Raw genomic sequence first — 42,929 nt, 5'->3', positions numbered from 1 at the left:
AAGAACCGGGTTAATAGGGCCCCACCCTCGAGGCGCGGAGCGCCTCCAAAATTACAGCCCCACCCTTCGCGGAGGGGCCGCTCCATTCAACACAGCAACCTCGCAGGTTTTCTGGAGGGTGGACCCAGCGGACGGGCCGAGTCTGGTGGCCATGACCCAGACCGTGACCGCCGCCGGACCGGTGGAATACGCGGACGCCGCCTCGCCGCCACCTGTGCTCGATGTGGTTGTCCCCGTCTACAACGAAGAGACCGATCTCGGCGTATGTGTGCGCCGGCTTCATTCCTATCTCGGAGACGGGTTCCCGTTCCCTGCCCGGATCACCGTCGCCGATAACGCCAGCACCGATGCCACCCTCGCGGTCGCCGAGCTGCTGGCTGCCGAACTGGACGGCGTCCGGGTGGTGCATCTGGACGCCAAGGGCCGGGGCCGGGCGTTGCGGACGGCGTGGCTGGAGTCGGACGCGCAGGTTGTCGCGTATATGGATGTCGACCTGTCCACTGATCTCGATGCGCTGCTTCCGCTGATCGCGCCGCTGGTTTCGGGCCATTCGGATCTGGCGATCGGTTCCCGGCTCAACGCCGCTTCGCGGGTGGTGCGGGGGCCGAAGCGTGAGTTCATCTCGCGCTCCTACAACCTGCTGTTGAAGGCGTCGCTGCGGGCGGGTTTCTCCGATGCCCAGTGCGGATTCAAGGCGGTCCGCACCGAGGTGGCGCGTAAGCTGCTGCCGCTGGTGCAGGACGGGGAGTGGTTCTTCGATACCGAACTGCTGGTGATCGCCGAGCGCGCGGGTCTGCGGATCCACGAGGTGCCGGTGGATTGGATCGACGACCCGGACAGCCGGGTCGATATCGTCGATACCGCCCGTAAGGATCTGCGTGGTATCTGGCGGCTGGGCCGGGCGCTGGCCACGGGTGCGCTGCCGTTGGCCGAGATCAGGCACGCGGTGGGCCGGGAACCGCTGGTGCCGGGGGTGCCGCTCGGGATGGTGGGTCAGCTGATCCGGTTCGCGGCTGTCGGTGTCGCTTCCACCCTCGCCTACATGCTGCTGTATGTGCTGATGCAGCCGTGGGCCGGGGCGCAGATCGCGAATTTCGGCGCGCTGTTGATCACGGCGGTCGCCAATACCGCCGCGAACCGCGCCTTCACATTCGGGGTGCGCGGGCAGCGGGATATGGCCTCGCACCATTTCCAGGGGTTGCTGATCTTCGGTTTCGGATTGCTGGTCACCAGCGGTTCGCTGTTCGCACTGCATCGCTGGGCGCCGGGCGCCCCGGTGCAACTCGAACTGTTCGTCCTGGTTGTGGCCAACCTGATCGCCACCCTGATGCGGTTCGTGGGACTGCGCTGGGTGTTCCGGGAGGCCGGCCGCCCCGCCATCGACACCGAGGAGCTCACCCGATGACGACCCTTGTCGAGAATCCGCCTTCCGCCACACCGGCACCTGCTGCCGGCTCCCGCCCGGGGCGGCCGCGCTGGGAGTTTCCGGCGCTGGCGGCGCTGCTGCTGGCCACGGCGCTCTCCTACCTCTACAACCTGAGCGCCAACGGCTGGGCGAACTCGTTCTATTCGGCTGCGGTGCAGGCGGGTTCGGTGTCGTGGAAGGCGTTCTTCTTCGGTTCCTCCGATGCCGCGAACTCGATCACCGTGGACAAACCGCCCGCCTCGCTGTGGGTGATGGAATTGTCGGTGCGGGTGTTCGGGCTGAGTAGCTGGAGCATGCTGGTTCCGCAGGTGCTGCTGGGTATCGCCACGGTGGCGCTGGTGTGGGCGACGGTGCGGCGCTCGTTCGGACCCGCCGCGGGTCTCCTGGCCGGTCTGGTACTGGCCGTGACACCGGTTTTCGCGCTGATGTTCCGTTTCAACAATCCCGACGCGCTGCTGGTGCTGCTGATGGTCGCCGCGGTGTGGGCGATGATGCGGGCGCTCGACGACGGCCGCTGGCGCTGGCTGGTGCTCACCGGAGCCTGTATCGGCTTCGGGTTCCTGGCCAAGCAGTTGCAGGTGATGCTCGTCGTGCCGGTGCTGGCCCTGGTGTACCTGTTCGCGGGCCCACCGAAATTGGGTAAACGGATCGCGCAACTGTTCGCGGCGGGGGCCGCGATGGTGGCGGCGGCGGGTTGGTGGCTGCTGGCGGTGGAACTGTGGCCTGCCGATTCCCGCCCGTATATCGGTGGTTCGCAGAACAACTCGATCATCGAACTGACGTTGGGCTATAACGGCCTCGGCCGGTTGAACGGTAACGAGACCGGCAGTGTCGGGCCGGGCGGGGAACTGCCGCCGGGCGGTAACGGTATGTGGGGACAGACCGGGATCACCCGGATGTTCGATCAGATGCAGGGCGGGCAGATCGCCTGGCTGATTCCCGCCGCGCTGGTCGCGCTGGTCGCCGGACTACTGCTGCGCGGCCGGGCGGCCCGTACCGACGGTGCCCGGGCGCAGGTGCTGCTGTGGGGTGGCTGGCTGCTGGTGACCGGCCTGGTGTTCAGCTTCATGGCCGGGATCTTCCACCAGTACTACACGGTGGCGCTGGCGCCGGCGATCGCGGCACTGGTCGGGATCGGCGGAGTCCTCTACTGGCGGGAGCGGGCGCGCTGGTGGGTGCGACTGCTCGCCGCGGCGGCGGTCGGGCTGACCACCGCGACCGCGTGGCTGCTGCTCTCGCGTACCGCCGATTTCGTGCCGTGGCTGCGCTGGGCGATCCTGGCCGGCGGTATCGTCGCCACCCTCGCGCTGCTGGTCCGGCTGCCGGGCAGATCCGCTGTGGCGGCCGCGGTACTGGCCGGTGTGGTCGGTCTGAGCGGACCGGTCGCCTACACGGTCGACACCCTGAATTCGGCCCACAACGGCCCGATTCCGACCGCCGGGCCGAGTAACGGAATGTTCGGGGGGATGCGTCCCCCGGGTATGCGTGACGGCGGCCCCGGTATGGATGGCGGAATGCCGGGGATGCCCGGCAATCAGGGCGGGACGCCCGGTATGGGCGCCGGGCCGGGCGGTATGCCCGGAACGGGCGGCGGCGTGCCGGGTACCGACGACGGTCAGGATGCCGTGCCGGGGGCCGACGGGATGCCCGCGATGCCGGACGGCGGAACGGGCCTCGGCGACGGAAACGCCGCGGGCCAGGACGGTCGCCGTGGTGGCATGGGCGGCCCCGGCGGCGGGGTGATGGGCGCGAGCCGCCCCAGCGACGCCCTGGTGACGCTGCTGAAGGAGGACGGCGCGGACTACACCTGGGCCGCCGCCACCATCGCCTCCAACAGCGCGGCCGGTTACCAGCTCGCCACCGAACTGCCGGTGATGCCGGTCGGCGGGTTCAACGGCAGCGATCCCTCGCCGACGCTGGAGCAGTTCCAGCAATATGTCGATTCGGGGCAGATCCACTATTTCCTCGGCGGCAGCGGCGGCGGACCCGGCGGGCGGCAGGCCACCACCTCCGCCATCACCGAATGGGTCCAGCAGAATTTCACTTCGAAAGAAGTGGACGGGGTGACGGTCTACGACCTGACCGCGCCGAAGTAATTCCGCACCCGCGTAAGCCGACGGCTCGGACCGCTGTGGTTCGAGCCGTCGGCTTTTCGTTCCGAGCCCTACCGGTTCAGGCGAACACCTCGGTGAGGTCGCCGTAGAGACGCTGTTCGGTGAACAGGGTGTCCGCGTTCACCGTCGCGTACACGGCACCCGGGATATCGACCTCTTTGCCGTTCTTCAGCCAGTAGTGGATCCGGATCTCGAAGACGACCTCGGTGATTCCGTCGACCGGCGGATGCGGTTCGATCCAGTGGACCACTTTGTGTTCGATCTTGTCGCACTGGTCGAGCACGAACTGGATGGACGCGGTGGCGGTATCGCGACCGGTCACCGGCTCGGCGTTGGCGAAGGTGAGTTTCACATCGTCGGTCATCAGCGCGGCAGCGTCGGCCAATCGACCGGAATCGATCAGCCCGTAGTATTCCTCCACCATTTTCCGAACAGCCGACATCCACTATCTCCTTGCTGAGTTTCCCAGGTAGGGAAGGTTTTTCGAAGTGCGAGCCAAGGTTAGTGGACCTTCCGGCGCCCCGCGCTCCCGAAAGCGGAACGTCATCCGACTGTGATCGCGCGATCCCCTCCGCTCGCGGCCGCACCGGGGATCGCGACGGCGGCCGAGACGGCGGCGGCCTCGTGCTCGAGGAGAACGTCACCGCCCTGTGTGCTGACGATCGGGGTGTAGGGATCGGGTTCGTGCGGGTCTCCGAGCAATTCGCGCAGCACGGCCACTCCACAGAACGGCACGTAGTGCGGGCTGTAGCCGCCCTCCTGCACGAACGCGATTTGCCCCTCGCACAGTTCGTCGGCGAGATCCAGCATCCGCCGTGTGAGCTGCGCGAACCCGGCACTGGTGACCATCTGGCGGGCCAGCGGGTCCATCATGCTCGCATCGAATCCGGACGCGACGATCACCAGCTCGGGCCGGAACGCCCGCAGCGCCGGGACCACCGCCTCCGCCAGTGCGTACAGATACGCCGCGTCACCGCTGCCGGGCGGCAGCGGGATATTGATCGAGTACCCCTCGCCCGCGCCGGTGCCGCGTTCTTCCCGGAATCCCGAATTCGGCGGGAAACACAGGTGCTGGTGCAGCGATACGGTGAGCACCGAGGGGTCGCTGTACCAGATGTCCTGAGTGCCGTTGCCGTGGTGCACATCCCAGTCGACGATGGCGACCCGCTCCAGCCCCAGCACCGCCTTGGCGTACGCGGCGGCCACCGAGACATTGTTGAATACGCAGAAGCCCATCCCGGACGCGCGGGTCGCGTGATGCCCGGGCGGATTCACCAGCGCGTACCCGGTATCGATCGTGCCCGCCACCACCTGCGAGACGAGCTGGATCGCGCCGCCGGCCGACAGCGCCGCGATCTCGTAGCCGCCTTTCCCGAACGGCGAGCATCCGTCACCGGCGTCACCGCCCTTCGGCAGCAGGCTCTCCGCCTGGATCCGCGCGAGATGTTCGGCGGTATGCACCCGCAGGATGTCTTCCTCGGTGGCGGGAACCGCCCGCACTTCCCGCAATCGGTCGAGCAGGCCGGATACGGCGACCAGCTCGTGGAAGCGGCGTTTGGTGTCCGGATGGGCGAGGTGGTGGGCGATGGGCTGGAGGCCGGTGGTCGCGTCGGAGGGGAACAGACTCCCCGAACCGGTGTCGACCCATCCGTAGACGGTGTTCCAGACGTAGCCGATGGTCATGGTCGAGCTCCTCATCCCGGCGACCCGAAGGGGCGCCGGACGGCAAATCTCGCGCAATCGAACGATCACGCGCGCTTATCGAGCCATAACCTCCTACAGCGCGCAACCGGAACGATTCCCACACCCGGCCATGCCGATCCGGGCAAACCGGATTATCCAGCGTTTCCGGATCCACCCGGACCCACGACCTGCGGGCAGGAAAGGCCGGACGGAATTTCGCGGCGATTGCCGGCTTCGATGCGGCCGTGACATCGACGCCATGCCCCGAAGTCCCAGTAGCGCTCGGTTCGCATCGGCCCGGCTTGACCGCTGCCGATTTTGCGAGCACACTGCTCTCTATAGAGAGCAGTGTTCACAGATAGGAACGGGCATGCGGGAGGTCTGGAAGTGGGGCAATCTCACTCTGTTGTTCGTGCTGGAGCTGGCCGCATTCGCCGCACCGGCGCTGTGGGGATGGAAGGTCGCCGATGCGACTCCGGCCAAGCTCGCGTTGGCGATCGGCGCACCGGTTCTCGCGATCACCGCCTGGGCCCTTTTCGCCGCCCCGAAATCGGTTTTCGACCAGCCACTACTCGCAATCGCCACCAAGATCACGGTTTTCGGCGGTGCGGCGGCCGGGCTGTGGGCAGTGAACTATCGCACGGCCGCCGTCGTGTTCGCCGTTGTTCTCGTCGCCAACCTGCTGGCGATCCGGATCGGGCATCTCACCCCCGTGACCGAACTCCGGCTCGAGCAGAGGGGCTGAGCAATGGCCCGCAGGCGAATCCCCGCCAACCGTTCGAATCGATGGCTCCGGGGCGCCGTCGCTTCAGCGGAAGGACGGATGGCCGTGTGAGATTCCGGAGGTGAACGCCTCCCAGTCGCCGGACGCGAAGTGCAGGACACCCGCCTCCGGGCGCTTGGAGTCACGAACGCCGACGAGACCGGGCGCGAGGAAGGCCACCTCGACGCATTCGCCATCGCCCTGACTGTAGGTGCTTTTGAACCATCGGGCCGGGTCTGGGTCGACACTCACGGCAGGTACTCCTTCGCTACCTGCCGCAGCAGGCTCCTACTGTCCACCTCGTCCAGCGTTCGCCGACGGATGCTGTCGTAGGTTCGATGGTAGCTGGCCACGTCGTCCGGCTTCTCGAGATAGAGGTTCCCGACCGAGCTGCCCTCGATGAAAACGACCGGTGGCTCGACAGGCATCCCGTCGCGGTCCGAACCGAAGTCCAGTATCACGCAGGGGCCCAGACCACGGCCGGTCGGAAAACCGGCCCGAAAAGGCAGAATTCGCAGGTCTATGTTCGGAAGCGTCGACATATCGGCGAGCTTGCGCATTTGAGCTGCCATGGTCCTGGGGCCGCCGTTGATCCTGCGGAGAGCGGCTTCACCTATCACCGCGCCGACCGCGATCGGACGACGCGTGCGTGTCACCTTGTGCTGCCGTTTCATCTTGAGCTGCACCCAGCCCTCGTGCTGTTCCTGGGTCGCATCGGGATGTTTCGCCCGGTTCAGCGCGCGGACATAATCGGCGGTCTGGAAAAGCCCTGGCACCAGCTCGGGCTGGAAGGTGGTGATCGCCACCGCCGCGGATTCCAGCCCGAAGTACACGTCGAAATCTTTCGGAATCAGATCCCCGAATTCGTGCCACCAGCTCCGCACCGCCGCCTGCCCGGCGAGCCCGACGAACGCGGCCGTCAGTTCCTCCGGGACTCCGTACAGTTCACAGGCCGCTTCGATCTGGCCTGTCCGGACCCGCCCGGTCCGGCCGTGTTCGAGCCGGTGCAATCCGCTGACGCTGGTTTCGAGTAGTTCGGCGGCGGTGGTCAGAGTCAGTCCGGCGCGGGTGCGCCATTCCATGAGATAGCGCCCGAGCTGGCGTCGGGACAGTGTCGATCCGGTGTCCTGCATGGAGTCCTCCCCATTTCGGGCGGGCGGGATGCGCCCGCGACGGGTAGAGCCTGAGCGCTGCCGTGGAAGAAATGCTGGGCGTTTACCTGAAATGCGGCCATCGGCGCGCATACCGGCGCATCGCCCCCGGGCAGATGGTTCGCTGATGCGCACCGGATGCCGCCCCCGAATCCGATCTCAACCTAGCAGCATCGGCAACAATCTAAAACCCTTGCACCCGAACATCATTGGAGGATTCTTCAGGCAATTCCACAGGCACGACCACGTCTCGGCAACCCCGCTGCGATGGGCAGAACCCAACTTCGACCCTGACGTAGGGCACGTCGCCACCCCCGCCGAGGCGGCGACGCCGGGCCGTCACCCGCAGGGCGGTCGGCCGGGTCTCGTGCACCGTCAGCGGGTCGAGTAGCAGGTGTAGGTGATTCCCGAGCGGAAGGTTTTCGTATCGACGAGGCGGAGTTCCGGGATCTTGTGGCCGGCCGGGAACAACCGACGGCCGCGGCCCTGGACGACCGGGTAGGTGAACAGGCGGAACTCGTCCACCAGATCCGCCGCGATCAGGGTGTGGCAGAGCGTGATGCTGCCGGTGACGACGATGTCTTTGCCCGCCTGCTCTTTCAGCGCCGCCACCTCGGCGACCGGATCGCCGGACAGGACGGTGGAGTTCTGCCATCCGGGGTCGGTGAGAGTGGAGGAGACCACGTATTTCCGGACGGTGTTCAGATATTCGGTGATACCGGTGGGGTCCTCGGCCTGCTGGGGCCAGTAGCCGCGCAGATCCTCGAAGGTGCGGCGGCCGGTGAGAAAGGCGTCGGCGGCGCTGTCCTGGCGGTGCGTTTCGTCCAGCAGGTCCTGATGGTCGCCCTGCCCCTGCGGGTCGAACCAGTCGTCGAGCATCTCGATGGCGCCGTCGACGGTGATGTTCTGGGTTATCGCGAGCGTGCGCATGGCGCCTCCTGGCAGCGTCGTACGTCCGATAGGGGGACGGCGGCCCGATGTCTCGGATTCACGGGCCGCCGCCCCGCATGTTCGGACGAGGCGGCGCACCGAAACTCATCGGCCGCTCCCGGATTTTCTTTCCGCCCGACCTCCCGAGCCGCTCACTCGAAAGGGTAGGTGCAGGTCAACCGGCATCTTCCGGTTCGCCCGGTGTGGCGGAAGAAATTCACCGCACGGTCGCTCACCGGCTGTCCACAGCTGTCAGAGTCGGGAGGTATGGGTGTTGTGCGTAGAGCCGCTTCCGGCTGCGCTCTGGTCATGGGTCTCGTTCTGCTCGCCGGATGCTCCGGGTCCGGCGAACCCGCTCCCCCGCCGGGCGCGGTCCCACTGGTCTCCACCGCCGACCTGCCGACTGCCGAACCGGGCGAGGTGCATCTGTTCGGGTTCAACGATCTGCACGGTCATCTCGAACCGCCCGAGGCGAGTGACGGACTGGTCGGCGAATACACCGCCGGTGGCGCCGCGTATCTCTCCGCCCACCTGCAACGATTGCGGGCCGCCTATCCCGACAGCGCGGTCCTGTCGGCGGGCGACAATATCGGCGCGAGCCCGCTGGTGTCGTCGCTGTTCCACGACGAACCGACCATTTCCTTCCTGAACCGCGCCGGGGTCGCGGCATCGGCGGTGGGCAATCACGAACTCGACCACGGGGTACTGGAACTGGCCCGGCTCAGCAAGGGCGGGTGCGCGCCGGACGGATGCGTGCCGGGCGAACCGTTCACCGGCGCGGATTTCGCTTTCCTGGCCGCGAACCTCACCGACGGCCGCGGTGCGGTGCCGCCGGAGGTACGGCCGTGGACGATGCTCGACGTGGGTGGGCACAAGATCGGAGTGGTCGGCACCGTCACTCCCGATACCGTGAACCTGGTTTTCCCCGAAGGGATCCGCGGCTACACCTTCGGCGATCAGGCCGAGGCCATCAACAAGTACGTGCCCGCCATGAAACAGGCGGGCGCGGAGACCGTGGTCGCGCTGGTGCACGACGGCGGCGCGCAGGGCACTCCGGCGAAGACCACCGATTACAACGGGTGCGCCGATATCAGCCCCGATGTGCCCGACCTCGCCGCGCGGACCGACCCGGCCGTCGCGGTCCTGCTCACCGCGCACAGCCATCAGCCCTATGTCTGCGAGTTCGGCGGGAAAGTGGTGACCCAGAGCGCGTCCTACGGCCGCCTGATCTCCGATATCACACTGCGTTTCCAGGACGGCCGGGTTTCGGCGAAGGCGGTGAACCGGGTGGTCACCAGGGATATCGAACCCGACCCCGCGATCACCGCGCTGATCGACTACTACGCCGGGCAGGCCGCACCCCGGGCCGAGCGGGTGGTCGGCACCGCGACCGCCCCGCTGGCCCGCGGCAGCGCCACCGGCGAATCCCCGCTGGGCGCGGTGATCGCCGATGCCATGCTCGAGGTGACCGACGATTCGGCGCAGGCGGTGGCGGCGTTCATGAATCCCGGTGGTGTGCGCGCCGATATCGATCCCGGACCCATCACCTACGGCAACATCTACGAGACCCAGCCCTTCGGGAATCAGGTGGTGACGCTGACCCTCACCGGCCGCCAGATCCTCGACCTGCTGGAACAGCAGTGGGACAACACCAGCAAACCGGCGATCCTGTCGGTGGCGGGCCTGACCTACGCCTACGACGACGCGGCGGCGCCGGGAGACAAGATCGTCGAAGGGTCGGTACGGATCGCGGGACAGCCGGTGAACGAGGTCGCGGACTACCGGGTGAGCACCAACAACTTCCTCGCCTCCGGCGGTGACGGTTTCACCGTGTTCACCCGAGGTACCGATACCGCGGTCGGACCCACCGATCTGGACGCGCTGGAAACATATTTGCGCGATCGCGGACCGGTGGCGGCGCCGGAGGAGCGCGTCGAACGCCGGTGAACGGTATCCGCCGCGATCACCGCCGCGACGGATTCACCACTGTCCGTCCTGGACCGGCTTGTCGTTCAGGTGGTAGGTCGGCAGGGGTGATTCCAGCGGGGCGTCCGGTCCGGACTCCGGGAACCAGTTGCCGCTGGCCTGCACGGCGCTCAGGTCCGGGGCGGGCGGGAGATCGGCCGCATCGGCGTCGTAGTAGTCGAACCACGGCAGACCACGCGCGGCATACGCTTGCGCGGTCACGGGGGTGGGCGGTGCCGGTTCGCCGGTGATCTCGCGCCATTCGGCCGCCGACGCGAGATGGACGAACACCCGGCCGTGGGCCTGGGCACGGTAGTCACCGAGCGGGCGGGTGTCCTCGAAGATCTGCTGACGCATCCGCCCACCGGCACCGAGACCCATCGGGGACGCGCCCGGACGCCGGGGCGCCGCACCGGGCGCGGGCAGTCCTGCGGCGACCGGTACCGCGCCGTATGCCGCCGGCGACGGCGCGTTCGCCCGGAGTCGCGCGGCCTCGGCGCGGCGGGCGCGGGCGATCTCCTGTTCCCGGTCCCAGGCCTCACGCGCCGCCGGGGCCAGCCCGTGCACCGCCAGCTGCACCCCGCCCCACTGTTCGGTACCGGTGACCTGGCCTTCGACCGTCGCGCCCAGTCCGAGGGGCAGCGCGACGAACTGGCGGACCGTACCGTTACCGGAGTTGATACCGTCCAGCCACGGCTGTTTCGGCAGGGCCACGTAGTTCTGCGGGTCGCGGGTGAGCTCGTCGGACCAGGGCTTGCCGGAGACCGCGCACACCTTCCCGACCCCGACCTTCAACGCCGCGGGCACCGGCGCGGTGAATCCCAGCCACATCGCTTCCCGCTGGTACACGGGCAGCATTACGCCGCCGCGCTCCCGCCACTGCGCGGGCACGGTATCCGGATAGTCCGCGACCCGCCGCAACGGAAAGGACCCCAGACCCGGCGGCAGCGGATAGGTGCCCTCCTCGGGCAGTCGCAGCGTCCGGACGAACCGGACCCGGGCGCCACCCGGGAGCTCCAGCGAATCGCCGGTCAGAGTTATTTCCGTCATCGCAGTTCCCACCCGTATCTGTCGATCTGCGCCGGCCCCGGCCCACCACCGGCGAAGCCGCCCGGCGGGACCGGATATCCGGACCAGAAAAACGAATCCACACCTCATGCGGACGATCCCCACGCTACTCGCCGGAACCCGGAGGAGGCCGATATCGCCGACGGTCCACAGCCGGACGGGTGAATTCCCGGCCGGCGCAGTAGTCGCGTTACGGAGCGACGGAGGTGCGCAGGATATTCCGGGGAGCGGGCCGGAGCGCGATATCGAGTTCGTCCAGTCCGACAGGGGCGGAGACGAGGTCGTTCCAGGGACGGCGGCCGAGGGTCGCGGTGAGGAAATCCACCGCGCGGACCAGGTGGCGTGGCTCGTAGTTGTGCACGCCGGTCAGCGTGAGCCAGCCACGGACCACCGCTTCGGGATCCACGGCGACGGCGGGGCCGGGAGTCACCGAACCGGCGAGGACCAGGGTGCCGCCGAGGTCGAGCCGCGACAGCGCGGTGGCCACCGCGGCCGCCGAGCCGGAGAAATCGAAAGCCGTATCGACCGGACCACCGGTTTCGGCCACCGCGCCGAACCGGGCCGCCAGTTCCAGCCGTTCCGGATGCGGATCGGCGATCTCGACCAGGGCGCCCTGTTCGGCGCAGGCCGCCGCGGCGGTGATACCGAGCATGCCGGCGCCGCAGATCAGCACCCGGCGACCGGACAGGTCCCGAGCGGCTTCCAGGGCGGCCATCACGGTCGCGGTGGCACATCCGGCCGGCGCGGCGACGGCGTCGGGCACCGTGTCGGGTACCGAAACGGTGGTCACTCCCGCCGGGAGCAGGATGTGTTCGGCATAGCCACCGGAAAGCGGCCAGTCCCCGGTGAATGCTTCGTGCCCCACTTTGCGCACCTGCTCGCATTTCGCGGTGAAACCGCGGCGGCAGCGAGCACACCGGCCGCAGGCCGAGGTCACCGACCAGACGATCCGCTCCCCCGCCTCGCGTTCGGCGCCGAGACCGGCGGCCACCACCCGGCCCACCGCCTCGTGGCCGAGAATCGACGGGCACGCCGCGGTCCGACGCCCCGAGACCGTATGCAGGTCACTACCGCAGACGGTGGCCAGCGCGATCCGGACCAGCAGTTCGCCGGGCCCGGGTTCGGGGAGTTCCACCTCCCGTACCCGCACCTCGTCGCCCGACCAGATCGCCGCGCGGGTCAGACGACGAGTGAGCGTATCCATCCGGACAACCTTTCGATGGTGTAGACGATGACGAAGACGACGATCACGATCGCGCCCGCGACGTCGAAGTTCAGCGTGCGAATGGCCTCGAACAGCAGGTAGCCGACGCCGCCCGCGCCGACGATGCCCAGCACTGTGGAGGTGCGGATATTGACGTCGAGCAGATACAGGCTCGATCCGATCATCGACGGCACGGCCTGCGGGATCACGGCGGCGAACAGGGTTTTCCACCAGCCGCCGCCGACCGCGCGGACCGCCTCGAGCGGGCCGGGGTCGATCTCCTCCACGCCGTCGGCGACGAGCTTGCCGAGGAAACCGATGGAACCGATGGCCAGCGCGCAGGTTCCGGCGATCGGCCCGAGCCCGAGGGCGGCGACGAACACCACCGCGATGATCAGTTCCGGTACCGCCCGCACCACCAGGATCCAGGCGCGGGCGAACCAGTACAGCGCCGGATGGGGCGATACGTTCGCGGCGCCGAGGATGCCCAGCGGTATCGACAGCATCACGCCGATCGCGGTGGCCACCAGGCCGATCGCGACGGTTTGCAGGGCGGCATCGAACAGATCGGCGCCGAGGGCCTCGAAGTTCGGTGGAATCATCCGGCCGAACACCTCGAACGACGGCCACGGCCAGGTGAACAGCGCCGCGAGGTCGATATCGAGCACCACCAGGGAGGCCAGGCAGCTCGCGGCGAGCAGGGTGCCGAAGGCGAAGCGGGTGAACCGGTCCCGGCGCGGGCCGGCCTGCGAGGGGGTGAGCAGGGTGCGGCGGATGACGATGGTCAGCACCTCCATCGCCGCGATGATCACCAGGATCACGGCCACGATGCCGAGCGCGCGGGGATAGATCAGGCCGCGTAGCGCGTCCTGCAGGGCGAACCCGATACCGCCCGCGCCGACGAATCCCAGCACCACCGACATCCGGAGGTTGATATCGATGCGGTAGACGAAGGTCGCGATCCAGGCCGGGACCACCTGCGGGACCACCGCGTTCAGCATCTCCCGGAAATAGCCGGCGCCGGTGGCGCGCACCGCCTCGCGCGGACCGGGATCGGTCTGCTCGATGGCGTCGGCGAACAGTTTGCCGAGCATCCCGATGGAATGCAGGGCCAGCGCGAGGATCCCGGGCAGTACCCCGATCCCCAGCGCACGCACGAACAACGCGGCGAACAGCAGATCCGGCATCGCCCGGCAGAAGGTGATCACGGCCCTGGCCACGCTGTACACCACCGGATGCGGTGTGGTGTTGCGGGCGGCCAGGAAGGCCAGCGGTACCGAGGCCACGGCCGCGAGCACCGTGCCGAGGATCGCCATGAGCAGGGTTTCCACGGCCAGCGTCGAGATACGGCCCGGATCGTCGAGCCGCGGCGGCAGCATCCGTTCCAGCAGGTTCGCGATCTCGTCGAGCCCGTCGATCAGGGTGGCGGGCGCGAAATCGATGTACCAGGCGGCGGCCAGGGTCGCCAGGACCGCGGCGGCCCCGCAGGCCCGCAGCGCGACGGTACGGAACGTCCGCGGCGCGGACGGTCTCGGTGCCGCGCGGTGGGGGTCGAGCAGCGTGCTCATCGCGGCTCGGTGGCGTCGGCGCCGGCGGTCGCCGGTTCGACCCGCTGATAGACCTCCATGACCTCGTCCCGCGACATCCCGACGGCGGGACGGTCGAGAACCTTGCGCCCACCCCGCAGGCCGATCAGGCGGTGGGCCCAGCCCATCGCCAGATCGACCTGGTGCAAGGTGCACAGCACCGTGAGTTTCTCCTCGATACACACCCGGAACAGCAGATCCATCACCACGCCCGCGTTCTCCGGGTCCAGCGAGGCCACGGGCTCGTCGGCGAGGAGTACGGCGGGCCGCTGCATCAGGGTGCGCGCGATGGCGACCCGCTGCTGCTGACCGCCGGAGAGGGTGTCGGCGCGGCGTTCGGCGAGATCGGCCAGCCCGACCCGGTCGAGATGTTCCAGCGCTTCGGCGCGCATCGCCTTGGGATAGGTGAGCGCGCCGTAGCGCGGCAACCGGATCCGCCCGAGTCCGCCGATGAGGACGTTCTCCAGGCAGCTGAGCCGGCCGACGAGATTGAATTGCTGGAAGACGAACCCGACGTCGCGGCGCAGGGCCCGTAACCGCGCCCCGGAGGCGAGGTCGACGCGGGTGCCGCCGACCTCGATCTCCCCCGACGTGACCGGGTGCAGTCCGTTGAGGCACCGCAGTAGCGTCGATTTGCCGGACCCGGAGAGCCCGAGCAGCACGACCATCTCACTGCGGTGCACCTCGAACGACACATCCTCGAGCGCGGTGGCGGCACCGAACTTCTTGGTGACCGACCGCGCGGAGAGGACGATATCGTCTCCGGCGACGGCCGGCCGGTGGGGCGCGGGAGGCATCGGAATCAGCCCTTGCACTTCTCGGAGCCGGTGACCTCACAGACGTGCCGCACACCGTTGTAGTCGGCGTCCTCGGCCGGCACCACACCCCAGATCCGCTCATCGGTGATGCGGCATTCGTCGGTGCAGTAGCCCTTGCTCAGCATGTAGTCGGCGTTGGCCTTCTCGTTGAAGATCGTCTTCAGCTTGCCGACGGTCTCCGTGCCCAGATCGTTGTTCGCGGCGAACAGCGAGCCGGCGATGGTCTCGGATTTCCAGACCGTCTTCAGCTGACCGGCTTTCAGGTCGCCCTTCTCGATCAGGGTCTTGTCGACCATGGTGTCGAAGGCGAAACCGGCGTCGCAGTCACCTGCCGCGATGGCCAGCGCGGAGGCGTCGTGGCCGCCCGCGTAGATCGGCTGCAGTCCGGCCGACACATCGGCTTCCGAACCGGAGGCGATCACCTTCGATTCGATCAGCCCGGCGGTCGGGTAGAGGAATCCGGAAGTCGAACCCGGATCGACGAAGCACACCTTCTTGCCCTTGAAGTCCGCGAGACCGTTCACCGCGGCGTTATCGGCTTTGGCCAGGCCATAGGACTGGTAGCCGGGCTTACCGCCCTTCTCCTGCACGCCCGCGCCGAGCGGGGTGATCTCGGCGCCGTTGACCCCGGCGACCACGTACGCGAACGGCCCGAAGAACGCCAGGTCGACGTTGCCGGCGATCATGCCCTCGACCACACCGGCATAGTCGGAGGCCTGCACGAATTCGACCTCCGAACCGGTTTCGTCCTCCAGCAGGGAGATCAGCGGGTCGTAGCTGGCTTTCAGGTCGCTGGAGTTCTCCGCCGGAATGGCGGCCAGCGTCAGTTTCTCGGGGAAGCCTTTGTCGTTGCGGGCGTCGGAATCACCGGAGCCGGAACAGGCGGAGAGAGTGAGGGCCAGGCCGGCGAGTACGGCAGCCGCGGCGTGACGACGACGGAAGAACATGGAACGTCCTCAGGGAGAAGGGGTGGAGCCGATCATTCGGGTAAGAGCAGTGCGGGCAGTTCGGTGACGGAGTCGATGACATGGGTGGCGCCCGCGCCGCGCAGTGCCGGGGCGTCATGGGCACCGGTGAGGGTCCCGATCACGGTGGCGGCCCCCGCACGGAGGCCGGAGAGAATATCGCTGGAGGTGTCGCCGACGACCGCGACCCGGCGCATATCGTCGGTTTCGGTGCGCAGGACCGCGGTGAGCACCAGGTCGGGGTAGGGCCGGCCGCGACCGGCGTCGGCGGGAGCCAGGACCAGGTCGGCGATATCGGTCCAGCCGAGCGCGGTGAGCAGGCGCTGCTGGGTCTGCTTGCTGAAACCTGTGGTCAGCGCGACCTTGATACCGGCCGCGCGTAGTTCGGTGATGGTCTTCTCGGCGCCGGGAATCGGCGCGACGCCGCCTTCGTCGACGAAACGTTCGTAGGCGGCCTCGAACGCGGTATTGGCCTCGGCGGCCCGGTCGCCGAACAGGTGGGTGAACACCGCGATCTTCGACTGTCCCATGGTGTCGAGTACGTACTGCCGGGCGCTCTCCCGCTCCGGGCCGCTCGCGGGCAGGCCGACCGCGGTGGCGGCAGCGTCGAAGGCACGTACGACCGCGCCGTCGTCGGCCACCGTGGTGCCGGCCATATCCATTACAACCAGGGTGATATCGCTGATGTCTTGCACGGGATCGAGCATGCACCCTGGTCTATACCAGCGATCGGACAGCGGGCGAACTATTGGTTAACAGCTGGTATAGACCAGCATCGCGGTAGGGTTGCCGTGTGTCGTCCACGGCCGAACCGCGGGTTCTCAAACATCAGATCGTCCGGGCTCGTATCGAGAAACTGCTCGACGGGCTGCCGGAGGGCGCGCCGGTGCCCTCCGAACGCGATCTCGCCGTGCGCTTCGATGTGGCCCGCGAAACCGTGCGCCAGGCCCTGCGGGAACTGCTGGTCGCCGGACGGATCGAACGACAGGGCAAAACGACCCTGGTCGCCGGGCCCAAACTCGTTCTGCCCCTGGCACTGGGCTCCTACACCGAGGCGGCCCGCGCCGAGGGCCGCAGCGCCACCCGAATACTGGTGGGCTGGTCCCAATTCCCCGCCGATGCCGACCTCGCCGCCATGCTCGCGATCGAACCCGGTGACCCGATAGTGCAACTCGAGCGAGTGCTCACCACCGACGGCGTCCGCCTGGGCCTGGAGACGACCCGACTGCCCGCCTACCGCTACCCGGGCCTGCTCGAAACCTTCGACTACACCCAATCGCTCTACGCCGAGATCGCCACTCGCGGAATCGCCTTCGCCGAGGCGGTCGACAGTATCGAGACCACCCTGCCCGATGCGCGCGAGGCCGCCCTGCTCACCGTGGACACCCGCACCCCGATGTTCCTGCTCAACCGGGTCTCCTACGACCCCGACCGGGTCCCCATCGAACATCGCCGCTCGCTGTACCGGGGCGACCGCATGACCTTCACCGCCATCCAGCACCCGGAAACCGGTGGTTCCCCGCACGCGGCGGGATAGGCCACCGCCGCGCCGGTCTCAGCCCGGGACGGCCGCGGCCACCAATTCCGCGAAAACCGAAACGATCGACAGTGCCCCGGTGCCGAAAGCGGCCGCGAGCGCGAACCCGATCAGGAGATCCTCGGCAGTCGGAACCGGCGGCTCGACAGTCCGGCCGAGAATCTCGATGGTCTGCGGGACGGCCCAGACGACGTCGATCACGCCGTCCGCCCGCGCCGTCAGCTCGCAGAAGCTCTTCTCCACCTCGTACGGTTTCCCGCCGATGAACATGACGGTGTCGACGGTCGACGGCCGCAAGCTCAGGGTCCGGCCGTCCAGCTCCGCCGAAATACGGAACGCCCGTTTGAGAAATCGACCACTACCGGGGGAAATCTTCACCTCACGGTCATTCAGGCGAGCCACGAGACGGTCACCCCGCCGTGTGCCGATCGGCACTTTCTTTCGCGTCCGCGGACCGGTTCGCTCGATACTGACCACGATCGATCCGTCCGATTCCGAACAGGCCGTCACCCGATCTTCGGTTCGCTCGACGACGATATTCCCGAACAGCACGGTGTCCACCACCGATCGCAGTGTTTCGATTTCCGCCACCGACGGCCCCCTACTCACAGTTCATCGTCCCCGGCCACTTCCCCTCGAACCAGCGCGATGCCGGCCGATTCCGCCTTCCCTGGGAACTCTACGGGCAGATGCACACTCCGAACGCGTCGTCCGCCACCTCTTCGCGCCGGGGGCAGAACCGGCTCGGAATCTCGCTCCGAGCCGGCCCCGCCGAACCCACACCGACCGACGGGCCTCAGGCCGACGGGAACGCGAGCATTTCGCCGCGCAGTTCGGTGTTGGTTTCGCGTACCGCCGCCGCCCGGATCCACTCCGCCGCCTCGGCCGGCCGAACCTCCGGTGGCCACTGCCCCAGCGACGTCAACGCGGCACGGCGGCACCGCACGACACGGTTCGCGAGGGCGACCGTGAGCAGATCCGTACCGATCCCCGGATGCTCGCCCAGTTCGCGCACCACCAGCTCCAGGCACATATCCGCGTCGTATTCGCTGCTGAGCCCCAACGCCTCGGTCGGCCCCGACGCCAGCTCGCCCAACGGCAGCAGTTCGGCGGCCAGCGCCGCCACCTGCTCCACGTCGGCCCGATCCCCGGAGTGCAGCAGCCACTGCCAGATATATGGGTTGCGGCCGTCGGCCCGCAGACAGCCGACCGCTTCCGCCCATACCGGCATTGCGAGCCGCCGCGCGCACGACAGGGCGACGTTGACGGGATAGCGTTGCGCGGCGACCGGTTCGGCGGCACCGTCCTGGAGCGCGGGGTCGCCACCAGAAGCGAGTTTCCGCCGTACCAGATCGTGCCAGCGCCGCTGCCCGGTCAATGCCGTGTACCGGGCGGCGAGCCGGGCCGGCTCGTCCTCGGGCCAGGGGAACTCGTCCCGAATGAACAGGCGGCGCAGTGACAACGCCGCGTCGAGCCGGCCCAGCGTGGGTTCGGCGTCGGCGAGCAATTCGCCGAACCGGTGCATGACCGGAACCGCGTCCTCGTAATCGCTCATATCTTCGGCGGGCCCGCCCATCGCGAGGGCCCGCAGGATATCGGCGGCACCGTCGAGCAACGCGGTGTCGATATCGGGTTCCAGCAGGGCCTCGTACAGGCCGCCGGTGGTGGCCGCCAGATGGGCGAGATACTCGTTCATCACGCCGTTGCGGAAGCCGTCCCGCAGCAGCCACGCCCGGATATCCGGATCCGCACAGCCTTTCAGGCGCTCGACGGCATGGATCCGGCCCCATCCGTCGACCCGCCGCGCCAATTCGAACACCGTGCGCTGCGGGTCGGGCTGGGTGTTCATCAGGGCGACGACGGCGAACAGCGTGAACTCCTCCATCGTCCCCAGCAACCGCAACAGTTCACCGTCGCGTTCGTCGCCACTCACGCCGAGCAGCACGATACCGAGTTTCGCGACTTCCCTGCGGGTGGCGTTCTCGGCGACGAACCGCGCTGCCAGGCGCAGCTTTTCCCGCCGCACGGGCCGGGACCGCAATTCGCGGACCAGGTCGTCGGCGACCCGGACGGCCCGCAATTCGGCGAACGCGTCCAGTAACCGCACGGGCTCGTCGAGCCGGGCGAGTATCAGATCGGCCAGCTCGGAGACCGGCTGGGATCCGAGCCGGAAATGATGAGTGGAGACACCGTCGTGAACCACGCTGGGAAGTACGACTTCACCGGGTTCGTCGTCCGGTAGTGGATAACCGCTGCGGGGCCACGGGCCCGGACCGTGCAAAGCGGCGAGAGAGAGCGCGTGGGCCACGAACGTGGCCTCGCGGGGGTTCAACGAACCGGGCGCAGGACGCCCTTTCCATGAGAGATCATGGTCACGAGCATGGCAGCCCGGACACCGCCGCACAACCCCCGCACCCCGGGCCCGGCGCTCAGCCGCCGCCCGACAGCCGCCCGTATACGAACAGCAAAATCACGTTGAACAGCACGATCCCGGCCAGCGCGAGCCACTGCCGCGGCCAGTCCCTCCGGGTCACGCGCAGCGCGGCGGCGGCGCTCATCCCACCGGCCGCGCAATAGGCCAGCGCCCACACGGTGCTATCGGCCGTCAACCCCATCACCACGGTAACCAGCGAGAACACCACGGCGGTCACCAGCAGTTCGGTCCGTAGCAGGCCCTCGTCCAGCATGGCACCGAACCGGTTGATCGCGGCCACCGCGCCTCTCGGGCGCCGCGAACGACTCGTATCCCCCATCCGTACCCCTTCCATCGAGAGCCGGCGCCGCTGCGCCGGGCCCGGAATTGCCCGTGCTCTGTGGGTTTCGAACTCTGTGGGTTTCGAACTGTTGTGGAACAGGGTCACGCCGGGCGCGGAAATCGGTCGGCTACAGCACCGGGCAGGCGGAACCGAGATCGACTCCGGTCCCGACGTCCACCACTACCGATTGGCGGCTGCCGATCTGTTCGGCGTGCAGATTGTGGATACCGCGGGTGTGCGGAGTCCAGACCGCCGTCACCGTGCCCGATTTCCCGACGAGAATCGCGCCGGGCGGGTCGAAGGACCCTTTCTGGCTGTCGTAGAAACTCACGTACTCGCCCGGTTCGGCCGCGGCGGTGGCGGTGTAGGAGCAGCCGGTGCCGAAGGCCGAAGAACTACTGCCCCAATCGATTCCCGGGGTCACCCGGAAATCGGTGATTGCCGCCGGTGCGGAGGGAGCGGCCGCTATCAGCACGGCCGCCGACGCGGCCAACGTCGCGGCCGCGGTGCGGGCAGACCTGCGTGAGCGATACATCGACGATCCTTTCCGGTGCCTACTGGTCGAACGGAAAAGCCGGTGCGAATACGCGAGAACGCGTGCACCAGGCTACTCGTTCCTCCGCCTCACCACCTCTGATCAGTACTTCTCGCCCCCCGCGGCGTTCGTTACCGGTTCCCGCGCACCGCCGCGCGCTACGGTCGGGATATGAGTTCTTCGCACTGGACCGCCGCGGATCTGCCCGCGCTCGACGGCCGCACCGTGGTGATCACCGGAGCCAACAGCGGTGTCGGATTCGGCACGGCGAAAGCCTTCGCCGGGGCGGGAGCGCATGTGGTGCTCGCGGTCCGCGATATCGACCGCGGCAACGAGGCGGCCCGCGCCATCGGTGGCAGTCACGAGGTGCGACGGCTCGACCTCGCCGATTCGATGTCGATCCGCGAGTTCGCCGAATCCTGGCAGGGCGATATCTCGATCCTGGTGAACAACGCCGGTGTCGCGATGGTGCCGCGGGGCCGCACCGCGGACGGTTTCGAAATGCAGTTCGGAACCAACCATCTCGGCCATTTCGCGCTCACCAACCGGTTGCTGCCGCATATCACCGACCGCGTGGTGACGCTGGCCTCGGGCGCGCACAAGGTCGGCACCATCGATTTCGACGACCTCGATTTCGCGAAGAGCGGCTACGGCCCGGTGAAGGCCTACGGGCGGTCCAAACTGGCGAACCTGCTGTTCACCCTCGAACTCGAGCGCAGGCTCCGCGACGCCGGTTCGGCGGTCCGGGCGACGGCATCGCACCCCGGTTACGCGGCAACCGAACTGGGCACGAAGAACCGGCCGAAGTTCCTGGTCGGTATCGTTCACCTGGCCGGCCGCTACCTGGCCCAGACTCCGGAGCAGGCCGCGCTGCCCAGCCTGTTCGCCGCCACCCAGGATCTGCCCGGCGCCAGTTACGTGGGCCCGGACGGTCGCGGTGAGATGCATGGATACCCGACACTGGTCGGGCGGTCCGCGCAGGCCAGCGATACGACGCTGGCCCGGCGGCTCTGGGAGGTGTCCGAGAAGCTCACCGGCGTCGGGTTCCCGCTCTCCTGACCCCGCCGCGATCGGGAGTCATTCGCCCGGCGCGAGACAGATGACGCCCTCGTTCATCCAGGGCACCGCCGACTCACCGGCCGGGCAGTGGGCGCGTTTGTACTCGTTGGTGCGTTCGTCGCACTCCCAGTACGAGGTCGCGTCGTCGGACCGGACCTTCGGGATATCACTGCAGTCGCCGCTGTCGGGAAGTCTGGGCTGCGCGGCGGCGGTCGCGACCGGCGCGGCGAACGCGCACACGAGTACCGTGAGGGCCGCACAGGTCTTCGTGGTGGCAGACATACCTCCGTCGTAACGGCCGGGCGCGCGCCATCAAACCAGGCACGGCCCGGATGGCGCCGGTTGTGCAGCAGTCGTTGTGGCGATGCAACCGACCCGATTCCCGTCCTCGCGGCACGGACGCTTGACGGCGTTCGGGTGGGCGCCCCGGGGCCGGCGTGGCGTGGAGGACCCGCGCCCACCTCCTGTTATGCGGATCACCGGGGAAGCAAATCAGTGGCCGGCGTTCCGGAAAACGGTTAGGGTGCGTTTCATGTACGCAGGCACTGTGTCGATGATGAAGCCCTGGTCGCTCCGCTGACGGCGGCGATCCGGATTCATTCGACCTACTGAACGCCGCCGTCCGAGCTGTCGCGCCGGGCGGTTTCGTGCTGTCCCGGCTCCCCTCGAGTCGCGGAGAAACAGTGTCTCTTTCCCATCGGGGCCGATCGGTCCCGCAACTACCCGAATCCACTACATCCACCATGTCCGGCGTCTCGTATTCCGATGCCGGATACTCCAGCGCCGCACAGCAGGGTCGATTGCCCGCGGGCGCGCACGCGCATATCCGAGCGGTGTCGGTGTCGGTGATGCTGGGATCACGGCCCGTGCTCACGGATGTTTCCGTCACGGTGTCCCACCGTTCTCGCCTGGCCGTGGTCGGCGAGAACGGGCGGGGTAAGACCACCCTCCTGCATGTTCTCGCCGGGCTGACCCGGCCCGACAGCGGTACGGTCGGCCGGGTCGGCACGATCGGGGTCGCCGAGCAGGCCATGCCCTTCCGCGCCGACGAGACGGTGGGCGGTGTGGTCGCCGAGACCATCGAGCCCGCGCTACGCGCCTTGCGTGAACTCGACAGCGCCACAGCCGCGCTCGCGAAAGGCTCGCCCGGTGCCGATGACAGGTACGCGGCCGCGCTGGATGCCGCCACCGGACTGGATGCCTGGGACGCCGAACGCCGGGTGGATATCGCGTTGGCGGCGCTGCACGCGTGCACCGACCGCGAACGCCCCCTGGCGACGCTGTCGGTCGGACAACGCTACCGAGTGCGCCTGGCATGCCTGCTCGGCGCCGCGCACGACATCCTGCTGCTGGACGAACCGACCAACCACCTCGACCGCGACGGTCTGCAATTCCTGACCGAATGCCTTCGCGCCCACCCCGGCGGGCTGGCACTGGTGAGCCACGACCGGACCCTGCTAAGCGATATCGCCGAGGAGTTCCTGGACCTGGATCCGAGCCGGGACGGCCGGCCCCAGCTGTTCGCCGGTGGTTATTCCGGCTGGCAGGAAGGCCGCGCACGGGCCCGGTCGCGGTGGGAGCACGAACACGAGGAACAACTCTCCGAGTACGCGCGGTTGAAGGACGCCGCCGCGGCCGCGCGGGACCGGCTCGAAACGGGATGGCGCCCGGACAAGGGCACCGGTAAGCATCAACGGCAGTCCCGGGCGCCGGGCGTGGTCCAGGCCTTGAAGCGGCGGCAGTCCGAGCTGGCGGCCCATACGGTCTCGGTACCCGAGCCAACGTTGCGGCTGCGGTTTCCCGATCTCCCGGCCCGCCCCGGGATCCCCCTGCTCGATTGCGCCGACGTCACTGTGGCCGACCGGCTCACCGGACCGGTCACGCTGTCGCTGGCAGCAGGGGAACGCCTGCTGATCACCGGTCACAACGGGGCCGGTAAATCGACGCTGCTCGCCGTGCTCGCCGGTGAACTCGAACCGACCACCGGAACCGTGCGGCGGCACAGCACCGCCCGGATCGCCTTGGTGGGCCAGGAGGTTCCGGCCTGGGATCCCGCGCTCACCGCCGTGGAGCTCTACGACCGCCTGGCCCGCGGGCTCGGACTGCATCACGGCGCCGCTCCGGTGCCGCTCACCGCGACCGGCCTGCTGGAGAAACAGGCACGCGATACCGCAGTCGGCCGGCTCTCGCAGGGACAGCAGCGCAGGCTGCACCTCGCTCTGCAACTGGCCGCCCGGCCCACCGTGCTGATCCTCGACGAACCCACCAACCACCTCTCGGCGTCGCTGGTGGACGAACTCACGCCGGCGCTCGCGGACACTCCTGCCGCCGTCATCGTGGCCACCCACGACCGGCGGATGCTCACCGACCTCGCCGGCTGGCCGCGGCTCGGAGTGGCAAGCGACGGCGGGTAGGCCGCACGTGGGCTCCCGGCCGGAATCTTGCGCTCAGACCTCCACCTGGGAGCCCATGATCACCGTGCGGGCGCCGGGGAGCCCGAAGTAGTCGGCGGCGTCGGAGGTGATGTAGGAGGTGGCGATGAACAGCCGCTTCCGCCACGGCGCCATGGTGGGCGCCGGGCCCTTCTTCAGCTCGATCTTCGACAGGAAATAGGAGGCGCCGGGAACCGAGACCGGGCCCTCGGTCTCGGCCGGGTCGAGCAGGCCCAGCGCATGCGGTACGTGGGGTGTCTCCATATAGCCGAAATAGGCGGTCACATGGATGATGCCGTCGTCCGGGTCGCCGAGGTCGTCGACGCGCACGCGGACGAAATCGGCGACCCGGGGTACCGGAACGGTCTCGATCGACATGATCACGACATGTTCGTGCAGGACCCGGTTGTGTTCGACATTGGCGCGCATCGCCAGGGGCGTGGTCTGCTTACCGCGGTTGAGGAAGACCGCCGTGCCGGGAACCCGCGTGAGGGGCGGTTCGTGGTGGCGCAGCCGATCGATGAAATCACGTAGCGGTCCTTCGACCTCCTTACGCGCGGCGGTCACGATGACGCGGCCCCGCGACCAGGTGAGCATCACCGTGAACGCGGTGAGCCCGATCAGCAGCGGCAGCCAGGCCCCGTGCAGGAATTTGGTCAGATTCGCCGCGACGAACAGCGCGTCGACGGTGAGCAGCGGCACGGCGCCGAGCAGGACCAGCCACAGCGGTGTACGCCATTTCGCGTACCGGATGTAGAAAAACAGCAGTGTGGTGATCGTGATCGTCGCGGTCACCGCCATACCGAAGGCGTAGGCGAGGGCCCCGGAGCTCCGGAACGCCAGGACCAGCGTTATCACCCCGACCATGAGCAGCCAGTTGATCCACGGCACATAGATCTGCCCGATCGTGGATTCCGAGGTGTGGGCGATGCGCAGGCGCGGCAGATAGCCCAGCTGCACCGCCTGCGAGGCCACCGAGAACGCACCGGTGATCACCGCCTGCGACGCGATCACCGTGGCGGCGGTGGCGACCAGCACCAGCGGTAGCCGCGCCCAACCCGGGGCGAGCAGAAAGAACGGGCTGCCCACCGCGCTGTCGTCCTGCAGCACCAGCGCGCCCTGCCCGAGATAGCTCAGCGTGCAGGCCGGCAGCACCAGGCCGAGCCACCCCCGGGTGATCGCCTTTCGCCCGAAATGACCCATATCGGCGTACAGCGCCTCGGCGCCGGTGACCGCCAGCACGATCGCGGCCAGCGCGAAGAACGCGATATGGAAATGGCCCGTCAGGAAACTCAGCGCGTGCACCGGTGAGAGCGCCCGCAGGATCTGCGGGTGCCGGACGATCTCCACGGCACCGAGCGCGCCGATGACGACGAACCACACGATCATCACCGGCCCGAACCACCGGCCCACGGCCGCGGTGCCCAGGCGCTGCACCGAGAACAGGCAGCCGATGATCACCACCGTGATCGGGATGACCAGATCCTTCATATCGGGCTCGACGATCTCGAGCCCTTCCACCGCCGACAGCACCGAGATCGCCGGAGTGATCATGCTGTCGCCGAAGAACAGCGCCGCCCCGAAGATCCCCACCGCCGCCAGGGCCGCGGCGAGCCGCCCGCCCCGGTCGCCGAGCCGCCGCAGCAGCGTGATCAGGGCCATGATCCCGCCCTCGCCGTCGTTGTCGGCGCGCATCACCAGGGTGACGTAGGTCAGCGTGACAATGGTCATCACCGACCAGAACAGCAGCGACACCACCCCGTACACATTGCCGGTGCTGATCGGCACCGGGTGCGGGTCGGTCGGGTCGAAAACCGTCTGGATCGTGTAGATCGGGCTGGTACCGATATCGCCGAACACCACCCCCAGCGCCCCGACCACCAGCGCGGTACGCGCGGGGCGCGCGCTCACATCTCGTGCGGCCGCCAGGCCGACACCGCCCAGATCACCACGATGTTCAGCGCGATCACCACGATCGACCACCACGGGTAGTACGGGATCCACAGGAAATTCCCGATGATGGACAGTCCCGCGAGGAATACCGCCACGATGCGCGCCCACAGCGCGCCGGTCATCAGGGCGACGGCCGCGATCGCCAGCAGGATGCCGAGCACGATATGCACCCAGCCCCAGGTCGTCGCGGAGAACTGCAGAGTGTAATCCGGCCCCTCGACGAAGAGCTCATCGCTGGCCACGGCCGATATCCCGGCCAGGATCGACAGCACCGCCACCGTCAGCAGCAGTACCGCCGCCGCGATGGAGGTCACCGCGGCGACACCCTGGCGCACCGGGGAATGCTGGGGTTTCGTTCTGTAGGTCGTCATGGTCGGCCCTCCTGGAGTGGTCGGCCCATAACACCCAGGCGCGAGCCCCGTCGCCTCACCCACGACGGATGAAATCGCTCCCTCCGCACGCACGGGACCGAGGACGCGGCCGCTGTCTCGAACGCCCCGAGACCGCGCCCGTCGAAGCCGCACGCGGCCTCGGGGCGCCCGATCGGCGGTTACGGCTCCCCGGACCCGCGGGTCAGCTGTTCCACTCACTCCAGACCGGAGGCGGGCCGACGATGAATACGCCGTAGTCCTCGAGCACGCCGACGTGCTCGTCGTCCTGACGCTCCTCCGCCGCCCCGACGCCCGTGAAGTACCCCTCCAGCACACCGGGGGTGTTCCCGATGAGGACCTCGGACGTTTCGGTGATCGTCTGGAAGGTGTGCACAACGTTGCGGGGACCGAAGACGAAGGCGCCCGGTTCGGCTTCCTGCACCGCGCAGGTCTCCAGCGTCGACCCGCCGAGCCAGAAGCGCACCCGGCCCGACACCACCGTCCAGAACTCGTCCTCGCGGGTATGGAAATGTAGCGGCGGCGCGGACTCCTTGTTCAGGGTCATCCGCATCATCGTCAGCTGCCCGCCGGTGTCCTGCTCGGTGAGCGACTGCTCGAAACGGGTGTTGTAGTAACCGTACTCCGGCTGCGTCCAGGGATTGCGGACGCCGCCGCGGCCGATCGCGGTCATCATCAGACCTCTTTCACGTTGTGACACCGGCGCTTTCGTGACATCCCAAAGGTTAGTCGGGAACACCCCTTCCCGATGGGCGAACGTGTGTGATAGCTACCGGGCGGGTTCGAGCGCCGTGACGTTCGGTGCGCCGAACCTGGCTGTCGACTGCCGCAAAGCCTCACGAGCCGCCGGACCCCGAAGGTTCGAGGTTGTGTTCTTCGCGATGTTCGCGGAAGGCACGGTCGAGCAGGTTGTGAACATGGGTGTACAGGTCGGCGGTCGCGGCCGGGGTGACGTGGACGGTGCCGCGGGCGCGGACCCGGTAACGGCCGCCGGGGTAGTCCATGATGTGGAAGTCGCGGGCCGGGACGCAGCGATGGCCGTAGGCGCCGCCCATAGGGCCGAACGATGGAGTATGCGACGCCATCGCCACTGCCTGGTCCGATCCCTTCCCAGCGCCAGGAAAACCTCCCCGAAGCGCCTAACATTCCGCGAGTGGACGAGCTGGATTTGGGGAACGGCAGCAGCCTGCCGCTCTATCTCGACCCGGATTCATTCGACTCGGCGGTATCAGGCGTGGTGTCGGCCTACGACAGTCTTACGAAACTGCTGAGCAGCTCTAGGAACACCACTACCGACGACTCCGACCTGGGTGACAGCGCGGTGGCGTCGGCGTGCGAGAACTTCCGCCGGGCCTGGCTGACCGAAACCGAGCTGACCGCCCAAGCCGTCGGAATCATCGTACAGTTGCTGCCTCGGACCAAGAACAACTATCAGGAAACCGACAACAGTGGCGGCACCGGTATCGGCGAACTGGAGCCTCAGGTGCCATCGCCGGTACCGCCGGTCACCGAACCTTCGCGAGACGAACCGGGCGGATGACCGGCGACCGACGCCGCGACTCCGAGCCGTGCACCGCGGACGTCATATCCGCTTTGACCGCGGCTATCACGAACTCGGGCGACGATCGGAGCATTGCGCTCGCCGACGCGGCGATCGCCGCCGCGGGGCAATTGGAGAGCGTTCGGGTGGGACCCAACGCGGTTGCCTTCCTGGCAGGCTGCGTGCGTGCAATGGGGCTGCCCGGTACCCGCCGGCTGCCCGAGCCACTGGCCGGTGCACAGCAGTTGGCAATGGTCCGCGCCTGGATGACGGCGGCATGCCCCGGCGTCGAACCCGATGTCGCCCGCGACGAGATATTCGCACGGTGGTTGGAGACGGTAGCCGCCGTGCTGTGGGCGCGGCGCACCCTCGTTCGCAGTGCCCCGACACCGTGGAGCCGCTTGTGATCAGCCATACTTGGCAACATGTCGGCGCCGCATTGCTCGGCGGGGCCATCTCCCTGGCTCCCGTTCCCGGCGCAGCACTCATCGGGGGCGCGGTCAGCGGCGTTCTCAACGGGATGATCGACGGACAGTCGGGTACCGATCTCTTGGTCTCCGCCGGTTTGGGTGCTGTGGGCGGGCTACTCGGCAAGCACTTCCGCGACGCCCCCCTCCTGGTGCGCCAGCTCGGGCGCAAGCTCCCCGGGGTCGGCAAAAATATCTCGGGGCTCATGGCCCGGCTGCCCGCAAAGCTCGACTCGGTGCCAGGCAAGCTGGCTCAGGTGGGGGCCGTCGGCCTCGCCAGCCGGAGCTTCGAAAGCATCTACGACACGATTTCCCAGATCCCACCGGATCTCACCGTACCCGGCAAGAGTGATCGGCTGAAGGCACTCGAACTGGCGTTGGAGTCGATGCGGGAAGGCCTCAGCCGAAGCCATCTGCGAGAAGCGATCGACATCGCGCTCCAGGTACCGGCGTTACCCGGCTCCCCGACAGCCGTCGACCTCCAGGCCAAGGTTTTCGCCGACACCGCTTCGGTGTACAAGCAGATCAGAACCGATTTCGAGCAGGTCGCGGCACATAAGCTGCCGAACTCGTGGCGTGGCCGTGCCGGCCAGACGGCGGCCGACGTGGTGTGGAGCTTCCTTGGCGCGGCCCAGCATGCACTTGATGCCTACACCTCGGTCGACAACGAGCTGCGCAGCTGGTCGGCCGCAATGGCAGAGACGCAACGGCAAGACACCACCGGAGTAAACGGTCTCGAGGACGCGCGCACTCGGCTCGGCAGCAAAACCGACGGAGAGGTCCGCGTACATGCCATGAACAGCTGCCGAGATCGGATCAGCGCGACCAAGGCATACGAAACAGCGGCGGCAACGTGCGCGTCGTCGGTCCGCGCGGCCGCCCAGGCGGCACGGGGCCGCAACGTCAAGGCGCCCGGTATGGACCCGATCGATGCCCAGACCCTCGCCTACACCGGTCAGGCCGGCGGAGCACCTTCCCCCTCTGACGACATCCTCACCCCGACGGCTTTGGCCCGTGCCTCGCAACGGCTCTCGGCCATGTCATCGAGTGATCGGTCCGCGTTCGAAAAGCTGGTCGGCGACGCCAAGTCGCCGCAAGAGGCGGCCTACCTGTGGGAGGCGCTGGCGGCGGGATACTCCATGTCCGATATCGCCGCGTTCGGCAAACAGATACATGAACACGGCGACGACCCCTATTGGCTCTGGAAACATCTGCACGTCGACGATGTCGCCGATACCCGAACCGTGAAGGACGGGAGGCGAGATCTCGGCTACACCCCCGATGACGTGGCCGCGGCCATCTCCTACGCCCAGGACCAGGAAAACTGCACCTCGGCTTCCACGGTGGTTGCCCGGCTGGACGCCGATCCGGTGCTGATGCTGGGTGTCACCACGGGCACCGGCCCGGCGGCGGTGCGCGGCCCGGCGGCGGGCAACGACGACCCGAAAGCATTCCGGGAACGGCTCGTTCGAGTATTCAACGACGACTTCGATCCCGATCTCACCCCCGAGGCACGAGGCAACCAGAAGATGGTGAACGCCCTGCTGAACCCCGTCACCGGCAGCAACTACCACATGGTCTCGGTGGACAACGAGGAGATGCGGCAGGCGGCCCTGCCGCGGATCGAGGACGCTGTGTCCGCGGGCAAGCCCGTCCCGATCGGGCTCATTTCGGAAGGAGCGAGGGCCGGTCATCAGGTGGTCGTGGTCGCCACCCGGCCGGGCGAACTGCAGATCTACAATCCGTGGGGCTTCACTCAGTGGGTGACGACGGAGCAGTTCGTCAAGTCCGAGATGCCCGATATCGAGCGCCCGAGGACCGTCATGCTCCCCGGTTAGAAGTCCCGGTACGACGTTGTCTCCCTGAATGCGGTCGGTACTTTTTGGCCCGCGGACGTTTTCGGCCGGCTATTCGATTTCACTCCCGACTACCGGAGCACCGTTCGCGGAGAGATCGGCCCGGGATTAGTCCGGCCGGCCGTGGGTCAGGATGCGGAGCGCGTCGGCCGACGCGCGATCGGAAGCGGTGTAGATCTCGAGCCGGTGATCGGGACTGTCCGGCTGGAGCCACACCTGGTACGCGATATCCAGCGCGCCGACCGTGGGATGCCGCAGGCGCATATCCCCGACCGTGCAGTCCGCGACCTCGCCCGTCGCCCACAGCGTCGCGAATTCGTCACTGCGCATCGTGAGTTCCCCGATCAATGCCGCCAGCCGCGCGTCGGTGGGGAAACGCCCGGCCGTGAGGCGGAGGTAGGCGACGTGGATGCGCGCGAGATCGGCCCAGTTGCGGAACAGATCGCGGGTGAGGGGATCGAGGAAGAACATCCGCGGAACCGACGGCCGGTGATCCGGAGTATTCGGAGCGTCGAAGGGAAGGTGCTCGGCGGTGAGCGCGTGCCCGGCGCGGCTCCACGCCAGCACATCGCCGCGGCGGCCCAGCACCACCGCCGGTGTCGCCTCGCCGAGCGATTCCAGTAGTGCGATCACCCGGGGGTGCGGGGTCTCCGCGGGCGGCTCACGCAGCCCGATCTCGGGGGTGGCGCGCGCGAGATTGTGCAGATGCGTCACCTCCACCGCGTCGAGCCGCAGCACCCGCGCCAAGGCGTCGAGGACCTGCGCCGAGGCGGTGCCCGCCTGTTCCTGCTCCAACCGCGTGTAGTAGCCCGCACTGACACCCGCGAGCTGGGCCAGTTCCTCCCGCCGCAACCCGGGAACCCGGCGCGCGGTGCCATAGGTGCGCAGGCCGATATCGGCGGGTGTTATCCGATCGCGCCGGCTCTTCAGGAACGCTCCGAGACTCTCCACCTCATCGAGCCTAGAGCGGCCGCAGCGGCTGTGGGTGCACCTGTCAGGTGTACCCACAGCAGAGGGATGGTTGCCGCACGCGGCGGGCCGGAAGGTCGATGGCATGTCGCTACAGCACACGAAAGACTCCCCCGGACTCCGCTCCTGGCTCGGTCTCCTGATCGTTCTCGGACCCGTTCTGCTGGTTTCCATGGACGGGTCGATCCTGTTCCTGGCGATGCCCCGGATAAGCCAGGCACTGACACCGTCCGCGGATCAGGCGTTGTGGATCCTGGACGTCTACGGCTTCGCCGTCGGGTCCCTGCTCATCGCATTCGGCAATATCGGCGACCGCTACGGCCGGCTACGCCTGCTCATGATCGGGACGGCACTGTTCGGGCTGGCGTCGGCGGCCGCGGCCTTCGCCCCCGGACCGGAACTGCTCATCGCCGCCCGGGCACTCATGGGTATCGCGGGGGCCACCCTGCTGCCCTCGGCGCTGGCGGTACTGCGCGAACTGTTCCCCGACGACCGGCGCCGGGCCCAGGCCATCGGCATCTTCGCCGCCGCGTTCGCCGCCGGCTTCGCGATCGGCCCGGTGGTCGGCGGCGTACTGCTGGAGCGGTTCTGGTGGGGGTCGGTGTTCTTGGTCAACCTTCCCGTGATCGCCGCGTTCCTCCTGCTGGCTCCGAGTCTGCTGGGCGAAGTCCGGGCGGCGGGAACGGGCCGGGTGGATATCGCCAGTGTCGCGACCTCGGCAGGCGGCCTGCTACTCACCATCTACGGCCTCAAACACATCGCGGCCGAGGGTATTTCGCTCACTGCTGTCATCGCCGGAGCGGCCGGAGTCACCCTGCTTTCCTGGTTCGCGCTGCGACAGCGGAAGCTGGCGCATCCACTGCTCGATTTCACCCTGTTCCGCGACCGGCTGTTCACGATCGCGATCATCACCGGCCTGCTCCCGCTGGCAGCCTGGTCGGCCACCGCGTATCTGGCCGGAATCTACCTGCAATCCGTCCTCGACCTCCCCATTCTGCGGGCGGCGCTCCTCGCGCTGCCCGGCGCGGTGGTGCTCACCGCCACCGCCGTCGTGACGCCGAAGGTGGTGGGGCGCGTCGGTGAGCGCACCGCGCTGATCGCCGCTCACTTCTCGATCGCGGCCGGCTTGCTGCTCCTGCTTCCCGCGACGACCATCGGTGGCATCGGCTGGTATGTGGCCTCCACGGCCGTCGCCGGTATCGGCTACGGCATCTCCTTCGCCATCGTCGCCGATATCGCCGTGGGCGCCGTCCCGGCCGAACGTGCCGGCGCGGCGGGTGCGATCGCCGAAACCAGCAACGAAATCGGCAATGCGCTGGGGATCGCCCTGCTCGGCTCGCTCGCCGCGGTGATATTCCGCGTCCAGGGCCCCGAACTGGCGCCGACTCTCGACGCGACACTGCAACTCCCGAACCTGCTGCCCCCGGCCGCGGAACAGGCCCGGCAGGCATTCGTCACCGGCTTGCACGTGGTGGCGATCGTGGCCGCGGTCCTGCACGCGGCGCTCGGCGGGTTCAGCGTTCGCCTGCTGTCGCGCCCGAGCCGGGCGGCCGGCGGCGCCGGGGAACTACAGCCCACAGCGTGACCCCGTCCGTAACGCGCTGCGGTGTCCCTGACACCGCAGCGCGCACCGATTCCGGAGACCGGGCTTCGGGCATCGAGCCCTGGCCGGCCCGTTGGTCGCTTGCCGGCGGCCATCTCGCAGTTCTCGATCTCGCAACCGACGGCCGACCGGCGCTGGGACCGGGCGACCCTCCACGAATCCGGCCGAACCTCCTCGGGTATCACAGGCGGGCCGCGGCGTCGAGGCCGAAGTGGGCTCCGATCCGTTCCGGAAGGCCGGTGTAGTGGAGCGTGCGCAGGCCGAGATCGGCCGCGGCCCGGCAGTTGTCGGCACGGTCGTCGATGAAGAGGACTCGGCCGGGATCGCTCACACCCGTGGCGGCCAGCGCGTTCAGGTAGGTGCCGGGGTGGGGTTTGTTCATGCCGAGCCGGGCGGAGTACAACGCTTCGGTCATCAGCGGGCGCCAATCGGAATCGTCCAGCGCATCGCTGACCGGATGGGGCGCGTTGGAGAGCAACACCATCGGAAGCCCCAGTTGCCGGACCCGGTGCAGCAGCGCGACGACCCGATCGTCGGTGCGGGTCCACAGCGCCGTGTCGGTGATGCGTAATCGGGTGAGAAGTTCCAGTTCCGGGCAGTGGCCGAGGACCGCCGTCCAGAAGACGGAATCGTCCGAATCACCGGAATCGTAGGGCTCGCGGGCACTCCAGAACGCGTCCTGGAATGGTCCGCGCCGGTCCGCGTCCCAGCGGGCGAGGGCGGCGAGTCCCGCCCAGCCGGGCGCCGTGGGCTGCAGGCCGATGACGCCGTTGTAGTCGAAGATGACCGCGTCCGGCGGTGTGGGCTGATTCGTCATTTGTTCTCCAGGGCTCGAGTGGACAGTCCGGCCACACCCGCCGCGAGCAGGGCGGGCAGTACGAGGGCGAAGGACAGGGAGGTGACGGTGGCCAAAGCGCCGATGAGGGCCGGTCCCGCGAGGAGTCCGAGGTATCCGGTGACGGTGACCGCGGCGATTCCGCGCGGTCCACCCGCCCCGGCCGCGCTGATCAGGGAGGGGATCGTGACCGATAGGCCGAGGCCGAATACGGCCCAGCCGGCCAGCGCGAATGGCACGTCGGCCATGAGCAGGCCCGCGAGCAGGCCGACCGATGCCGCCACCGCGCCCGCCCGGACCACTGCCGCCGCGCCGTAGCGCGCGATCAACCGGTCACCGACGAGGCGACCGGCGGCCATCGACGCGCTGTACCCGGCATAGGCCGCGGCGGCGACGGCCGCGGAGGCATGCAACTCGGTGAGGTGAACCGCCGCCCAATCCGCGGCAGTGCCCTCCCCCAGCAGACATCCCGCCGCCAGCAGACCCAGCAGCCAGAGCCGGGCTCGCGACAGGCCGGACCGTTCCGGTGCCGCGGATTCCACCGGATCGGGTGCGGCGTCCGGTGATCCGATATGACGGGTGGCCGGTGCGACGGCGATCGCGGCCGCGATGACCGCCGCCGCGGTGACGCCGAAGACATAAGTGTGCGAATAGTGGGCGCAGACGGCGGCGAGCACCGCCCCGCCCAGCGCCCCGAGACTGTAGGCCGCGTGCAGGCCCGACATGATCGGGCGGCCGTAGGCCTGCTGGCATCGGACGGCCGCGACATTCGCCGCGACATCCAGGACACCGTGCGCGGCACCGAAGAGCAGCGCGGCAGCGGCGAGTGCGACCATCGGCCGGCACACACCGAGCAGCGCCAAGCTCGCGGCGAGACAGATTCCGCCGCCGGTGAGTAATTGCGGGAGCCGGGCGGGCTCGGTGATCCGGCCACCCACGCGCAGGCCCGCGACCATACCGACCGCGGCCGCGAGCAGAACCACCGCCAACCCCGCGGTGTCCAGCCCGGCGGCCTCCTGAACCGCCGGAATCCGGGTCCCCCAGACGGCCATCACCACGCCGAGCCCGGCGAAATATCCGATCAGCAGGCCGCGGCTGCGCACGACGGCCTCGGATAACTCTCGTGCGCGTTCCGAAACCGGTGGCACGCTGATATGTGTCATGAAATCTCCATGAAGTGCCGTCGCCGAATAAGCGTTCACCGGGTGAACGCGGAAAGGGCCGCGGGAATTACGAATTCAAGCCTGTTTCCACGACGAAAGAGGCTGGGTGAACCGTGAATCGGAAGAGTGTTCCGTGAGGAGGGAGTCGAATGTGATGCGACGTTGCACGAACAAGCCGAAAGATATCAACGGGTGTGGCGCCCCACCACCTGGAACGAGCCACAGTGCGCCGCTTCACACAGCGTCACCCGTGGGTCTCACCGGGACCGCGCGGAAACCGCTCCGATTTCCCAGAATTGAGAATGAGATAAGCGAATTTTGTCCGAGATGGACGATTATCCGCGGCCCGCGGATCCGGTACGTATCGGATCCGGCCGCGCAATGAAAACCACGGGCCCGGCAACCATCCGACGTCGTAGCCTTCGAGATATGCCACCGTTACCCTTGCCCGACCCGCCCCTCACCGATGGCGTGGTGCTGCTGCGGCGTTGGCGCGAAAGCGACCACCCGCAGCGGTTGGCCGGCTTCGCCGACCCACTGTGCCGGCGATTCTCGTGGCCACTGGCGGAGCCGTACACCGAACGGCATCTCCGGGAGCGGTTCGCGGACGAGGAACCCGCCCGCCTGCGGGGCGAGGAAGTCGGTTTCGCGGTGGTGGACGCGGCCGAGCCGGTCGATGTTCTGGGAGCGGCGTCGCTCTACGACACCGGCCGGGCCGAGGGCCGGATGGGGGTCGGATACTGGCTCGCACCACACGCTCGCGGACGCGGGAACGCCACCCGGGCCGTGCGCCTGCTGGCGCACTGGGCATTCGATGCGCTCGCCGTGCGACGCCTCGAACTCACCTGCGGACCCGACAACATCGCCTCGCAGCAAGTCGCGCTGCGATGCGGTTTCGTGCGTGAGGGGCTACTGCGGTCGCATATCCCGTACCAGGGCGGTCGCCGGGATACCGTGATGTTCGGCCTGCTTCCGGGCGCCGGAGCCGGAGGCGAGAACGAATTCCCGGGTGACACGCGCTGACGCGCCGCGGCAGGGTATCGGCGACCGCCCGTCCGGAGTGCCTCACGAGAGCGGTGCCGAACAGCGACCATTGCGGTCCGACGCCGCATCATCGCGCGCGAATTCGGCGAAGGCGCGGGCCGCGGCGGAGTGATAGGCGGTCCGGCGCCGCAGGAGAACCACCGTACGGCTGGGCAGTGCCGGCGCGAGCGGAATCGGACGCAGGTCGGCGCGGCCCGCCGTGATCGCATCCGGGAGGACGGTGACCAGGGAGCCGCGACGGACGAATTCCAGCAGGGCACTGATGGAGTTCGCCTCGACCGCGACTTCGGGCGTGATCTCGCAGTCGGCGAAGTACCTGTCGATATGGCGGCGGGTCGCGAAATCGGCGGTGAGCAGGCCCAGGGATTCGCCGATCAGACGGTCCGCCGGTAGCGGTGGCGCAGCCGCCGCCAGGGGGTGGCCGGAACCGGCGACCAGGACGAGTTCCTCGGTGAACAGCGCGGTGTGCTCGATACCGGGGGAATGGTTGCCCGCGAAGGCGATACCGAGGTCGATGCGATCGGCCATCAGGTCGGCCTCGATTCGGTCCTGCGTCGATTCCCGGACGGTGAGCGTGACACCCGGGTACACGGACCGGAACCGGTGCACGAGCGGGCCGATGAGATAGCTGGTGAAACTCGGGGTCAGGGCGATCCGCAGATGCCCGCGGGACAGGTCCCGCACATCGTGGACCGCGTGCTCGGCGGCGTCGAGATCACGCAGGGCCAGGCGGGCGTGGTGGGTGTAGGCCTCGCCGGCGTCGGTGAGCCGGACCGTGCGGCCCGACCGGTCCAGCAGCTGCACCCCCAGCGACCGTTCCAGCTGTTTGATCTGCTGCGAGAGCGTCGGCTGCGAGATATGCAGCGTTTCGGCCGCCCGGGTGAAGTTGCCGTGGTCGACGACGGCGAGCAGATACCTGAGATGCCGCAGCTCCATCCACCAACTATAGGTGTCATCTATCGGAATGATGGAATCTATCTCTTGGACTCTATCGACGCTGTTGGGCATCGTGGGATCGACAGTCCGGCCAGGAGGAAATCCCATGATGCGCACCCTGCGCACCCGCGCGGCCCGGTACGCGGTGCTCGCGGCGCTGGCGTCGGGTGCCGTCGCCTGCACGGCAGACCCACCGGCTCCCGGCGAGCCGCCGATGCGCGGCACCACCCCGGTGACGGATACAACCGCTCCGCGACCGGTGAACGAAGACGCCCGATCGTCGGCCACCGCCGCTCCGCGGCTCGCCCTCGACACCGAACTGCTGAGCGCGGCCGTGGCGAACGACCCGGACCGGGTCCGCGAACTCCTCGCCGCCGGGGCGCACCTCGAGACCCGCGGCGAGCACGGCCGCACACCGCTGGTCGCGGCGACCAAGAATCGTGCCGCTGCCGCCGCCCGGGTGCTGATCGAGGCCGGGGCCGACGTCGACGCGAAGGACGACCTCCAGGATTCGGCCTATCTGTACGCCGGGGCGGAAGGGATCGACGACATCCTCGAACTGACGCTCACCCACGGCGCCGATCTCCGCAGTCTCAACCGCTTCGGCGGCACCGCGCTCATCCCGGCCGCCGAACACGGCCATGTGACCACGGTGCGGCGACTCCTCACCGCCGGGGTCGATGTGAACCACGTCAACGATTCGGGCTGGACCGCGTTGCACGAGGCCATCGTTTACGGGGACGGGTCATCTCGATACCGGCAGGTGATCACCGATCTGCTCGCGGCGGGCGCGGACACCTCGATCCCGGACGCTTCCGGCCGCACCGCGCTCGACAACGCCCGGCGTCTCGGCCAGTGGGCCGTCGCCGATATCCTCCTCTCCCGATAAGGAACACCGCTGTGAACACTCTCCGCAACCTGCTGATCCTGGCGGCCCGCACCGGAATCGGCGTCGTCTTCCTCGCCCACGGCTGGCAAAAGCTGGTCACCAACGGCCTCGACGCGACCCAGCGGGGATTCGAATCCATGGGCGCCCCGCTACCCGATATCTCCGCACTCGTCGCCGCCGTCGTCGAACTCGCGGGCGGCGCGGGCCTGATCCTCGGTGCGGCCACGCCGATTTGGGCAGCACTGCTGTTCGCGGATATGGCCGGCGCCTACCTGATCGCGCACCTGGGCAAGGGCCTGTTCGTGAGCGCGGGCGGCGGCGAACTGGTCCTGGTTCTCGGCGCGGGCGCGCTGCTACTGCTGTGCACCGGGGCGGGCGTCTTCAGTGTGGACGGTCTGCTGAAAGATCGGGCCCCGTGGAACCGCCCCGCGGCCGACCGGACCGCCGCGGCGTGACGATTCGGGAGACACCGCACCGTCCGTTTCAGAGATCGAGGCTGATGGGACCCCCGTGATGACCGGCACTGCCACAACGAATACCCCCGGCCGAGCAGCAACCGCGAACTCCGCATCGCCGCCTACAACACGGACGTGGAATTCGCGGGCCAGTCGGATACGTCCGGCAAGTCCGGTTGTTCACTGCGGCATGGACAGATCACGGGCGTGGCCGAGGAATTCCCGCTCTTCGGCCGAGTCGGGCACGATCGATCTTCCACCCCGCTCCAACAAGACGATGGACGGTGCCAGCACCGCCCCTAGCAGCCCTTTCAATACAGGATGACTGCTGGAGAAGTACTCGTCGTACGTGGCACGAACGAAGACGTCGAACAGATCGAGGTCGATTTCCCAGAAATCCGAGGCCATGGCATCGAACCCCGTCGGAACGGCCAACACATCTGCGACGTCCCGAGCCATCGCTACATACAATTTGCCGACCCGCAGTGCGGGACTCCAGACTGTCACCTCATCGATATCGAACACATAGCTCATAGCACGGCCCCGCCGTATCCCGAGCGGCGGACTTGTGCCCATACAGCCAGTTCACCGCCTGGCATGCACTCCACTCTGAAGCCACCGAGCCCGACAATGCTCCAAAACTCGTAATCCGGATCTGTCAAGGCATGCACCACAGCTCCGGAATCGAACTCGAGCCGAAACTTTCCGTTCTCCACAGCCTGTGAAATCGCAATTTTGGTACTCGTTGCCCGGACCCTCGAGCAAGTCACAACATCTCCGTCCCTCTATCCGGCACCTCGCGGTCTTTTCAACTGATAGAACCCGATTCGGCCGGCATCGGAAAGCTCTCGGCTGACCGGCTCTATCCGCGCCAAGATCTCCACATCGCCACTCGCATCCAACTCGCAGAGGCGGTTGGCGATGTAGTCCGCGTCGGGATCGTCGCGTCGTCGGCCTATCTCATCCAAGACGACGAAGAGGCCCTGCACTCCACCCGCTCTCGCCAGCACATCGGCAGCGTCGACCTGCATCGTCACGATATCGTCGTCCAGCATCTCACGCAGGCGCGTCGATACCCGATCATTGTGAATGAACGCCGCAAGGTCGAAGACCGCCGCGTCCCGTGTCATCCCGTCCAAGCTCCTCGACCGGACCAGTACCATCTCCAGAGCGCTACCGTCGATATCGGCACCGGTCACGGAATCTCCTCGAGATATCGGAACACGCATCGCACTGAAATTATCAACATCGCGCAAGTATTTTCTGCAGGTCGAACACCAGAATTCCACCGAAGCTGCCATATTTCATTAATTCGTCAAACAGGCGCTTGGCCGTTTGCATTTCCTTCGATTTGTCGGAATCCAGGTTCCTTACCGTGATCATTGTAGGAAAATCGGAGAAGGCGATCCCTAGATCATCTTCATAGTTGTGAGACATCTCTAATTCTACTACCGAACGGCCGAAAATGAACATCTGTACACCTGAGCCATCGGAAGCATCCCCCCTTTGCGGAGCAGAGCCGGTGATCCTGGCGAGCGCTTCAACGACTACCCGTCCCTCCGCGGATCTGTCCAGAAATATCTGGTGATACGCACTCATTTTCGCCTCCTACGGGCGACCGGGACGTCGCCATCGGAACCGGCCAGAGAGCCGGCGAGCTTGCGATCGACATCGACGTAATCGTTGGCCGTGATCTCCAGCGCCACCTTGGCCCGGTCCATGTTCTCACTACTCGCGAGCAACACATCGTGGAGAGCCGGAAGTAGCCGGGAGTAGTCACCTTTGATGAGATCCATGATCCGGCCGAATTCGGGATCGCTGAGATTTCGCAGGGCGTAGTTGTAGCCATCGAAAAGATGCGTACCCGACCTACCGACCTGTCCGGACCAGCCGCGGAGATCACCGATTTCGACGGAAGGTTCGGTGCCATGCGTTAATCCTGAGAAACTGTGGCGTCGCTGCCGGGTTCAGACATCCCCCGTCAGCCGCCCATAGGCGACCAACAGGACGATATTGAGAAGACAGATGACTACGGACCCCAACCATTGCAGAGCCCATTCCTTGCGCATCGTGACGAACGATGCCGCTATCCCGATGCCACCCGCGACGCAATAGCCGATCTTCCAGGAAGGACTCGTCGCGGTCAGGCCGATGACGATAGTGAAGGTCGACAGCAGCACCGCGCCTATCAGGAGCTCGCGCCGGAGCAGGCCTTCAGCGAGTAGGGCGCCGAACCGTGCCACCGCTCCGGCCGAACCCTTCGCCTTGCGCTGATCCCCCACGCCGCCCCCTCAGAACAAATCAGGATATCGAGCCGGCTCCTGTCTTCGGAGGATTCAAGCACCTCCGAAACATACGGGCAAGCCCTGCCATCCCTCCGCCGACCGGCAGGGCCGCGCCGATCGCGGCCACGAGCCCGGCGTCCGCGTCGCTGGTGATGAGCGCAACCCCGGTCAGCCGACTACACCCGTTGCACCGGCGCCTATTCGGCAATATAGATCCATGAACAAGGAGATAGCCCGGCAAGGCGCCGACCTCTTGGCGGCCGATATCGAATCGGCCCTCGGCTTCGAGGTCCACATCGAGGAAACGATTCCTGAGCGTCTCCTGAGGCTGCCCTCACCGCCGGGGTGGTGGATCGACTTCACTATCCCGGCCCTGCAGGTTCTCGTCGGTTGCACCCCCGACGAGAACACCCCCAGCGGCATGGCCTACGAAATCGTCCGCCGCATCCACGACGACATCCTCACGCGCTCCGGAAAGGTCTGGCCCGCCGACCCCGCGGGGGGAGACCAGCCATTGCTGCCCACCACCACCGGATGGCAGGGCCCGAGCAGCTCGATACCCTACGGGCAGGTCGAGACCGCGAAGGATCCCGACCCGACTCTCGACGGTGTGGTCCGATGGTGGCTCCCACACAGCTACGACGGCCTCATCGCCAGCCGCTCCGGCGATGTCTGGTTCTCCCTCTGGCAATACAAGGGTGACGAACAAGCCATCACCGCGGGCATGCCGGCGACCTGGGAAATCGGCGAAGGGCAACACGGAAAATACCGCAAGGCAAGCGAAGCTCGACCGGCTCGGAAATAGTGGGGGCACCTGGGCCTCGGGATCTACATCCGATACAACTGGCATCGGCCCTATGCGGCCGCCGCAACCAGCCACGGGCCGCTGCCTCCCTGCCGGCGTCACCAACGCCGCCACCTTTACACCTGGAACCAATGCGTTCAGCGGCGGGCTTCGAGGGCTTCGTGGAGGGTGACCGCCCACTGGTGGACGATTTGTTTGCGGCGGGCGGAATCGTCGGTGAGCACATCGGCCAAACCCAGCCCCCGGGCCAGGTCCAGGGTCGCCTGGACCAGGTGGTGGGTGACGGGGTCGGTGTCGTCGACGCCGAGGGCGCGGATGGCGCGGCGGTGGGCGCCGCGGCCGAAGCGGGCTTCCAGCGGGATGATGTGTTCGCGTAGCGCGGGGTCGGCGGCGGCGTGGGTCCACACCTGGAGGGCGGCTTTGAACAGGGGGCTGGTGTAGGAGTCGACTAGGCCGGCCACCACCGCTTCGGTGCGGGCCAGGCCCGGTTCGGCGACCGCGGCCGAGGCGGCCTGGTCGGTGCGGGTGTCGAACATGTAGGTGAGGGCGGCGGTGATGAGGTCTTCCCGGGTGGGGAAATGGTGCTGGGCGGCCCCGCGCGACACCCCGGCCCGCTCGGCGACGACCGATACCGTCGCCGCCGCCCAGCCCTTCTCGGCCAGGCAGTCGATGGTCGCCTCGAGGAGCCGCTGCCGGGTGGCCCGGCTGCGGTCCTGTTTGGGTTCGTGGGGTGTCGCCATAGCGGACTATTCTGCCGAGGGTCCGGCCGAGGCCGATCCAGGAGTCGTGTGGGTGGTTGTCCCGGCCGCCGCGGTGGCGGGCCGGGCCCAGCGTGCGGGGCGCCGTTGCAGGAAAGCGGTCATACCCTCCATGACTTCTTCGCTGCCGAAGAAGCTGCCGGATCGAGCCGCCAATTCGTCTGCGCTGCGGTCGAATTCGGCGCGAATGGCCGCGGTGGTGAGGCGTTTGCTCTCCGCGAGACCCTGCGGTGAGCCCTGGCGGAGTTCGTCGAGCAGTTCGGCGAGCCGGGCGTCCGGGTCACTCGTGGCCAGGGTTATCAGGCCGATTCGTTCGGCGGTGTCGGCGTCGAATTTCTCACCGGTCAAGAAGTAGCGGTCGGCGGCGCGGGGGGTCATCCGGGGCAGCAGGGTCAGCGAGATGACGAAGGGGGCCAACCCGAGGCGGGCCTCGGTGAGCGCGAAACTGCTGGACAGGCCTGCTACGGCGATATCGCAGGCCGCGAGCAGACCCATACCGCCGGCCCGCACGTTCCCGTCGACCTTGGCGATCACCGGCTTCGGCAGTTCCAGGATCGAGCGCAGCAGTCGCACCATCCACCGGGTGCGGATATCGGCGGCCGCGGCCGGATCCGCGTCCACCGCTTCTTTGAGATCGGCGCCGGCGCAGAAGGTGTTGCCGGTGTGGGTGAGCACCACCGCGCGCACATCCGGGTCGGCGGCCGCGCGGTCCAGGCCGTCCTGGAGTTCGGTGACCAGGCGGGCGGAGATGGCGTTGCGGTTGTGCGGTGAATCGAGCGTGAGGACGGCGAATCCGTCCTCGACGGCGTAGCCGACTACGCGGCCGGTGGTTTCGGTTCCGGTCACGGCGGTCCCGCCTTTCTTCGGAGAGCGGGCCGGGACCGGACGGGTCCCGGCCCGGGTGCTCAGTAGGACTTCGGCAGACCCAGCGAATGCTGGGCGACGAAGTTCAGGATCATCTCCCGGCTCACCGGGGCGATGCGGGCGATC

The 42,929-nt window shown here is 67.8% G+C and carries 47 protein-coding genes; 15 read left to right on the top strand and 32 right to left on the bottom strand.

All coding sequences use genetic code 11. From position 1 onward, the window contains the following. Positions 1 to 151: 151 nt before the first annotated feature. A complete protein-coding gene (locus ACWDU1_RS03085) occupies positions 152 to 1,405 on the top strand; it encodes a glycosyltransferase (protein WP_449995452.1) in 1,254 nt (417 codons plus the stop codon). Beyond that, on the top strand, positions 1,402 to 3,522 hold the full coding sequence (locus ACWDU1_RS03080) for a glycosyltransferase family 39 protein (RefSeq protein WP_449995450.1): 2,121 nt from the start codon (positions 1,402 to 1,404) through the stop codon (positions 3,520 to 3,522). The genes ACWDU1_RS03085 and ACWDU1_RS03080 overlap by 4 nt, the downstream gene beginning before the upstream one ends. Before the next feature lie 76 nt (positions 3,523 to 3,598). Here the strand turns inward: ACWDU1_RS03080 and ACWDU1_RS03075 are convergent, their stop codons facing one another. Both ACWDU1_RS03075 and ACWDU1_RS03070 read right to left on the bottom strand, forming a co-directional pair. Continuing rightward, a complete protein-coding gene (locus ACWDU1_RS03075; RefSeq protein WP_449995448.1) occupies positions 3,599 to 3,982 on the bottom strand; it encodes a nuclear transport factor 2 family protein in 384 nt (127 codons plus the stop codon). A gap of 101 nt (positions 3,983 to 4,083) precedes the next feature. Beyond that, positions 4,084 to 5,223: a class II histone deacetylase gene (locus ACWDU1_RS03070; RefSeq protein WP_449995446.1), complete on the bottom strand. Its 1,140-nt coding sequence runs from the start codon at positions 5,221 to 5,223 to the stop codon at positions 4,084 to 4,086. Between the two features lie 370 nt (positions 5,224 to 5,593). Here ACWDU1_RS03070 and ACWDU1_RS03065 point away from each other — a divergent pair, with 370 nt between their 5' ends. Then, positions 5,594 to 5,968, top strand: coding sequence for a YrdB family protein (locus ACWDU1_RS03065; protein WP_449995445.1), 375 nt, complete (start codon positions 5,594 to 5,596; stop codon positions 5,966 to 5,968). Between the two features lie 63 nt (positions 5,969 to 6,031). On the opposite strand, the gene ACWDU1_RS03060 is transcribed toward ACWDU1_RS03065, so the two are convergent. The 3 genes from ACWDU1_RS03060 to ACWDU1_RS03050 all read right to left on the bottom strand — a co-directional run bounded on the left by ACWDU1_RS03060 (position 6,032) and on the right by ACWDU1_RS03050 (position 8,067). Beyond that, the gene (locus ACWDU1_RS03060) at positions 6,032 to 6,238 is read right to left on the bottom strand and encodes a DUF397 domain-containing protein (protein ID WP_449995443.1); all 207 of its coding nucleotides are present in this window, start codon (positions 6,236 to 6,238) and stop codon (positions 6,032 to 6,034) included. After that, complete coding sequence (locus tag ACWDU1_RS03055) at positions 6,235 to 7,230, bottom strand: helix-turn-helix domain-containing protein (protein ID WP_449995441.1); 996 nt, start codon at positions 7,228 to 7,230, stop codon at positions 6,235 to 6,237. The genes ACWDU1_RS03060 and ACWDU1_RS03055 overlap by 4 nt, the downstream gene beginning before the upstream one ends. Positions 7,231 to 7,512: 282 nt before the next feature. Beyond that, positions 7,513 to 8,067, bottom strand: a complete 555-nt coding sequence (locus ACWDU1_RS03050; RefSeq protein WP_449995440.1) for a dihydrofolate reductase family protein — start codon at positions 8,065 to 8,067, stop codon at positions 7,513 to 7,515. A 276-nt stretch (positions 8,068 to 8,343) separates the two neighbouring features. Between ACWDU1_RS03050 and ACWDU1_RS03045 the strand changes: the two genes are divergently transcribed. Beyond that, positions 8,344 to 10,014, top strand: a complete 1,671-nt coding sequence (locus tag ACWDU1_RS03045) for a bifunctional metallophosphatase/5'-nucleotidase (protein ID WP_449995438.1) — start codon at positions 8,344 to 8,346, stop codon at positions 10,012 to 10,014. A gap of 33 nt (positions 10,015 to 10,047) precedes the next feature. Here ACWDU1_RS03045 and ACWDU1_RS03040 read toward each other — a convergent pair whose 3' ends face one another. From ACWDU1_RS03040 to ACWDU1_RS03015, 6 genes are all read right to left on the bottom strand, one after another. Next, a complete protein-coding gene (locus tag ACWDU1_RS03040; RefSeq protein WP_449995436.1) occupies positions 10,048 to 11,082 on the bottom strand; it encodes a hypothetical protein in 1,035 nt (344 codons plus the stop codon). A 208-nt stretch (positions 11,083 to 11,290) separates the two neighbouring features. Continuing rightward, the gene (locus ACWDU1_RS03035) at positions 11,291 to 12,304 is read right to left on the bottom strand and encodes a zinc-binding dehydrogenase (RefSeq protein ID WP_449995435.1); all 1,014 of its coding nucleotides are present in this window, start codon (positions 12,302 to 12,304) and stop codon (positions 11,291 to 11,293) included. Next, entirely contained in the window at positions 12,280 to 13,872 is a 1,593-nt protein-coding gene (phnE, locus tag ACWDU1_RS03030; protein WP_449995433.1) for a phosphonate ABC transporter, permease protein PhnE, read from the bottom strand. Before phnE ends, ACWDU1_RS03035 begins: the two co-directional genes overlap by 25 nt. Continuing rightward, on the bottom strand, positions 13,869 to 14,687 hold the full coding sequence (gene phnC / locus ACWDU1_RS03025) for a phosphonate ABC transporter ATP-binding protein (protein WP_449995431.1): 819 nt from the start codon (positions 14,685 to 14,687) through the stop codon (positions 13,869 to 13,871). The genes phnE and phnC overlap by 4 nt, the downstream gene beginning before the upstream one ends. Positions 14,688 to 14,692: 5 nt before the next feature. After that, positions 14,693 to 15,655 (bottom strand): phosphate/phosphite/phosphonate ABC transporter substrate-binding protein, encoded by a 963-nt coding sequence (locus tag ACWDU1_RS03020; RefSeq protein WP_449995430.1) that lies wholly within the window; start codon positions 15,653 to 15,655, stop codon positions 14,693 to 14,695. 32 nt (positions 15,656 to 15,687) lie between these two features. Continuing rightward, positions 15,688 to 16,380, bottom strand: coding sequence for a phosphonatase-like hydrolase (locus ACWDU1_RS03015; RefSeq protein WP_449995428.1), 693 nt, complete (start codon positions 16,378 to 16,380; stop codon positions 15,688 to 15,690). 86 nt (positions 16,381 to 16,466) lie between these two features. Between ACWDU1_RS03015 and ACWDU1_RS03010 the strand changes: the two genes are divergently transcribed. Further along, the gene (locus ACWDU1_RS03010; RefSeq protein WP_449995426.1) at positions 16,467 to 17,210 is read left to right on the top strand and encodes a GntR family transcriptional regulator; all 744 of its coding nucleotides are present in this window, start codon (positions 16,467 to 16,469) and stop codon (positions 17,208 to 17,210) included. A gap of 18 nt (positions 17,211 to 17,228) precedes the next feature. Here ACWDU1_RS03010 and ACWDU1_RS03005 read toward each other — a convergent pair whose 3' ends face one another. From ACWDU1_RS03005 to ACWDU1_RS02990, 4 genes are all read right to left on the bottom strand, one after another. After that, positions 17,229 to 17,588, bottom strand: a complete 360-nt coding sequence (locus tag ACWDU1_RS03005; protein WP_449995425.1) for a hypothetical protein — start codon at positions 17,586 to 17,588, stop codon at positions 17,229 to 17,231. A 418-nt stretch (positions 17,589 to 18,006) separates the two neighbouring features. After that, positions 18,007 to 19,518, bottom strand: a complete 1,512-nt coding sequence (locus ACWDU1_RS03000) for a hypothetical protein (RefSeq protein ID WP_449995424.1) — start codon at positions 19,516 to 19,518, stop codon at positions 18,007 to 18,009. A gap of 121 nt (positions 19,519 to 19,639) precedes the next feature. Then, on the bottom strand, positions 19,640 to 19,963 hold the full coding sequence (locus ACWDU1_RS02995; protein ID WP_449995422.1) for a hypothetical protein: 324 nt from the start codon (positions 19,961 to 19,963) through the stop codon (positions 19,640 to 19,642). A 130-nt stretch (positions 19,964 to 20,093) separates the two neighbouring features. Continuing rightward, positions 20,094 to 20,501: a hypothetical protein gene (locus ACWDU1_RS02990; RefSeq protein WP_449995420.1), complete on the bottom strand. Its 408-nt coding sequence runs from the start codon at positions 20,499 to 20,501 to the stop codon at positions 20,094 to 20,096. 171 nt (positions 20,502 to 20,672) lie between these two features. Here ACWDU1_RS02990 and ACWDU1_RS02985 point away from each other — a divergent pair, with 171 nt between their 5' ends. Continuing rightward, positions 20,673 to 21,560: an oxidoreductase gene (locus ACWDU1_RS02985; protein ID WP_449995418.1), complete on the top strand. Its 888-nt coding sequence runs from the start codon at positions 20,673 to 20,675 to the stop codon at positions 21,558 to 21,560. Positions 21,561 to 21,578: 18 nt separating this feature from the next. On the opposite strand, the gene ACWDU1_RS02980 is transcribed toward ACWDU1_RS02985, so the two are convergent. Then, entirely contained in the window at positions 21,579 to 21,842 is a 264-nt protein-coding gene (locus tag ACWDU1_RS02980) for a hypothetical protein (protein WP_449995416.1), read from the bottom strand. Positions 21,843 to 22,303: 461 nt separating this feature from the next. Here ACWDU1_RS02980 and ACWDU1_RS02975 point away from each other — a divergent pair, with 461 nt between their 5' ends. Further along, positions 22,304 to 23,974, top strand: coding sequence for an ABC-F family ATP-binding cassette domain-containing protein (locus ACWDU1_RS02975; protein WP_449995456.1), 1,671 nt, complete (start codon positions 22,304 to 22,306; stop codon positions 23,972 to 23,974). Between the two features lie 33 nt (positions 23,975 to 24,007). Here the strand turns inward: ACWDU1_RS02975 and ACWDU1_RS02970 are convergent, their stop codons facing one another. The 4 genes from ACWDU1_RS02970 to ACWDU1_RS02955 all read right to left on the bottom strand — a co-directional run bounded on the left by ACWDU1_RS02970 (position 24,008) and on the right by ACWDU1_RS02955 (position 27,419). Beyond that, complete coding sequence (locus ACWDU1_RS02970) at positions 24,008 to 25,903, bottom strand: potassium transporter Kup (RefSeq protein WP_449995414.1); 1,896 nt, start codon at positions 25,901 to 25,903, stop codon at positions 24,008 to 24,010. Next, a complete protein-coding gene (locus tag ACWDU1_RS02965; protein ID WP_449995412.1) occupies positions 25,900 to 26,316 on the bottom strand; it encodes a DUF7144 family membrane protein in 417 nt (138 codons plus the stop codon). The genes ACWDU1_RS02970 and ACWDU1_RS02965 overlap by 4 nt, the downstream gene beginning before the upstream one ends. A 202-nt stretch (positions 26,317 to 26,518) precedes the next feature. Further along, the gene (locus tag ACWDU1_RS02960) at positions 26,519 to 27,010 is read right to left on the bottom strand and encodes a cupin domain-containing protein (RefSeq protein ID WP_449995410.1); all 492 of its coding nucleotides are present in this window, start codon (positions 27,008 to 27,010) and stop codon (positions 26,519 to 26,521) included. Positions 27,011 to 27,170: 160 nt separating this feature from the next. Beyond that, positions 27,171 to 27,419 (bottom strand): hypothetical protein, encoded by a 249-nt coding sequence (locus ACWDU1_RS02955; RefSeq protein WP_449995408.1) that lies wholly within the window; start codon positions 27,417 to 27,419, stop codon positions 27,171 to 27,173. Positions 27,420 to 27,487: 68 nt separating this feature from the next. On the opposite strand from ACWDU1_RS02955, the gene ACWDU1_RS02950 reads away from it, so the two are divergent. Genes ACWDU1_RS02950 through ACWDU1_RS02940 form a run of 3 tightly spaced genes read left to right on the top strand, consistent with a single transcriptional unit; the run spans position 27,488 to position 30,179 of the window. Next, positions 27,488 to 27,874, top strand: coding sequence for a hypothetical protein (locus ACWDU1_RS02950; protein WP_449995406.1), 387 nt, complete (start codon positions 27,488 to 27,490; stop codon positions 27,872 to 27,874). Positions 27,875 to 27,927: 53 nt separating this feature from the next. After that, complete coding sequence (locus ACWDU1_RS02945; protein ID WP_449995404.1) at positions 27,928 to 28,281, top strand: hypothetical protein; 354 nt, start codon at positions 27,928 to 27,930, stop codon at positions 28,279 to 28,281. Continuing rightward, positions 28,278 to 30,179: a hypothetical protein gene (locus tag ACWDU1_RS02940; RefSeq protein ID WP_449995402.1), complete on the top strand. Its 1,902-nt coding sequence runs from the start codon at positions 28,278 to 28,280 to the stop codon at positions 30,177 to 30,179. The genes ACWDU1_RS02945 and ACWDU1_RS02940 overlap by 4 nt, the downstream gene beginning before the upstream one ends. Before the next feature lie 126 nt (positions 30,180 to 30,305). Here ACWDU1_RS02940 and ACWDU1_RS02935 read toward each other — a convergent pair whose 3' ends face one another. Continuing rightward, the gene (locus tag ACWDU1_RS02935) at positions 30,306 to 31,148 is read right to left on the bottom strand and encodes a helix-turn-helix domain-containing protein (RefSeq protein ID WP_449995400.1); all 843 of its coding nucleotides are present in this window, start codon (positions 31,146 to 31,148) and stop codon (positions 30,306 to 30,308) included. Between the two features lie 103 nt (positions 31,149 to 31,251). Between ACWDU1_RS02935 and ACWDU1_RS02930 the strand changes: the two genes are divergently transcribed. Next, positions 31,252 to 32,751 carry an MFS transporter gene (locus ACWDU1_RS02930; RefSeq protein WP_449995398.1) on the top strand — a complete coding sequence of 500 codons (1,500 nt, stop codon included), beginning with the start codon at positions 31,252 to 31,254 and terminating at the stop codon, positions 32,749 to 32,751. 199 nt (positions 32,752 to 32,950) lie between these two features. Here ACWDU1_RS02930 and ACWDU1_RS02925 read toward each other — a convergent pair whose 3' ends face one another. Both ACWDU1_RS02925 and ACWDU1_RS02920 read right to left on the bottom strand, forming a co-directional pair. Continuing rightward, complete coding sequence (locus ACWDU1_RS02925; RefSeq protein WP_449995396.1) at positions 32,951 to 33,586, bottom strand: HAD-IA family hydrolase; 636 nt, start codon at positions 33,584 to 33,586, stop codon at positions 32,951 to 32,953. After that, a complete protein-coding gene (locus tag ACWDU1_RS02920; protein WP_449995394.1) occupies positions 33,583 to 34,767 on the bottom strand; it encodes an MFS transporter in 1,185 nt (394 codons plus the stop codon). The genes ACWDU1_RS02925 and ACWDU1_RS02920 overlap by 4 nt, the downstream gene beginning before the upstream one ends. A gap of 429 nt (positions 34,768 to 35,196) precedes the next feature. Here ACWDU1_RS02920 and ACWDU1_RS02915 point away from each other — a divergent pair, with 429 nt between their 5' ends. Beyond that, the gene (locus tag ACWDU1_RS02915) at positions 35,197 to 35,790 is read left to right on the top strand and encodes a GNAT family N-acetyltransferase (protein WP_449995392.1); all 594 of its coding nucleotides are present in this window, start codon (positions 35,197 to 35,199) and stop codon (positions 35,788 to 35,790) included. Between the two features lie 42 nt (positions 35,791 to 35,832). On the opposite strand, the gene cynR is transcribed toward ACWDU1_RS02915, so the two are convergent. After that, complete coding sequence (gene cynR, locus ACWDU1_RS02910; protein WP_449995390.1) at positions 35,833 to 36,747, bottom strand: transcriptional regulator CynR; 915 nt, start codon at positions 36,745 to 36,747, stop codon at positions 35,833 to 35,835. 106 nt (positions 36,748 to 36,853) lie between these two features. On the opposite strand from cynR, the gene ACWDU1_RS02905 reads away from it, so the two are divergent. Further along, positions 36,854 to 37,636: an ankyrin repeat domain-containing protein gene (locus tag ACWDU1_RS02905; RefSeq protein ID WP_449995388.1), complete on the top strand. Its 783-nt coding sequence runs from the start codon at positions 36,854 to 36,856 to the stop codon at positions 37,634 to 37,636. After that, positions 37,633 to 38,091 carry a DoxX family protein gene (locus ACWDU1_RS02900; protein WP_449995454.1) on the top strand — a complete coding sequence of 153 codons (459 nt, stop codon included), beginning with the start codon at positions 37,633 to 37,635 and terminating at the stop codon, positions 38,089 to 38,091. The genes ACWDU1_RS02905 and ACWDU1_RS02900 overlap by 4 nt, the downstream gene beginning before the upstream one ends. A 180-nt stretch (positions 38,092 to 38,271) precedes the next feature. Here the strand turns inward: ACWDU1_RS02900 and ACWDU1_RS02895 are convergent, their stop codons facing one another. The 6 genes from ACWDU1_RS02895 to ACWDU1_RS02870 all read right to left on the bottom strand — a co-directional run bounded on the left by ACWDU1_RS02895 (position 38,272) and on the right by ACWDU1_RS02870 (position 40,373). Further along, complete coding sequence (locus ACWDU1_RS02895) at positions 38,272 to 38,625, bottom strand: DUF6086 family protein (protein WP_449995386.1); 354 nt, start codon at positions 38,623 to 38,625, stop codon at positions 38,272 to 38,274. Further along, positions 38,622 to 38,861 (bottom strand): DUF6188 family protein, encoded by a 240-nt coding sequence (locus tag ACWDU1_RS02890; protein WP_449995384.1) that lies wholly within the window; start codon positions 38,859 to 38,861, stop codon positions 38,622 to 38,624. The genes ACWDU1_RS02895 and ACWDU1_RS02890 overlap by 4 nt, the downstream gene beginning before the upstream one ends. A gap of 15 nt (positions 38,862 to 38,876) precedes the next feature. After that, on the bottom strand, positions 38,877 to 39,290 hold the full coding sequence (locus ACWDU1_RS02885; protein WP_449995382.1) for a hypothetical protein: 414 nt from the start codon (positions 39,288 to 39,290) through the stop codon (positions 38,877 to 38,879). 43 nt (positions 39,291 to 39,333) lie between these two features. Next, entirely contained in the window at positions 39,334 to 39,690 is a 357-nt protein-coding gene (locus ACWDU1_RS02880) for a hypothetical protein (RefSeq protein ID WP_449995380.1), read from the bottom strand. Next, a complete protein-coding gene (locus ACWDU1_RS02875; protein WP_449995378.1) occupies positions 39,687 to 39,887 on the bottom strand; it encodes a hypothetical protein in 201 nt (66 codons plus the stop codon). The genes ACWDU1_RS02880 and ACWDU1_RS02875 overlap by 4 nt, the downstream gene beginning before the upstream one ends. A 171-nt stretch (positions 39,888 to 40,058) precedes the next feature. Beyond that, a complete protein-coding gene (locus tag ACWDU1_RS02870; protein ID WP_449995376.1) occupies positions 40,059 to 40,373 on the bottom strand; it encodes a hypothetical protein in 315 nt (104 codons plus the stop codon). A 220-nt stretch (positions 40,374 to 40,593) separates the two neighbouring features. On the opposite strand from ACWDU1_RS02870, the gene ACWDU1_RS02865 reads away from it, so the two are divergent. Beyond that, a complete protein-coding gene (locus ACWDU1_RS02865) occupies positions 40,594 to 41,181 on the top strand; it encodes a hypothetical protein (RefSeq protein WP_449995374.1) in 588 nt (195 codons plus the stop codon). A gap of 137 nt (positions 41,182 to 41,318) precedes the next feature. Here the strand turns inward: ACWDU1_RS02865 and ACWDU1_RS02860 are convergent, their stop codons facing one another. Both ACWDU1_RS02860 and ACWDU1_RS02855 read right to left on the bottom strand, forming a co-directional pair. Further along, on the bottom strand, positions 41,319 to 41,921 hold the full coding sequence (locus tag ACWDU1_RS02860) for a TetR/AcrR family transcriptional regulator (RefSeq protein WP_449995372.1): 603 nt from the start codon (positions 41,919 to 41,921) through the stop codon (positions 41,319 to 41,321). A 6-nt stretch (positions 41,922 to 41,927) separates the two neighbouring features. Beyond that, entirely contained in the window at positions 41,928 to 42,785 is an 858-nt protein-coding gene (locus ACWDU1_RS02855; protein ID WP_449995370.1) for an enoyl-CoA hydratase family protein, read from the bottom strand. Positions 42,786 to 42,929: the final 144 nt, after the last annotated feature.

The sequence above is a fragment of the Nocardia sp. NPDC003345 genome (genome assembly GCF_053589395.1).
Note: the sequence above shows the minus strand (reverse complement) of the source record. Positions and strands in the feature narration are given on the sequence as shown.

Coding starts and splice junctions, on each gene's coding strand:
- ACWDU1_RS02960 (WP_449995410.1), bottom strand. CDS start 27,010: ATGATGACCGCGATCGGCCGCGGCGGCGTCCGCAATCCCTGGACGCAG.
- ACWDU1_RS02955 (WP_449995408.1), bottom strand. CDS start 27,419: ATGGCGTCGCATACTCCATCGTTCGGCCCTATGGGCGGCGCCTACGGC.
- ACWDU1_RS02990 (WP_449995420.1), bottom strand. CDS start 20,501: ATGTATCGCTCACGCAGGTCTGCCCGCACCGCGGCCGCGACGTTGGCC.
- ACWDU1_RS03015 (WP_449995428.1), bottom strand. CDS start 16,380: ATGCTCGATCCCGTGCAAGACATCAGCGATATCACCCTGGTTGTAATG.
- ACWDU1_RS03020 (WP_449995430.1), bottom strand. CDS start 15,655: ATGTTCTTCCGTCGTCGTCACGCCGCGGCTGCCGTACTCGCCGGCCTG.
- ACWDU1_RS02880 (WP_449995380.1), bottom strand. CDS start 39,690: ATGAGTGCGTATCACCAGATATTTCTGGACAGATCCGCGGAGGGACGG.
- phnC (WP_449995431.1), bottom strand. CDS start 14,687: ATGCCTCCCGCGCCCCACCGGCCGGCCGTCGCCGGAGACGATATCGTC.
- ACWDU1_RS03055 (WP_449995441.1), bottom strand. CDS start 7,230: ATGCGCGCCGATGGCCGCATTTCAGGTAAACGCCCAGCATTTCTTCCA.
- ACWDU1_RS03050 (WP_449995440.1), bottom strand. CDS start 8,067: ATGCGCACGCTCGCGATAACCCAGAACATCACCGTCGACGGCGCCATC.
- ACWDU1_RS03085 (WP_449995452.1), top strand. CDS start 152: ATGACCCAGACCGTGACCGCCGCCGGACCGGTGGAATACGCGGACGCC.
- ACWDU1_RS03080 (WP_449995450.1), top strand. CDS start 1,402: ATGACGACCCTTGTCGAGAATCCGCCTTCCGCCACACCGGCACCTGCT.
- ACWDU1_RS02895 (WP_449995386.1), bottom strand. CDS start 38,625: ATGAGCTATGTGTTCGATATCGATGAGGTGACAGTCTGGAGTCCCGCA.
- ACWDU1_RS02915 (WP_449995392.1), top strand. CDS start 35,197: ATGCCACCGTTACCCTTGCCCGACCCGCCCCTCACCGATGGCGTGGTG.
- ACWDU1_RS02860 (WP_449995372.1), bottom strand. CDS start 41,921: ATGGCGACACCCCACGAACCCAAACAGGACCGCAGCCGGGCCACCCGG.
- ACWDU1_RS02965 (WP_449995412.1), bottom strand. CDS start 26,316: ATGACGACCTACAGAACGAAACCCCAGCATTCCCCGGTGCGCCAGGGT.
- ACWDU1_RS03040 (WP_449995436.1), bottom strand. CDS start 11,082: ATGACGGAAATAACTCTGACCGGCGATTCGCTGGAGCTCCCGGGTGGC.
- ACWDU1_RS02980 (WP_449995416.1), bottom strand. CDS start 21,842: ATGTCTGCCACCACGAAGACCTGTGCGGCCCTCACGGTACTCGTGTGC.
- ACWDU1_RS02865 (WP_449995374.1), top strand. CDS start 40,594: ATGAACAAGGAGATAGCCCGGCAAGGCGCCGACCTCTTGGCGGCCGAT.
- ACWDU1_RS02930 (WP_449995398.1), top strand. CDS start 31,252: ATGTCGCTACAGCACACGAAAGACTCCCCCGGACTCCGCTCCTGGCTC.
- phnE (WP_449995433.1), bottom strand. CDS start 13,872: ATGAGCACGCTGCTCGACCCCCACCGCGCGGCACCGAGACCGTCCGCG.
- ACWDU1_RS02875 (WP_449995378.1), bottom strand. CDS start 39,887: ATGGATCTCATCAAAGGTGACTACTCCCGGCTACTTCCGGCTCTCCAC.
- ACWDU1_RS02985 (WP_449995418.1), top strand. CDS start 20,673: ATGAGTTCTTCGCACTGGACCGCCGCGGATCTGCCCGCGCTCGACGGC.
- ACWDU1_RS03035 (WP_449995435.1), bottom strand. CDS start 12,304: ATGGATACGCTCACTCGTCGTCTGACCCGCGCGGCGATCTGGTCGGGC.
- ACWDU1_RS03075 (WP_449995448.1), bottom strand. CDS start 3,982: ATGTCGGCTGTTCGGAAAATGGTGGAGGAATACTACGGGCTGATCGAT.
- ACWDU1_RS02905 (WP_449995388.1), top strand. CDS start 36,854: ATGATGCGCACCCTGCGCACCCGCGCGGCCCGGTACGCGGTGCTCGCG.
- ACWDU1_RS03065 (WP_449995445.1), top strand. CDS start 5,594: ATGCGGGAGGTCTGGAAGTGGGGCAATCTCACTCTGTTGTTCGTGCTG.
- ACWDU1_RS02975 (WP_449995456.1), top strand. CDS start 22,304: ATGTCCGGCGTCTCGTATTCCGATGCCGGATACTCCAGCGCCGCACAG.
- ACWDU1_RS02920 (WP_449995394.1), bottom strand. CDS start 34,767: ATGACACATATCAGCGTGCCACCGGTTTCGGAACGCGCACGAGAGTTA.
- ACWDU1_RS02925 (WP_449995396.1), bottom strand. CDS start 33,586: ATGACGAATCAGCCCACACCGCCGGACGCGGTCATCTTCGACTACAAC.
- ACWDU1_RS02995 (WP_449995422.1), bottom strand. CDS start 19,963: ATGGGGGATACGAGTCGTTCGCGGCGCCCGAGAGGCGCGGTGGCCGCG.
- ACWDU1_RS03070 (WP_449995446.1), bottom strand. CDS start 5,223: ATGACCATCGGCTACGTCTGGAACACCGTCTACGGATGGGTCGACACC.
- cynR (WP_449995390.1), bottom strand. CDS start 36,747: ATGGAGCTGCGGCATCTCAGGTATCTGCTCGCCGTCGTCGACCACGGC.